General features: G+C 71.6%; 50 protein-coding genes and 1 tRNA gene (1 of these 51 running past the window's edge). 31 read left to right on the top strand and 20 right to left on the bottom strand.

Going from position 1 to position 57,671, the window contains the following annotated elements; translation table 11 throughout:
- Positions 1–24 precede the first annotated feature (24 nt).
- The 5 genes from MT346_RS03330 (at position 25) to MT346_RS03310 (ending at position 4,778) form a co-directional block, all read left to right on the top strand.
- Positions 25–570: a hypothetical protein gene (locus MT346_RS03330; protein ID WP_243561329.1), complete on the top strand. Its 546-nt coding sequence runs from the start codon at positions 25–27 to the stop codon at positions 568–570.
- A gap of 19 nt (positions 571–589) precedes the next feature.
- Positions 590–1,834: a PIG-L family deacetylase gene (locus tag MT346_RS03325; RefSeq protein ID WP_243561328.1), complete on the top strand. Its 1,245-nt coding sequence runs from the start codon at positions 590–592 to the stop codon at positions 1,832–1,834.
- 37 nt (positions 1,835–1,871) lie between these two features.
- The gene (fdxA, locus tag MT346_RS03320) at positions 1,872–2,189 is read left to right on the top strand and encodes a ferredoxin (protein ID WP_243561327.1); all 318 of its coding nucleotides are present in this window, start codon (positions 1,872–1,874) and stop codon (positions 2,187–2,189) included.
- 13 nt (positions 2,190–2,202) lie between these two features.
- Positions 2,203–3,321: a succinyldiaminopimelate transaminase gene (gene dapC, locus MT346_RS03315; protein ID WP_243561326.1), complete on the top strand. Its 1,119-nt coding sequence runs from the start codon at positions 2,203–2,205 to the stop codon at positions 3,319–3,321.
- Positions 3,322–3,479: 158 nt separating this feature from the next.
- Positions 3,480–4,778: a citrate synthase gene (locus tag MT346_RS03310; RefSeq protein WP_243561448.1), complete on the top strand. Its 1,299-nt coding sequence runs from the start codon at positions 3,480–3,482 to the stop codon at positions 4,776–4,778.
- Positions 4,779–4,941: 163 nt separating this feature from the next.
- Here the strand turns inward: MT346_RS03310 and dapD are convergent, their stop codons facing one another.
- Complete coding sequence (dapD, locus tag MT346_RS03305; protein WP_243561325.1) at positions 4,942–5,910, bottom strand: 2,3,4,5-tetrahydropyridine-2,6-dicarboxylate N-succinyltransferase; 969 nt, start codon at positions 5,908–5,910, stop codon at positions 4,942–4,944.
- A 120-nt stretch (positions 5,911–6,030) separates the two neighbouring features.
- Between dapD and dapE the strand changes: the two genes are divergently transcribed.
- Together dapE and MT346_RS03295 are read left to right on the top strand one after the other, a co-directional pair.
- Positions 6,031–7,113, top strand: coding sequence for a succinyl-diaminopimelate desuccinylase (gene dapE / locus MT346_RS03300; protein ID WP_243561324.1), 1,083 nt, complete (start codon positions 6,031–6,033; stop codon positions 7,111–7,113).
- Entirely contained in the window at positions 7,098–8,348 is a 1,251-nt protein-coding gene (locus tag MT346_RS03295) for a hypothetical protein (protein ID WP_243561323.1), read from the top strand. Before dapE ends, MT346_RS03295 begins: the two co-directional genes overlap by 16 nt.
- On the opposite strand, the gene MT346_RS03290 is transcribed toward MT346_RS03295, so the two are convergent.
- Positions 8,327–9,505, bottom strand: a complete 1,179-nt coding sequence (locus MT346_RS03290) for an AI-2E family transporter (protein WP_243561322.1) — start codon at positions 9,503–9,505, stop codon at positions 8,327–8,329. The two genes, MT346_RS03295 and MT346_RS03290, sit on opposite strands and share 22 nt — an antisense overlap.
- Positions 9,506–9,632: 127 nt before the next feature.
- On the opposite strand from MT346_RS03290, the gene MT346_RS03285 reads away from it, so the two are divergent.
- Positions 9,633–9,803, top strand: a complete 171-nt coding sequence (locus MT346_RS03285) for a DUF3117 domain-containing protein (RefSeq protein WP_243561321.1) — start codon at positions 9,633–9,635, stop codon at positions 9,801–9,803.
- A 150-nt stretch (positions 9,804–9,953) separates the two neighbouring features.
- A complete protein-coding gene (locus MT346_RS03280) occupies positions 9,954–10,676 on the top strand; it encodes an AAA family ATPase (protein ID WP_243561320.1) in 723 nt (240 codons plus the stop codon).
- A gap of 18 nt (positions 10,677–10,694) precedes the next feature.
- On the opposite strand, the gene MT346_RS03275 is transcribed toward MT346_RS03280, so the two are convergent.
- Positions 10,695–11,327, bottom strand: coding sequence for a class I SAM-dependent methyltransferase (locus MT346_RS03275; RefSeq protein WP_243561319.1), 633 nt, complete (start codon positions 11,325–11,327; stop codon positions 10,695–10,697).
- Positions 11,328–11,387: 60 nt separating this feature from the next.
- Between MT346_RS03275 and MT346_RS03270 the strand changes: the two genes are divergently transcribed.
- Positions 11,388–11,759, top strand: a complete 372-nt coding sequence (locus MT346_RS03270; RefSeq protein ID WP_243561318.1) for a twin-arginine translocase TatA/TatE family subunit — start codon at positions 11,388–11,390, stop codon at positions 11,757–11,759.
- Positions 11,760–11,855: 96 nt separating this feature from the next.
- Here MT346_RS03270 and MT346_RS03265 read toward each other — a convergent pair whose 3' ends face one another.
- From MT346_RS03265 to MT346_RS03255, 3 genes are read right to left on the bottom strand one after another with little or no spacing between them, the layout of a single operon-like run.
- Positions 11,856–13,019 (bottom strand): Mrp/NBP35 family ATP-binding protein, encoded by a 1,164-nt coding sequence (locus MT346_RS03265; RefSeq protein WP_243561317.1) that lies wholly within the window; start codon positions 13,017–13,019, stop codon positions 11,856–11,858.
- On the bottom strand, positions 13,012–13,554 hold the full coding sequence (locus MT346_RS03260) for a DUF1003 domain-containing protein (RefSeq protein WP_243561316.1): 543 nt from the start codon (positions 13,552–13,554) through the stop codon (positions 13,012–13,014). Before MT346_RS03260 ends, MT346_RS03265 begins: the two co-directional genes overlap by 8 nt.
- Positions 13,538–14,854: a magnesium transporter MgtE N-terminal domain-containing protein gene (locus MT346_RS03255; protein ID WP_243561315.1), complete on the bottom strand. Its 1,317-nt coding sequence runs from the start codon at positions 14,852–14,854 to the stop codon at positions 13,538–13,540. Before MT346_RS03255 ends, MT346_RS03260 begins: the two co-directional genes overlap by 17 nt.
- Positions 14,855–14,934: 80 nt before the next feature.
- Between MT346_RS03255 and MT346_RS03250 the strand changes: the two genes are divergently transcribed.
- Positions 14,935–15,990 (top strand): general stress protein, encoded by a 1,056-nt coding sequence (locus MT346_RS03250; RefSeq protein ID WP_243561314.1) that lies wholly within the window; start codon positions 14,935–14,937, stop codon positions 15,988–15,990.
- A 144-nt stretch (positions 15,991–16,134) separates the two neighbouring features.
- On the opposite strand, the gene MT346_RS03245 is transcribed toward MT346_RS03250, so the two are convergent.
- Positions 16,135–16,626 (bottom strand): GNAT family N-acetyltransferase, encoded by a 492-nt coding sequence (locus MT346_RS03245; protein WP_308221868.1) that lies wholly within the window; start codon positions 16,624–16,626, stop codon positions 16,135–16,137.
- Positions 16,627–16,635: 9 nt separating this feature from the next.
- Positions 16,636–18,120, bottom strand: coding sequence for an aminopeptidase P family protein (locus tag MT346_RS03240; RefSeq protein ID WP_243561313.1), 1,485 nt, complete (start codon positions 18,118–18,120; stop codon positions 16,636–16,638).
- Positions 18,121–18,188: 68 nt separating this feature from the next.
- Between MT346_RS03240 and MT346_RS03235 the strand changes: the two genes are divergently transcribed.
- A complete protein-coding gene (locus tag MT346_RS03235; RefSeq protein WP_243561312.1) occupies positions 18,189–19,061 on the top strand; it encodes a PHP domain-containing protein in 873 nt (290 codons plus the stop codon).
- Positions 19,062–19,244: 183 nt separating this feature from the next.
- Here the strand turns inward: MT346_RS03235 and MT346_RS03230 are convergent, their stop codons facing one another.
- The gene (locus MT346_RS03230; RefSeq protein WP_243561311.1) at positions 19,245–20,717 is read right to left on the bottom strand and encodes a DEAD/DEAH box helicase; all 1,473 of its coding nucleotides are present in this window, start codon (positions 20,715–20,717) and stop codon (positions 19,245–19,247) included.
- Between the two features lie 83 nt (positions 20,718–20,800).
- Here MT346_RS03230 and MT346_RS03225 point away from each other — a divergent pair, with 83 nt between their 5' ends.
- Complete coding sequence (locus MT346_RS03225) at positions 20,801–21,517, top strand: ferritin-like fold-containing protein (RefSeq protein ID WP_243561310.1); 717 nt, start codon at positions 20,801–20,803, stop codon at positions 21,515–21,517.
- Positions 21,518–21,590: 73 nt separating this feature from the next.
- Here MT346_RS03225 and MT346_RS03220 read toward each other — a convergent pair whose 3' ends face one another.
- Entirely contained in the window at positions 21,591–21,896 is a 306-nt protein-coding gene (locus MT346_RS03220; protein WP_243561309.1) for a hypothetical protein, read from the bottom strand.
- 7 nt (positions 21,897–21,903) lie between these two features.
- Positions 21,904–22,125 carry a DUF3107 domain-containing protein gene (locus MT346_RS18315; RefSeq protein ID WP_243561308.1) on the bottom strand — a complete coding sequence of 74 codons (222 nt, stop codon included), beginning with the start codon at positions 22,123–22,125 and terminating at the stop codon, positions 21,904–21,906.
- A 102-nt stretch (positions 22,126–22,227) separates the two neighbouring features.
- Here MT346_RS18315 and MT346_RS03210 point away from each other — a divergent pair, with 102 nt between their 5' ends.
- Together MT346_RS03210 and MT346_RS03205 are read left to right on the top strand one after the other, a co-directional pair.
- Positions 22,228–25,383 carry a UrvD/REP family ATP-dependent DNA helicase gene (locus MT346_RS03210; protein ID WP_243561307.1) on the top strand — a complete coding sequence of 1,052 codons (3,156 nt, stop codon included), beginning with the start codon at positions 22,228–22,230 and terminating at the stop codon, positions 25,381–25,383.
- Positions 25,380–28,622 (top strand): ATP-dependent DNA helicase, encoded by a 3,243-nt coding sequence (locus MT346_RS03205; protein ID WP_243561306.1) that lies wholly within the window; start codon positions 25,380–25,382, stop codon positions 28,620–28,622. The genes MT346_RS03210 and MT346_RS03205 overlap by 4 nt, the downstream gene beginning before the upstream one ends.
- 104 nt (positions 28,623–28,726) lie before the next feature.
- Here MT346_RS03205 and MT346_RS03200 read toward each other — a convergent pair whose 3' ends face one another.
- Positions 28,727–29,725, bottom strand: coding sequence for a phosphotransferase (locus MT346_RS03200; protein ID WP_243561305.1), 999 nt, complete (start codon positions 29,723–29,725; stop codon positions 28,727–28,729).
- 131 nt (positions 29,726–29,856) lie between these two features.
- Between MT346_RS03200 and nudC the strand changes: the two genes are divergently transcribed.
- Together nudC and MT346_RS03190 are read left to right on the top strand one after the other, a co-directional pair.
- On the top strand, positions 29,857–30,792 hold the full coding sequence (nudC, locus tag MT346_RS03195) for an NAD(+) diphosphatase (RefSeq protein WP_243561304.1): 936 nt from the start codon (positions 29,857–29,859) through the stop codon (positions 30,790–30,792).
- A gap of 5 nt (positions 30,793–30,797) precedes the next feature.
- Complete coding sequence (locus tag MT346_RS03190) at positions 30,798–32,582, top strand: ATP-dependent helicase (RefSeq protein ID WP_243561303.1); 1,785 nt, start codon at positions 30,798–30,800, stop codon at positions 32,580–32,582.
- Here the strand turns inward: MT346_RS03190 and MT346_RS03185 are convergent.
- Both MT346_RS03185 and MT346_RS03180 read right to left on the bottom strand, forming a co-directional pair.
- Complete coding sequence (locus MT346_RS03185; RefSeq protein ID WP_243561302.1) at positions 32,473–33,330, bottom strand: TOMM precursor leader peptide-binding protein; 858 nt, start codon at positions 33,328–33,330, stop codon at positions 32,473–32,475. The two genes, MT346_RS03190 and MT346_RS03185, sit on opposite strands and share 110 nt — an antisense overlap.
- Before the next feature lie 110 nt (positions 33,331–33,440).
- Positions 33,441–34,838, bottom strand: a complete 1,398-nt coding sequence (locus MT346_RS03180; protein ID WP_243561301.1) for a zinc-dependent metalloprotease — start codon at positions 34,836–34,838, stop codon at positions 33,441–33,443.
- Between the two features lie 126 nt (positions 34,839–34,964).
- Between MT346_RS03180 and MT346_RS03175 the strand changes: the two genes are divergently transcribed.
- The 4 genes from MT346_RS03175 to MT346_RS03160 all read left to right on the top strand — a co-directional run bounded on the left by MT346_RS03175 (position 34,965) and on the right by MT346_RS03160 (position 41,015).
- Positions 34,965–36,074: a PDZ domain-containing protein gene (locus MT346_RS03175; RefSeq protein ID WP_243561300.1), complete on the top strand. Its 1,110-nt coding sequence runs from the start codon at positions 34,965–34,967 to the stop codon at positions 36,072–36,074.
- Positions 36,075–36,269: 195 nt separating this feature from the next.
- The gene (locus tag MT346_RS03170; RefSeq protein WP_374202496.1) at positions 36,270–39,317 is read left to right on the top strand and encodes a UPF0182 family protein; all 3,048 of its coding nucleotides are present in this window, start codon (positions 36,270–36,272) and stop codon (positions 39,315–39,317) included.
- 61 nt (positions 39,318–39,378) lie between these two features.
- A tRNA-Met gene (locus tag MT346_RS03165) sits at positions 39,379–39,455 on the top strand.
- A 723-nt stretch (positions 39,456–40,178) separates the two neighbouring features.
- A complete protein-coding gene (locus MT346_RS03160) occupies positions 40,179–41,015 on the top strand; it encodes a carbon-nitrogen hydrolase family protein (RefSeq protein WP_243561299.1) in 837 nt (278 codons plus the stop codon).
- 8 nt (positions 41,016–41,023) lie between these two features.
- Here MT346_RS03160 and MT346_RS03155 read toward each other — a convergent pair whose 3' ends face one another.
- The gene (locus MT346_RS03155) at positions 41,024–42,247 is read right to left on the bottom strand and encodes an aminotransferase class I/II-fold pyridoxal phosphate-dependent enzyme (protein ID WP_243561298.1); all 1,224 of its coding nucleotides are present in this window, start codon (positions 42,245–42,247) and stop codon (positions 41,024–41,026) included.
- A gap of 180 nt (positions 42,248–42,427) precedes the next feature.
- Here MT346_RS03155 and MT346_RS03150 point away from each other — a divergent pair, with 180 nt between their 5' ends.
- The 5 genes from MT346_RS03150 to MT346_RS03130 all read left to right on the top strand — a co-directional run bounded on the left by MT346_RS03150 (position 42,428) and on the right by MT346_RS03130 (position 48,747).
- Positions 42,428–44,545, top strand: a complete 2,118-nt coding sequence (locus tag MT346_RS03150) for a trypsin-like peptidase domain-containing protein (protein WP_243561297.1) — start codon at positions 42,428–42,430, stop codon at positions 44,543–44,545.
- 154 nt (positions 44,546–44,699) lie between these two features.
- Positions 44,700–45,743, top strand: a complete 1,044-nt coding sequence (locus tag MT346_RS03145) for a glycosyltransferase family 2 protein (protein WP_243561296.1) — start codon at positions 44,700–44,702, stop codon at positions 45,741–45,743.
- A 5-nt stretch (positions 45,744–45,748) separates the two neighbouring features.
- Entirely contained in the window at positions 45,749–46,582 is an 834-nt protein-coding gene (locus MT346_RS03140; protein ID WP_243561295.1) for a CDP-alcohol phosphatidyltransferase family protein, read from the top strand.
- A gap of 56 nt (positions 46,583–46,638) precedes the next feature.
- Complete coding sequence (locus MT346_RS03135; protein ID WP_374202498.1) at positions 46,639–47,487, top strand: glycosyltransferase family 2 protein; 849 nt, start codon at positions 46,639–46,641, stop codon at positions 47,485–47,487.
- A gap of 27 nt (positions 47,488–47,514) precedes the next feature.
- Entirely contained in the window at positions 47,515–48,747 is a 1,233-nt protein-coding gene (locus tag MT346_RS03130; protein ID WP_243561293.1) for a CDP-glycerol glycerophosphotransferase family protein, read from the top strand.
- A gap of 11 nt (positions 48,748–48,758) precedes the next feature.
- Here the strand turns inward: MT346_RS03130 and MT346_RS03125 are convergent, their stop codons facing one another.
- The 4 genes from MT346_RS03125 to MT346_RS03110 form a co-directional block, all read right to left on the bottom strand.
- Positions 48,759–49,061, bottom strand: coding sequence for a hypothetical protein (locus tag MT346_RS03125; RefSeq protein WP_243561292.1), 303 nt, complete (start codon positions 49,059–49,061; stop codon positions 48,759–48,761).
- 120 nt (positions 49,062–49,181) lie between these two features.
- On the bottom strand, positions 49,182–49,952 hold the full coding sequence (locus tag MT346_RS03120; protein ID WP_243561291.1) for an ABC transporter ATP-binding protein: 771 nt from the start codon (positions 49,950–49,952) through the stop codon (positions 49,182–49,184).
- Positions 49,952–50,776, bottom strand: coding sequence for an ABC transporter permease (locus MT346_RS03115; protein WP_243561290.1), 825 nt, complete (start codon positions 50,774–50,776; stop codon positions 49,952–49,954). The genes MT346_RS03120 and MT346_RS03115 overlap by 1 nt, the downstream gene beginning before the upstream one ends.
- Positions 50,777–50,817: 41 nt before the next feature.
- On the bottom strand, positions 50,818–51,513 hold the full coding sequence (locus MT346_RS03110) for an NTP transferase domain-containing protein (protein WP_243561289.1): 696 nt from the start codon (positions 51,511–51,513) through the stop codon (positions 50,818–50,820).
- Positions 51,514–51,810: 297 nt separating this feature from the next.
- Here MT346_RS03110 and MT346_RS18310 point away from each other — a divergent pair, with 297 nt between their 5' ends.
- The 3 genes from MT346_RS18310 to MT346_RS03095 all read left to right on the top strand — a co-directional run bounded on the left by MT346_RS18310 (position 51,811) and on the right by MT346_RS03095 (position 54,993).
- Positions 51,811–53,094, top strand: coding sequence for an ABC transporter ATP-binding protein (locus MT346_RS18310; RefSeq protein WP_308221867.1), 1,284 nt, complete (start codon positions 51,811–51,813; stop codon positions 53,092–53,094).
- Complete coding sequence (locus MT346_RS03100) at positions 53,070–54,644, top strand: ABC transporter permease (RefSeq protein ID WP_243561288.1); 1,575 nt, start codon at positions 53,070–53,072, stop codon at positions 54,642–54,644. Before MT346_RS18310 ends, MT346_RS03100 begins: the two co-directional genes overlap by 25 nt.
- Positions 54,645–54,729: 85 nt before the next feature.
- Positions 54,730–54,993 (top strand): DUF3039 domain-containing protein, encoded by a 264-nt coding sequence (locus MT346_RS03095; protein ID WP_243561287.1) that lies wholly within the window; start codon positions 54,730–54,732, stop codon positions 54,991–54,993.
- A gap of 1 nt (position 54,994) precedes the next feature.
- Here the strand turns inward: MT346_RS03095 and MT346_RS03090 are convergent, their stop codons facing one another.
- Positions 54,995–56,245 (bottom strand): nicotinate phosphoribosyltransferase, encoded by a 1,251-nt coding sequence (locus MT346_RS03090; RefSeq protein WP_243561442.1) that lies wholly within the window; start codon positions 56,243–56,245, stop codon positions 54,995–54,997.
- A gap of 119 nt (positions 56,246–56,364) precedes the next feature.
- Between MT346_RS03090 and murI the strand changes: the two genes are divergently transcribed.
- Positions 56,365–57,210: a glutamate racemase gene (murI, locus tag MT346_RS03085; RefSeq protein ID WP_243561286.1), complete on the top strand. Its 846-nt coding sequence runs from the start codon at positions 56,365–56,367 to the stop codon at positions 57,208–57,210.
- Positions 57,207–57,671, top strand: partial view of a ribonuclease PH gene (gene rph, locus MT346_RS03080; RefSeq protein WP_243561285.1) — the 5' portion only. The gene runs 264 nt beyond the window's last position; only the first 465 of its 729 coding nucleotides appear in the window; its start codon is at positions 57,207–57,209; its stop codon lies beyond the right edge, outside the window. Before murI ends, rph begins: the two co-directional genes overlap by 4 nt.

Here is a 57,671-nt window from a genome sequence, read left to right as displayed (position 1 = left end):
CGGCTGGTCGGTTACGGTCGGCGCATGCGTTCCTCCCTCCGCACCCCGCTCGTTGCCGCCGTCGCTGCCGGCATCGCCCTGGCCGGCCTGACCGGTTGCTCCAGTGAGTCGGTCAAGCAGGCCACCGATCTCGGGTCGTCCGTCGCGTCGAGCGTCAGCGACGGCGTCAAGAACATCGACGGCAGCGCCATCGAGCAGGGCATGTCGAACATCGCGGGCGGCATCGACGGTGCGCTCGACACCGCGCTCAAGGGCGCCGACGTGACCAGCGACGGCAAGGTGCCGGACGGGTTCCCGACCGCGGCCGTGCCGCTGGTGGACGGCACGGTGCTGGGCGGCGGGACCGGGCCGAACGGCTCCGGGTGGGTCGTGCAGGTGCAGGCGTCCTCCGTCGACGACTTCGCCACGGCGGCGCAGCAGCTCACCGACGCCGGCTTCACCGAGTCGGCCAAGCGCGCGGACGCGTCCAGCGCGTTCGGGATCTTCCGGAGCGACGACCACCGGGTGGTGCTGACGTTCTCGAAGGGCGACGGCGGCGCCACGGCGACGTACATCGTGACCCCGCGCTAGGCGAAGTACCCTGGGCGTGATGTCCAAGGCCTCTGCGACGCGCCCCGAGCGCGTGCTCCTCGTCCACGCCCACCCCGACGACGAGACCCTGTCGTCCGGCGGGACGATCGCGACCCTGCTCGAACTCGGCGCCCACGTCACGGTGCTGACCGCCACCCGCGGCGAGCGTGGTGAGATGCTCACGGCGTCGCTCGCGCCCCTGGCCGGCAACGCCCCCCGCGTGGCCGCGCACCGCGAGACCGAGATCCGCGCGGCGCTCGCGGCGCTCGGCGGTCCCGAGCACCTGTGGCTCGGGGGACCGGGCGCCCGTCCGACCGACCTGCCCGAACGGCATTACACCGACTCGGGCATGCAGTGGGGCCCGGACGGTCGTGCGGTGGCCGCGGACGACGCACCGGCCGACTCGCTGACGGCTGCCGACATGGGCGAGGTCGTCGACGACGTCCGGGCCGCGATCCGGTCCACCATGGCCGACGCCGTCATCAGCTACGCCGACGACGGCGGGTACGGGCACCCCGACCACGTGCGGGTGCACCACGCGGCCCGCTACGCCGCCCGTGCCGAGGACGTGCCGTTCTCGATGATCGTCGACCCCGAGGGCGGCGACGTCGACCTGACCGTCGACGTCCTGCCCGTGCGGGCGAAGGTGCGTGCGGCGATCGAGCAGTACCGCTCGCAGGTCACCGTCGACCCGGTGGACCCCGCCGACCCGACCGCGCTGTCCTGGGTGATGCCGCACGGCGTCCGGCAGCACGCACCCGCGGTCGAGGCCTTCCGCCACGACGCGCCCGCAGCGCCGCCTGCGCCGGAGACCTTCGCCGACATGACGCCGGCGGGCAAGGTGACCTCGGTCGTCGTCGCCGGGGTGCTCGGGGTGCTCGCCGGTGGCCTGGGCACGGTCACCCACCAGCAGACGCTCGGCGCGTTCCCGATCGGCATCGTGCTGACGACGCTCATCGTCATCGGCCTGACGGTCGGCGTGCGACTGCTCTACCGGTCCCGCGCGATGGTCGCCGCCATCGGGATCGGGGTCATCGTCGCGACCCAGGTGCTGGTGTCCGTGGGCGGCCAGAGCTCGCCGCTCGTGCTGGCGAACGCCGCCGGGTACATCTGGACCTTCGGACCGGCCGTGGTCGCGATGCTGGCGCTGGCCTGGCCGGACCTGTCCGGACTGCGGTCGGTGCGTGACGGTGCCCCCGGCTCGGTGGACGGCTCAGCGACAGGTGTCGCCGCGCGGTCAGGGTCCGCGGCGCCGCACGAGTAGACTTGCAAGCGCTCAGTTCGAAGGGAGCACCCCGACCGTGACCTACGTGATCGCCCAGCCCTGTGTCGACGTCAAGGACCGTGCGTGCATCGACGAATGCCCCGTCGACTGCATCTACGAAGGCGACCGGTCGCTGTACATCCACCCGGACGAGTGCGTCGACTGTGGCGCCTGTGAACCGGTCTGCCCGGTCGAGGCCATCTACTACGAGGACGACCTGCCGGACCAGTGGGCCGACTACTACAAGGCCAACGTCGAGTTCTTCGAGGAAGTCGGGTCCCCGGGCGGTGCCGCCAAGGTCGGCGTCATCCACAAGGACCACCCCGTCGTCCTGGCCGAGCCGCCGCGCGCCTGAGCCGGACCTGCTCGTGGCGCTCGACCTCCCCGACTTCCCCTGGGACCAGCTCGTCCCGTTCAAGCACCGCGCTGCGGCGTACGAGGGCGGCATCGTCGACCTGAGCGTCGGTTCGCCCGTCGACCCCACGCCCGAACTGGTGCGCACCGCGCTGGCCCAGGCCACCGACGCGCACGCCTACCCACAGGTCGCCGGAACACCCGCGCTGCGGCAGGCCATCGCCGACTGGTACGGCCGCCGGCACGGGGTCAGCCTGACCGAAGCGCAGACCCTGCCCACGATCGGCTCCAAGGAGTTCATCGCGGGGTTGGCGCTCTGGCTCGGCATCGGCCGCGGCGACACGGTCGTGTTCCCGGCCGCGGCGTACCCGACGTACGAACTCGGGGCGGCGCTCGTCGGTGCCACGGCCCTGGCGTCGGACGACCCCGCCGCGTGGCCGGTCGGCACGAAGCTCGTGTGGCTGAACTCCCCGGGCAACCCCGACGGCCGCGTGCTGTCGATCGACGAGCTCCGGGCCGCCGTCACCCGTGCGCGCGAACTCGGTGCCGTCATCGTCGGCGACGAGTGCTACGCCGAGCTCGGGTGGGAGCCGCCGTACGACACCCGGCCCACGCCCACGATCCTCGACCCGCGCGTGGTGGGGGACTCCGTCGACGGGGTGCTCAGCGTGTACTCGTTGTCGAAGCAGTCGAACCTGGCCGGCTACCGCGCCGCGTTCGTTGCCGGCGACGCCGCCGTGCTCGCCGAGGTCCTGGCCGTCCGCAAGCACACCGGCATGATGCCGCCGCTCCCCGTGCAGCAGGCGATGGTCGTCGCGCTGGCCGACACCGCCCACGTGCAGCAGCAGAAGGCGAAGTACCGTGCCCGTCGCGGCATGCTCCGTCGGGCGCTCGAGGGTGCCGGCTTCCGCATCGACCTCAGCGACGCCGGCCTGTACCTCTGGGCCACCCGGGGCGAACCCGCGCTCGACACCGTCGCCTGGCTGGCCGACCTGGGCATCCTCGTGGCGCCCGGCACCTTCTACGGCGCGGCCGGCGGGCAGCACGTGCGGGTCGCGCTGACGGCCACGGACGAGCGGATCGCGGCCGCGGCACAGCGACTGACGAGCGGTCGGCGGCTGGCGTCGGCCTGAGGACCCGGTCCGGCTGTGCATCCGCCAGTCACGAGTCCCACCACGTTCCAAGGCTCCCGATGTGCACGATCGACAGACAGCACGATTAGGCTGTGGGCGTGACTGACACTGCCAACGACGCTCAGAAGACGGCCACACCGCCAACGACGCCCGTCCCCGTGAGTCCCGCCGCCGAACAGGCGACCGAGACCGCGACGCTGACGTTCCCGGGCGGCCAGGCGGAGTTCCCGATCCTGCCGAGCGTCGACGGCGCGTCGACGGTGGACATCTCGACCTTCAAGAAGCAGACGGGGATGAACACCCTCGACTACGGCTTCGTCAACACGGGGTCCACCAAGAGCGCCATCACCTACATCGACGGTGACCAGGGCATCCTGCGCTACCGCGGGTACCCGATCGACCAGATCGCCTCGAACTGCACCTTCCTCGAAGTGGCGTGGCTGCTGATCTACGGCGAGCTGCCGACCCCGTCCGAGCTCGAGTCCTTCGACGCCCGCATCCGCCGCCACACCCTGCTGCACGAGGACCTGCGCCGGCTGTTCGACGCGCTGCCCCACTCGGCGCACCCGATGTCCGTGCTGTCCAGCGCCGTCAGCGCCCTGTCCACGTACTACGAAGACGACATGGACGTCGACGACCCCGAGAAGGTCGAGCTGCAGACGGTCCGACTGCTCGCCAAGCTGCCGGTGATCGCCGCCTACGCGCACAAGAAGGCCATCGGTCAGGCGTTCCTGTACCCGGACAACTCGCTGTCGTTCGTCGACAACTTCCTGCGGCTGAACTTCGGCACCATGGCCGAGACCTACCAGCCGAACCCCGTGCTGTCCCGCGCGCTCGAGCGCCTGCTCATCCTGCACGAGGACCACGAGCAGAACGCCTCGACCGCCACGGTGCGCCTGGTCGGCTCGACCAAGGCGAACATGTTCGCCTCGATCTCCGCCGGCATCAACGCCCTGTACGGTCCGCTGCACGGCGGCGCGAACGAGGCCGTCCTCGAGATGCTCCAGCAGATCAAGGACTCCGGCGAGCCCGTGCAGCGCTTCGTCGAGCGGGTGAAGAACAAGGAGCGCGGCGTCAAGCTGATGGGCTTCGGGCACCGCGTCTACAAGAACTACGACCCGCGCGCCAAGCTCGTCAAGGAATCCGCCGACGAGGTCCTCGAGTCCCTCGGCGTGCAGGACGACCTGCTCGACATCGCGAAGGAACTCGAGCAGATCGCGCTCAGCGACCAGTACTTCATCGACCGCAAGCTGTACCCGAACGTCGACTTCTACACGGGCATCATCTACAAGGCGATGGGCTTCCCGCCGCGCATGTTCACCGTGCTGTTCGCGATCGGTCGGCTGCCCGGGTGGATCGCGCAGTGGCGTGAGCTCAACAACGACCCGCTCAACAAGATCGGTCGCCCGCAGCAGCTGTACGTCGGGGCTCCGGAGCGGGACCTCCCCGCGCGCTGACACACCGCACCCCACCACACACATCGCGCCCCGTCCCCACGGGGCGCGATGTGCGTCCGGGGGTGCGATCCGGTGGGACGGCCGCGGACGCACGCACACGTACGCACGCACAGGAGGCCCGGTGCCGGTCTCGTGGACCGGCACCGGGCCTCCTGGCAGGCGGCTACGCGTGCAGAGCGGTGTTCAGCTGGATGCCGCCGCCGGTGCGCTGCAGGGCCTCGACCGCGCCGGTCAGGCTGTTGCGCCGGAACAGCACGTTCGGGGTGCCCGACAGCTCGACGGCCTTGACGGTCTTCGGGGTGCCGTCCGGGTTCGGAGCCGCACCGACGAGTACGACCTTGGTGCCGGCGGTCACGTACAGCCCGGCCTCGATCACCGAGTCGTCACCGAGCGAGATGCCCAGGCCCGCGTTCGCCCCGAGCAGCGCGCGTTCGCCCAGGGACACCCGGTGCGTGCCCCCGCCGGAGAGCGTGCCCATGATCGACGCACCGCCGCCGACGTCCGTGCCGACGCCGACGACCACGCCCTGCGAGACGCGGCCCTCGATCATCGCGTCACCGAGCGTGCCCGCGTTGAAGTTGACGAAGCCCTCGTGCATGACGGTGGTGCCGGGCGCCAGGTGCGCCCCGAGCCGGACCCGGTTGGCGTCGCCGATGCGGACGCGGTCCGGCACCACGTAGTCGAGCAGCCGCGGGAATTTGTCGATGGCGTGCACGGCGATCCCGGCGCGCTGCAGCGACGGCCGCAGGCGGGGCAGGTCGGCGGGCAGGACCGGGCCGGCGTTCGTCCACGCGACGATCGGCAGGTGCCCGAACACCCCGTCCAGGTTGACGGTGTTCGGCTGCACGTGCAGGTGGCTGAGCAGGTGCAGACGCAGGTAGGCGTCCGGGGTGCTCGCGGGGGCCGCGTCGAGGTCGATCTCGACGGTCACGGCCTCGACGCGCACGTTCCGGCGCTCGTCCGGGCCGATGTGCTCCTGCAGCGCGAGCGGGAACTCGGCGTCGGCGGGCAGCGCACCGAGGTGGGTCTCGGGGAACCAGGTGTCGAGCTCGGTGCCGTCGGCGGCGACGGTCGCCAGGCCGTGGCCCCAGGCGGAGGTCGGGCGGGTGGAGGCAGCGGTCGTGTCGGTCACCCGACCAGGGTACCGAGGGGGTGGCGGCAACCACCCGTCCCGCTGGACGGGTTCCGGTGGCGCGACCGGGGCCTGGCGTCCGGGCAGTCGGTCGCCAGCGGCGGCCGATACAGTGACGGCATGCCGGAGCAGCTCGACCTCACCGCCTCGTCCATCGACATCACCCGTGCCATCTGCGACATCGAGTCGGTGTCGGGCAACGAGCAGGCGCTCGCCGACGCCATCGAAGCGACGCTGGATCCGCTGCCGCACCTCGAGGTGATCCGCGACGGCGACGCGATCGTCGCGCGGACGGACCTGGGCCGCGACCGCCGTGTCGTGATCGCCGGGCACATCGACACCGTGCCGTTGAACCACAACCTGCCGACCGAGTTCCGCACCGCCGAGGACGGCACCGAGATCCTGTGGGGCCGCGGCACCGTCGACATGAAGGCGGGCTGCGCCGTGCAGCTCAAGCTGGCGTACGACCTGGCATCGCCGAGCGTCGACGTGACCTGGGTCTGGTACGACCACGAAGAGGTGTCGGACGCGCTGAACGGCCTCGGCCGTCTGGCACGCACCCGCCCCGAGTTGCTCGTCGGCGACTTCGCGATCCTGGGCGAACCCTCGGGCGCCCAGATCGAGGGCGGCTGCAACGGCAACCTGCGCGCCGAGATCCGCGCGTACGGCAAGCGCTCGCACAGCGCCCGCAGCTGGATCGGCGACAACGCGATCCACAAGGCGGCGCCGATCCTGGCCACCCTGGCCGCTTACGAGCCCCGCACGGTCGAGGTCGACGGGCTGGAGTACCGCGAGGGGCTGAACGCCGTCGGCATCACGGGCGGCATCGCGGGCAACATCATCCCGGACGAGGTCATGGTGCACGTGAACTACCGGTTCGCGCCGTCGCGCTCGGCCGACGAAGCCGTGGCCCACATCCGCGAGCTCTTCGACGGGTACCAGGTGGACATCGTCGACCTGGCTGCCGGCGCCCGCCCCGGGCTCGACGCCCCGCTGGCGCAGGACTTCGTCGCCGCCGTCGGCGGCCCGGAGCCCCGACCGAAGTACGGCTGGACCGACGTCGCGCGGTTCTCGGCACTCGGTGTCCCCGCGGTGAACTACGGCCCCGGTGAGCCGGTCTACGCGCACCACGACGACGAGCAGGTCCCCGTGGCGCAGATCACGGCGGTCGAGGACGGTCTGCGTCGGTGGCTGACGGCCTGACCACTGGCGCGGTCCCGACCCACCGTCCGCAGCTGCGGGCGGTGTGGTGGCGTGCGCGCTACCGGGTCGTGCCGTGGTGGGTCCGCATCACCGTCGTGTACGTGCTCGCCCGGCTGGTGACCGGTGCGCTGATGATGGGCTTCGCCGGCATCCAGGCTGCGAACTCGTTCACGCTGCAGCACCCGAGGTACCTGACGTACGCCTCGATCTGGGACGGCGCCTGGTACCGGGTGATCGCGTCGAGCGGGTACCCCTCGACGCTGCCGATCGACGCCGCCGGGCACGTGACCGAGAACGCGTGGGCGTTCATGCCCGCGTACCCGTTCCTGGTGCGCGGACTGATGCTCGTCACCGGTGGGTCGTTCGAGTTCGTCGCGGTCGGCGTCTCGCTGCTGACGGGCTGGGGCGCGGCCCTGGTGTTCCGTCGGCTGATGGGGCGGTTCCTGGACCCGGCACGCGCCACCTTCGCCACGGTGCTGTTCTGCGTCGCCCCGGTGTCCGCCATGTTCCAGGTCGCCTACGCCGAGGCGATGGGGCTGTTCCTGCTGCTCGTCGCGCTGCTGCTGCTGGTCGAGCGCCGGTTCTGGACGATGCTGCCCGTCGTGCTGCTGCTCGGGATGACCCGGCCGACCGGACTGGCCTTCGCGCTGCTCATGCTGCTGTTCATCGGGGTCTGGGTGCTGCGCCCGGCATGGTTGCGCGAGGCCTCGGCTCCGACGCTCCGTCAGATCGTCCCGCCGGCCGTGGTCGCCGTCGTGTCGGGGCTGGTCGGCCTGGCGTGGCCCGCCGTCGCGTGGGCCGTCACCGGGGTCCCGCGGGCGTACACCGACACCGAGCTGGCGTGGCGGTCGTCGTACATCGGGTGGAAGGACCTGGTGCCGTTCGCACCGTGGGTGCAGGGGTTCGGGTGGTGGTTCCGACAGCCAGCGGGCTCCGTGCTGCTCGTCGTCGTGCTGGTCGGGTTCGCGGCCTTCGTGGCGATGCCCGCAGCCCGACGCCTGGGCCTCGAACTTCGGCTCTGGTCGGTCGCGTACCTGGTCTACCTGCTGGCGGTGTTCTTCCCGCAGTCGAGCACGTGGCGGATCCTGCTGCCGATCGCCCCGCTGCTCGGGATCGTCGCGCTGCCGCGGTCACGCCTGTACCGCGTGGTCGTCGTGGTGCTGTGCGTCGTCCTGCAGTGGACCTGGCTGTACTACTGCTGGTACATCGACGGCTACGACTGGACCCCACCGTGATCGGCGCCGTCCGGCGCTGACCCGTCGGATGGCTCGGTTGCGCTTGCATCGGTGACCGTCTGCTCGCCGTCCGGCCGCCACGCTGCCGCCGCGGTGACCATCGCGTTCACGGTGGCGATGAACGGCACGGCGAAGAACGCGCCGACGACACCCGCGATCGTGGTGCCCGCGGTGACGCCGAGCACGACGCCGAGCGGGTGGACCTTCACCGCGCTGCCGGTCAGGAACGGGTGCAGGACGTGGCTCTCGAGCTGCTGCACGACCACGACGACGCCGAGCATGAACAGCGCCGCGACCCAGCCGTTGAACACCAGGGCGATGATCACGGCGACCGAACCGGCGACGATCGCGCCGACGACGGGGACGAACGCGCCGAGGAAGACGATGACGCCGATCGGGATCGCCAGGGGGACCTGCAGGACGAGGGCACCGATCACGACCCCCAAGGCGTCCGTGACGGCGACGACGAGCTGCACGCGGATGAAGCTGGTCAGGGTGTGCCACCCGGCGTCGCCCGCGGCGTGCAGGCGGGGTCGTGCCCGGCGCGGGAAGATCCGGACGACCCACTCCCAGATCCGCCGGCCGTCGATCAGCACGAAGATGGTGGTGAAGACCACGATGAACAGGCCCTCGAGCACGTGCACCGCGCCGCTGCCGGCCTCTTGGAACCCGGACGCGATGGACGACGCGTGGGACTGCAGGTAGGACGAGCCCGTCGACACCCAGTGGTTGACGTCCTTGACGGTGATGCCGAACGGTTCGCTGTCCAGCAGCGCCTGCAGCGACAGCACGGTCTTGTGCAGCCGGTGCTCCAGCGACGGCAGCTCGTACCGGATCTGCGCGGTGACGACGAGGGCCAGCGTGCCGATCACGAGCACGACGACGACCAGGCTCGACAGCACCGCGAGCCACTTCGGCCACCGGTGCCGCTGCAGGAACGCGGACATCGGGGCGAGCAGCGCGCAGAGCAGCAGTGCGATGAGGAACGGCACGACGATGTCCTGCAGCAGCACGACCAGGGCGACCACGACGGCCAGCGCGGCGACGACGATCAGGATGCGCCACGAGAATGCCGCGCCGATGCGCAGACCGACGGGAACGGCGTCGACGGCGGGGTCCTGCGGGCTCGGACGGCGCTTGGAGGGAATGATCGGCACGCACACAGCGTAGGAATCCGAGCCGCGAGAACGTCCTGATCAGGGCCCCGCAACCTGGGCGGTTTCGCAGTTGCCCCCTCCGTACGGGATAATGGCGATGCATGTACTGCGCGAAAGGGGACATCTGATGGCAGCAATGAAGCCGAGGACCGGTGACGGGCCGATGGAGGCTGTCAAGGAGGGTCGACTCATCGTCGTGCGGGTTCCGCTCGAAGGTGGAGGCCGCCTGGTGGTCTCGGTCAACGACGCCGAGGCCAGGGAACTCCACGACGCACTTGCCGAGGTCGTCTCGGCTTAGTACGTCGAAGCACCACCAACACGCACCACGGGCAGGGCCCGGGACACCACGTCCCGGGCCCTGTGTCGTTCGTGCCGTCGTCCGGGCGCGCCGTCGTCTGTGCGCGCTGCCGTGCGGCGCGCTGTCGTCCGTCGTCGGCAGGATGGTGCCGTGCCCCGCTCCCGCCGCCCCGTCCGCCGTGTCGAGGAGTACGCCGCCGATCCGATGCCGCGCGACACCTGGCCGGCGACGCTCGCGCCGGTGCGGCAGCTGCTCAAGCAGGGTCTCGACCTGGACACGGTGACCGTGCTGGTCGGGGAGAACGGCGCCGGCAAGTCGACCCTGGTCGAGGCGATCGCGCTGGCGTTCGGCATGGGTCCCGAGGGAGGGTCGACGGGCTCCGGGCACAGCACGCGACCGAGCGAGTCCGGGCTGTGGGAGCACCTCGCGCTGCACCGCGAGCCGGGTGCACCCAAGACCGGCTTCTTCCTGCGCGCCGAGACCATGCACGGCTTCTTCACGTTCCTCGAGCAGCACCCCGGCAGGCGTCCCGAGCCCGTCTTCCACGAGCGCAGCCACGGGGAGTCCTTCCTGGACTTCGTGATCGACCGTTCGGAGTGGCCCGGACTGTGGGTCCTCGACGAGCCTGAGTCGGCACTGTCGTTCCAGGGCTGCCTGACGCTCATCGGCCTGCTGCAGGCCATCGTCGACGACGGCCTGGGGCAGGTGTTGCTGTCGACCCACTCGCCCGTGCTGGCGGCGTTCCCGGGGGCGACCATCCACGAGGTCGGCGAGTGGGGGCTGCGCCGGAGCACCTGGGCCGACCTCGACCTGGTGCGGCACCAGCGGGCGTTCCTGACGGCCCCCCAGCAGTACCTGCGGCACCTCGGGTGACCGAGCCGGCCCAGCGTCCTACGCGGTGACCTTCGTCATCTGCAGCAGCCCGTCACCAGCGGGGGACAGGGCGCTGATGACGGCGCCCGACGTGGACACCTCGGTCAGCAGCAGCCGGAAGTCGGTGGTCGCCCGGTCGCGCTTGACCGGATCGGCGACCCGGCCACGCCACAGCGCGTGCGGCACCAGGACGGTCCCGCCCAGCCGCGCCAGGCGCAGTCCGTGCTCGACGTACTCGATGACGTGTTCGGGGTCGGCATCGACGAGCACGACGTCGTACGAGGCCTCGTTCATGCGGGGGAGCACCTGGTTCGCCCGGCCGGGGATCAGCCGCACGCGGGCCGGGGCGGTGCCGGCGGCGATGAAGGCGTCACGGGCGTACTGCTGGTGGTCCACCTCGACGTCGATCGTGGTGAGCGTGGCGTTCGGGGCACCGCCGAGCAGGTACAGCCCGGAGACCCCCAGGCCGGTCCCGATCTCGATGACGGCGGTGGCGCGCGACGCGGCAGCGATGACACCGATCTGCGCACCGATCGCCGGGGAGATGGCTTCGACGCCGAGCTCCAGCGAGTGCTCGCGCGCTCGGGAGATCACCTCGGACTCGGAGACGATGTCCTCCGCGAACTTCCAGTTCGACTCTTTCTCTGACACGCACACTCCTCGGTCGACAACTCTAGGTGAGCGCGCGGCCTGAGGCGTTACGCTCGGTGCGTGTCCATCGACTTCAACAAGATCCTGATCATCGGGATCATCGCGGTGCTGCTGCTCGGACCGCAGCGCCTGCCGATGTACGCACAGAAGCTGGCGGAGTTCGTCAAGGCGGTCCGCCGGTTCGCGGACACCGCCAAGGACCGCATGCGCGACGAGATGGGTCCCGACTTCGACGAGGTCGACTGGCAGAAACTCGACCCTCGGCAGTACGACCCGCGGCGCATCATCCGCGATGCGCTCATCGACTCGGCGACCGGGGCCGGCGCGGCCGAGGCGACGCCGCAGGTGTCGGCGACCAAGGTCCGGGCTCCGGCACCGATCGTGCCGCTGGCCGCGGGCGAAGCCGCGCCCTTCGACGGCGAGTCCACCTGACTCCCGACCGCGTGACGGGTTGACGTCCGTCGCGTGACCACCTGACTGACAGGAGGCCCGGTGCCAGCTGGCACCCGGCCTCCTGTCCGTCGTCGCTCAGGTGAGCGAGAGTCCGAGCTTGCGTCCCGCCAGCCCGCGCCCCATGGTGGCGATCCGGACGGCGATCGCGACCAGCGCCCGTGCCGCGGGATCGGTGGGGTCGCCGACCACGATCGGCACGCCGGCGTCGCCGCCCTGCCGGAGCGGCACGGACAGCGGCACCGTGCCGAGCACCGGGACGGGCGTGTCCTGGTCGCGCGACAGGCGCCGGGCGGTCTCGTCGCCACCGCCCTCGCCGAACAGGTGCAGCACGGAGCCGTCGGGCTGCACGAGCCCGGACATCGTCTCGACGACGCCGATGACCCGCTGGCCGGTCTGCCGCGCGACGATGCCGCTGCGTTCGGCCACGTCGGCCGCCGCTGCCTGGGGTGTGGTGACGACCAGGACCTCGGCGTGGGGGAGCAGCTGCCCGACCGAGATCGCCACGTCTCCGGTGCCCGGCGGCATGTCGAGCAGCAGCACGTCGAGGTCGCCGAACCACACGTCGGACAGGAACTGGTTCACGGTGCGGTGCAGCATCGGCCCGCGCCAGGACACGGCGGTCGAGACGTCGTCGACGAACATGCCGATCGACACGACCTTCACGTCGTGCGCCACGGGCGGCAGGATCATCTGGTCGACCCGGGTGGGACGGGGCGCGACGCCGTGCTCGTCGGTCAGGCCCATCAGCCCGGGGACACTGAAGCCGTGCACGTCGACGTCGACGATCCCGACCCGCAGGCCCTTCTGCGCCATGGCGACGGCCAGGTTCACGGTGACGGTCGACTTGCCGACGCCGCCCTTGCCGCTCGTCACCGCGATGACCCGGGTGAGCGAGTCCGGGGTGAACTGCACGCCCTGGGGTCGCCCGGCACGCAGGCGGTCGGTCAGCGCCTTGCGGACCGACGGGTCCATCACCGACACGTCGACGTCGACGTCCGTGACCCCGGCCACCGATCCGGCGGCGGCCCGCACGTCGCGTTCGATCGTGTCGGCAGCCGGACACCCGACGATCGTGAGCTGCAGGTCGACGCGGACCGCGCCTCCGGTCACGTCCACGCCGCGGATCATGTCGAGCTCGGTGACGGGCCGGCGGATCTCCGGGTCGATGACGCGGTCGAGCGCAGCGAGGACGGCCGCACCGAGCTGTTCGGCGTCCGGCCCGGGGGCGGCGTCAGCCACGGACGTCCGCTCGACGCTCCGGCTCCCCGTCGTCGATCGCGTCGCGGCGGTCGAGTTCCTCGAGCAGCGAGCGGAGTTCGGCGCGGATGAAGTCCTTCGATGCCATGTCGCGCATCGCCAGGCGCAGCGCCACGACCTCGCGCGCCAGGTACTCGGTGTCGGCCAGGTTGCGCTCGGCACGCTGGCGGTCCTGTTCGAACTGCACCCGGTCGCGGTCGTCCTGCCGGTTCTGCGCGAGCAGGATCAGCGGTGCCGCGTACGAGGCCTGCAGCGACAGCACGAGGGTCAGGGCGGTGAAGCCGATCGCCGCGGAGTCGAACTGCACCGCCTTGGGCAGCAGCGTGTTCCACCCCATCCAGACCGCACAGAAGAGCGTCAGGCCGATCAGGAACCAGGGCGTTCCCATCGCGCGTGCAATTCCTTCGGTGGCCCGACCGAAGGCGTCGCCGCTGCCCTTGCGCCGGCGCGTCGGCAGGACGCTCGTCCGCATGCCCTTGGGCGAGTCGAGTCGGGTGTTCTCATCCGTTCGTGCCACGGGTGGGCCTCCTTCCCGTCGTCACGGGGGTCCTGCGAGCGCGGGTGCGGGGTCGTGCTGCGTCGTCGTCCCCGCGACTTCGCCAGTCGTCGGGCAGGACGTGGTCGAGCACGTCGTCGATCGTCACCACCCCGACCAGTCGGTGGGCGTCGTCGACCACGGGGACGGACACCAGGTTGTACGTGGCCATCACCCGCGTGACCTCGGCAGCACTGGCGTCGACCCGGACCGGTTCGGTCTGCTGGTCGATGAGCGTGCCCAGGCGTTCGTTCGGCGGGTAGCGGAGCATGCGCTGGAAGTGCACGAGCCCGAGGAACCGGCCGGTCGGCGGCTCGTACGGGGGCAGCGTGACGCACACGCTCGCGCCGAGGGCCGGGGCGAGCTCGTGCCGACGGATCAGGGCGAGGCCCTCGGCCACCGTGGCGTCGGCCGAGACGATCACCGGCTCGGTGGTCATGAGACCACCGGCGGTGTCGGGCTCGTACTCCAGCAGCATCCGGACGTCCTGCGCCTCTTCCGGCTCCATGAGCTGCAGCAGTGCCTCGCTGCGCTCGTCGGAGAGCTCGGCCAGCAGGTCGGCGGCGTCGTCGGGCTGCATCTGGTCGAGGACGTCGGCGGCGCGTGCGTCTTCGAGCGAGGACAGGATCTCGACCCGCTCGGTGTCGGGCATCTCCTCGAGCACGTCGGCCAGGCGGTCGTCGGGCAGCTCTTCGGCGACCTCGAGACGGCGTTCCACGGGCAGGTCGAGCAGCGTCGACGCCAGGTCGGCGGCCACCAGGTCGGAGTACGCGGCGATGACGTGCTCGGCGGACTGCGACTCACCGGGGAGCTCGTCCTCGGTCACCTCGTTCCACGTGGCGAACGTCGTCGGGCCCTTGCCGAACGGCGACGGCGTCGTCTTGGGCTTGCGGAGGAACAGCTGCGCGACCTCCCAGTCGCCCTGGCCGCGGTCCTCGATCGCGATGTCCTCGATCGTCGCCCGGATGCGCTCCCGCGTGATGAGGACCTTGCGTCCGAGCATCTCCGCGATCACCCGGACCTCGCCGCCACGCTGTTCGAAGCGTCGCATGTTGACCAGACCGGTCGTGATGACCTGACCTGCACCGATCGAGGTGATCCGGCCGATGCTGACGAAGATGCGCCGCTTGCCGGGGACCTCGACGATCAACCCCACGACGTGCGGGGGATCGGCCCGGCGGTAGACGACCAGGACGTCGCGGACCCTGCCGACACGATCGCCCGCGGGGTCGAAGACGGAGCACCCGGCCAGGCGGGCGACGAAGACCTTCGAGGCGCTCACGATGTCAGCGTAGCCGGTCACCCGGTCGGTTCCCTGGCGGCTCTCGAACGATTGCAAGGGGAACGGTGGATGATGACTGTGTGAGCACTCAGAGCCCCTTCCGTGGTCGTACGGCCCAGGTCTTCCCGACGCTGCCCCGCGGCGACGTCCTCGGCACGTTCGACAGCTACACCGACGCGCAGGCCGTGGTCGCCAAGCTCGCCGAGTCCGACTTCCCGGTCAACAAGCTCTCGATCGTCGGCAACGACCTGAAGACCGTCGAGCGTGTCACCGGCAAGATGACGTACGGCCGTGCCGCGATCGCCGGCGCGCTGTCCGGTCTGTGGCTCGGCATCTTCTTCGGCATCGTCCTGACGCTGTTCTCGCCGACCGCCGGCGGGCTGATCATCGCGGCCGCCATCATCGGTGCGGCGTTCGGCATGCTGTACGGCATCGTCTCGTTCGCCATCACCAAGCGGCAGCGCGACTTCACGAGCGTGCACCAGGTGCTCGCCACGAACTACCAGATCATCGTCGACCCGCAGCTCGTCGGACAGGCCCAGCGCATCCTGGGGCAGTCGGGTGCGACGCCGCACGCCGCCTGGAACCCGGGGCAGCAGCAGGCACCGTTCCAGGGCCAGCAGCCGCAGCAGCAGCCGTGGCGTCCGGGCCCGGGGCCGTCCGGCAATACGCAGGGTTCGCCGTACGGTGACCACGCGACGCCGCACGCCCCGGGTGGGCAGCAGGGCCAGTACGGTCAGCAGGCCCCCGGTCAGTACGGCCAGAAAGGTCCTGGCCAGCAGGGCCAGTACGGTCAGCAGGGTCAGCCCGGAGGCCAGGGCCACCCCGGCACGCCGGCTGCGGCCCCCGGGTCTGCCGCCGGTGGACAGCCCCGCTACGGCACGAACTCCGGACCGCGCTACGGCGAGGTCGCGCAGCCGGGCCAGCCGGCACCCGAGCAGCGTGCTCCCCAGCCGCCGGCGCCGTCCGGTCCGCCGGCGCCCCGTCCGGACGAGGCGCCGCGCTACGGCGAGCGGGTCTCCGGTGCGACGCCCCCGGCCCCGACGTCCTCCGACGCTGCCGGGTCGACCGCGGGCACGCGCGACGAGCAGCGTCCCGACGAGCAGCGTCCCGACGACCGGAACGGGTCGCGCTGACCCGCGGGGCTCGCGCCTCGCGCCTCGCGCTGAGCGGTCACGACACTCCGCTCATGTTCGCCGAACGGTCACAGATCGTCGCTGACGGCACCGCCCAGCGACGATTCGTGACCGTTCGGTGACGTGCTCGACGCCGACCGCGCGCTACAGCACCTTGGAGTAGCAGGCGGACAGCGGAGCCCCGACGTAGGGGCCGAAGTTCGCGATGCGGGTGAAGCCCTCGCGTTCGTAGAACCGGATCGCGCGGGTCTGCGCCGGCCCGGTCTCGAGCACGAGCGCCGGTGACCCCAGGTCGAGCGCTGCCTCTTCCAGCCGCCGCAGGATCTGGGTCGCGACCCCGGCACCGCGGGACTCGCGCCGGACGTACATCCGCTTGATCTCGGTGATGCCGTCCTCGACCAGACGCAGTCCGCCGCAGCCGAGCGGGGTGCCGTCCTGGTCGCGCGCGACGAAGAACACCGCGATCGAATCGGCCGTGGGCTTGTCACCGGGTTCGGTGTCCCCGCCGTACGTGCTGTCGATCTCGATCCGCTGGGCAGCACGCAGGCGCATCGCATCCGGCGAGTCGAAGTGCTCGACGTCGATGACGATGGTCCGCGGGTCGGTGTGCTGCGGGGAAGCGTCGGGTGTGCTCACCCGCTCAGGCTAGCGCCCGGTGCGGGCGATCCACCCCTCCACTTCCGAGGGGGTCCGGGGGATGCCGACGGACAGGTTCTCGGCGCCGTCGGCGGTCACCAGGATGTCGTCCTCGATGCGGACGCCGATGCCGCGGAACTCCTCGGGCACGGTGAGGTCGTCCTGCTGGAAGTACAGGCCGGGCTCGATCGTGAACACCATGCCGGCCTCGACGACCCCGTCGATGTAGAGCTCACGCCGGGCCTTGGCGCAGTCGTGCACGTCGAGTCCGAGGTGGTGGCTCGTGCCGTGCACCATGTAGCGGCGGTGGAACTGGTTGTCGGGCTGCAGGGACTCGTCCGCCGAGACCGGCAGGAAGCCCCACTCGGCCGTCTTGCGGGCGATGACCTGCATCGCGGTGGCGTGCACCTGGCGGAACGTGATGCCCGGCTTGACGATGGCGAACGCGGCGTCGGCGGCTTCGAGCACGGCGTCGTAGACCATCCGCTGCACCGGGGTGAAGGTGCCGCTGACCGGCAGCGTGCGGGTGATGTCGGCCGTGTAGAACGAGTCGACCTCGACCCCGGCGTCGATGAGGATCAGGTCGCCCGGCTGGACGGCGCCGTCGTTCCGGGTCCAGTGCAGGATGCACGCGTGGTGACCGGACGCCGCGATGGTGTCGTAGCCGACCGTGTTGCCGTCGGCGCGGGCGCGACGGTTGAACGTGCCCTCGATGATGCGCTCACCGCGGGGGTGCGCCAGGACCGCGTCGAAGTCGGCGATCACGTCGGCGAAGCCGTTGCCGGTGGCGTCGACGGCCTTGCGGAGCTCGTTGACCTCGTACGGGTCCTTCACGAGCCGCAGCTCGGACAGGTCGCGTGCCAGGACGTCGTCCGACGCGGGGGCGTCATCGGTCTCGCTGACACCGCCCACCGGCGTCCCGAGACGGCCGTCGAGCGCCCGGGTCAGGTCGGTGTCGGCGTCGCGCACGACCAGCACCGAGGCATCGACGGCGTCGAGCACGGCGTCGAGCTCACCCAGGTCGGCCGTGGCCACGCCGAGGTCAGCCGCCACCTCGTCGAGCGAGGGACGCGGCCCCACCCAGAACTCGCCGATCTCGGGGTTCGCGTAGAACTCCTCGGAGTCACGACCGGCCGTGGCACGGAAGTACAGGGTGGCGTCGTGCCCGGAGCCGTTCGGGGTCATGACGAGGACGGAGCCGACGACCGTGTCGGTGCCCCAGCCGGTCAGGTGCGCGAACGCGGAGTGCGGTCGGAACGGGTAGTCGCAGTCGTTCGAGCGGACCTTGGCGGTGCCGGCGGGGACGACCAGCGTGCGACCGGTGTGCCGTGCCGAGATCGCCGCGCGGCGTTCGGCAGCGAACGGTGCCTGTTCGCGGAGTGCGGGGACCGGACGGTCACGCTCGGCCCACTGGGACCCGATGAAGTCCTTGAAGGTCGAGGAGCCGGGGGTGGTGGAACGGTTGCTCGTCGCGCGAGGAGTCGTATCGGCCATGCCCCCATCATCGCACCGCACCGGACGTGCGGCCTGTGTGGTCCCACACCTGTGGATACGATTGGGCGGTGCCCGACCCGTTCATCGACCTGCACACGCACTCGAGTGTCTCCGACGGCACCGAGCCGCCCGTCGCGCTCGTGCGTGCAGCGGCCGCCGCCGGACTCGACGGCGTTGCCCTGACCGACCACGACACGACCTCGGGGTGGTCCGATGCGATCGCCGTGGCGCACGAGCTCCCGATCACCCTGGTGCCTGGGCTCGAACTGAGCACGCGGGTGGGCTACCGGAGCGTGCACGTGCTCGGCTACCTGGTCGACCCCGACGACCCGGGCCTGACCGCCGAGACCGAGCGCATCCGCGACGGACGACTGGCCCGGGCCCGGCGCATGGTCGACCGCATCGGCGCGGACCACCCGATCACGTGGGACGACGTCCAGGCCCAGGCCAGCCCCGGTGCGACGATCGGACGCCCGCACATCGCCGACGCGCTGGTCGCCCTCGGGCTGGAGTCCGACCGCAGCGCGGCGTTCCGCGGCATCCTGCACCCGGCCTCGGGGTACTACGAACCGCACGAGGCCCCGACGCCACTGCGGGGTGTCGAACTCATCCGTGCGGCGGGTGGCGTGCCCGTGATCGCCCACCCGGCTGCGAGCGCGCGTGGCATCGTCATCGACGAACCCGCACTCCGCGAACTCGTCGACGCGGGCCTCGGCGGGCTCGAGGTCGACCACCGCGAGAACACGGCGCACGGCAAGCGCACCCTGCTGGAGTGGGCGGACCGCTACGGCCTGTTCGTGACGGGTTCCAGCGACTACCACGGCACCGGCAAACCGAACCGGCTCGGCGAACACCGCACGGCCCGACGCTCGTTCGACACGATCGTCGCGCAGGCCACCGGAGCGACCCCCGTCGTCGGCCCGGGCTCCCGCCTGGCCTGACGCCCGCGTCGTCGTCGCGGAAGCGACAGATCCGGCCCCGCGCGTGCGTCGTTCTCGCGAAAGCGACAGTTCGCCGCCGGATGTCGGGCGGGTTCTGTCGCTTTCGCAGATGAGGACGGCGTGGCGGGGACGACGAAGGCCCGTCGCGTCAGCGACGGGCCTTCGTTCGACTGCCTGGAGGCGCTACTCGCCGTCCGACGTCTGCTGCGGTGCCGAGGCGGTCGCCTCGCCCCCCGTGCCGGCTCCGCGCCGGCGGCGACGGCGACGGCGCTTGGGTGCCGAGTCGTCGGCGTCCGTGCTCTCGGCACCGGCGCTCTCGACCCGGGGTGCGGATTCCGCAACCGGCGCTGCGGGCTGCTCGGAGCCTCCGGTGCGGGTCCGACGACGCGGCGCGTCACCTGCGTCACGCGGCTGCCGCGGGGGACGCGAACTCGCGCGCTCGGGGGTGCCGGCCGACGCGGCGTGCGACGACGACCCGGGCAGGCGGCCCTTGGTGCCCTGGGGGATGTCGAGCTCCTCGAACAGGTGCGGCGAGGACGAGTAGGTCTCGACGGGCTCGGGGATGCCGAAGTCGAGCGCCTTGTCGATCAGCGTCCACTTGTGCATGTCGTCCCAGTCGACGAACGTGACCGCGATGCCGGTCTTGCCCGCGCGACCGGTGCGGCCGGCGCGGTGCAGGTAGGTGTCCGGGTCGTCCGGGATCGTGTGGTTGATGACGTGCGTGACGTCGTCCACGTCGATGCCGCGGGCGGCGACGTCGGTCGCGATCAGCACGTCGCGCTTGCCGGCCTTGAACGCCGCCATCGCACGCTCGCGCTGCTCTTGGTTCAGGTCACCGTGCACCGCCGCGGCGTTGAACCCGCGGTCCTTGAGCTCCTCGACCAGCTTGGCCGCGGCGCGCTTGGTGCGGGTGAAGACCACGGTCTTGCCGCGACCCTCGGCCTGCAGGATGCGGGCGATGACCTCGTCCTTGTCGAGCGAGTGCGCGCGGTAGACCAGGTGCTTGATGTTGGCCTGCATGAGGCCTTCGTCCGGGTCTGTCGCACGGATGTGGACCGGACGCGTCATGAAGCGCCGGGCGAGTGCGACGATCGGCGCGGGCATCGTGGCCGAGAACAGCATCGTGTGCCGCACGTCGGGCACGGCCTGGAAGATCCGCTCGATGTCCGACAGGAACCCGAGGTCGAGCATGCGGTCGGCTTCGTCGAGCACGACTTCCTGCACGTGCGACAGGTCGAGCAGGCGCTGGCGCTGCAGGTCGATCAGGCGTCCGGGGGTGCCGACGACGATCTGCGCACCCGCCTTGAGCTGCTCGATCTGGCCCTCGTACGCCTTGCCGCCGTAGATCGAGACGATCGTGGTCGGGCGGTTCGAGGTCGCGACCTCGAGGTCCTCGGTCACCTGGACCGCGAGTTCACGGGTCGGGACGACCACGAGGGCCTTCACGCCGTGGGCGGGGTCGGCGCCGAGCCGCTGGATGAGGGGCAGGCCGAACCCGAAGGTCTTGCCGGTACCGGTCTTCGCCTGGCCGATGATGTCCTGGCCGGTGAGTGCGAGCGGGATCGTCTGTTCCTGGATCGGGAAGGGCTCGATGATGCCCTTGCCGGCGAGCGCATCGACGATGTCCTGCTCGATGTTGAGGTCTGAGAAAGTCAAGAAGGTCACCCTGTCCTATCGGGGAGTCCCGGTCAGTCTACCGGGGTGCGGGGCCGTGCCCGTCGCGGCCCTATGCTGGGGGCGTGGTGTCGTGGTGGAACCGGAAGCGCGCGGCGCAGCTCGCAGCCCAGTGGCTCGCGTCGCGGAACCCGAAGAACGCCGCCCAGACGGAGCGTCTGCAGCTCGACGACGTCAGTCCCGAACTCGACGTGTACCTCGGGCAGGCCGCGTACCTGCAGCTGTCCCTGTACGAGACGATGGGGCGTGCCGGAGCCTCGGCGCCGACGCTGTCCGGACGGCTGGTCACGGGCGTGCTCGCGACGACCGCGCTCGAACGGCACCGGTCCATCGTGGCCGAGATCGAGCGCACGGGCGACGACCCGGCCGACCTGATGGCGCCGCACCGCGAGGCGATCGACCGCTTCGTCGAGCGCACGAGTGGTGCCGACTGGTACGAGTCGATGCTGACCGGCTACGTCACTGCCGGCATCCTGAACGACCTGTTCGCCAACCTGCTGCGGTCGCTGCCGGCCGACGTGCAGCAGCGACTGAAGACCGTGTTCGACCCGCGTGAAGAAGCCGCGGTGGTCGAGGAACTCAGCGCCCGGATCGAAGAAGAGCCGCTGGTGTCGTCGCGCCTGGCGATGTGGGGTCGGCGGCTGGTCGGCGACACGCTGCTGGTCGCGCGGTCCGCGCTGGCGTCGCACGCCCGTCAGGACCAGTCGCGGCTGGAACCCGTGTGGACCGAGTTGATCGCGGCGCACACCCGGCGCATGGACGCCCTCGGGCTGACCGCCTGAGCGACCGTCCCCGATCGATCGACCGCTCGGATCGACCGCTCGACCGCTCGGCCGGGAGGCCGTGGTTGCCCGGTCAGGCCGGGCGACCGCCGCGGGACCTGACGGTCTCGAACCAGTCCTCGTCCTGCGCCGTGCGGCGTCGGCCGAGCAACCACTCGACCGCGAGCGGGACGGCGAAGGCACCGACCAGGGCGACGACCCAGATCCAGGTGCCGTCGTACCGCCAGCCCGCCCAGGTCAGTGCTTCCCACAGCACGGCTGCGGTCACGCCGCCCACCGCTGGCGCGAGCAGCTGCCCGCGGGTCGACCGCCACGGCAGCACCACGTGGGCGACCGCGCCGCAGATGATGCCGCCGAGGACGGCGAACAGGAGTTCCACGGCGGTGTTACGCCACGAAGCCGATGCGACGCGCTTCTTCGGCGCCGAACTCGACGTACGCCAGGGCGGCGGCCGCGACGACGTACTTGCGGCCCTTCTCGTCCTGCAGGGACAGGTGGGTCTGCGAGGTGAGTGCCTCGGAGACGGCCTGCTCGATCTCGTCGGCGGTCTGCTTCGTCTCGAAGGCGAGCTCGCGCGGGCTGTTGATGATGCCGATCTTGATGTCCACGTGCTCACCATATCCGAGCGGGTCCACGGGGTCGTGTGGCGTTCGCCGCGGGCGCACGGAGGGGCGCTGAGCGATGTCGGCCGCGCTCGGTACGGTACCCACGTGCCACAGACCACGCTGACGCCCGCTCCCGCGCCGACGGGCGTGGCGCGAGCCCTGCTGGCGGACCCCGCGCAACAGTCCGTGCTCGACCTGCCCGACGGGGTGCACGCGGCGGTGATCGGCGCACCGGGGACCGGCAAGACGTCGACGCTCGCGCGGCTCGTCGCTGCCCGGCTCCGTCGTGCCGATGCGCTCAGCCCCGACGGACACGCGTCCGTCCTGGCGCTGACGTCGGCGCGCGCCGCTGCCACGGCGCTGCGCGACCAGCTCGCCGTGTCCGCACCGCGCGTGACCCCGGGCGCGCTCGCCCGCACGGTGAACTCGCTGGCGTTCCAGATCGTCGCCCACGCGGCCGCCGAACAGGGGCAGCCCGCACCGACGCTGCTGACCGGCGGCGAGCAGGACCGCATCCTCGCCGACCTGCTCGCGGGCCACGAGACCGACGGCGCCGGCCCCGCGTGGCCCGACCCCATCACAGCGGTGGTCCGCGAGCGCGCGGGGTTCCGCACCGCGCTGCGCGACGTCATGATGCGCAGCGTCGCCGCCGGGGTCGAACCCGACGACATGCGTGAACTCGCCGACGACCACGGCCGACCCGAGTGGCGGGCGGTCGGCGACCTGGTGGACGAGTACCGCGCGGCGCTCACGGCCTTCCGCACGACCAGCCTCGACGCCGCCGAGCTCGTCGCCTTCGCCACGGCTGCAGTGCTGCGCGGTCAGGTCCCCCCGTCGGTCGCGGCACTCCGGCTCGTGGTCGTCGACGACACGCAAGAGCTGGTCGAGGGCGAGATCGCCCTGCTCGGTGCCCTGGCCCGGTCGGGGGTGCAGGTCGTGGCCTTCGGCGATCCGGACATCGCGGCGTCGGCGTTCCGCGGCGCCGAACCCGACGTGCTCGGGCGGCTCGCTGTCCGGCTCGGGGTGGACCGTGTGCAGGACGTCGTCCTCGGTACCGTGCACCGGCACCCGGCGGCGATCCGCGCACTCGTGTCCGCGGTGACCGCACGTGTCGGCGCCGCGGCTGCCGGTCGGCAGCGCACCGCGGTCGCCGTCGACACCGACGGCCGCCCGGACGCGGTGCTGCACCTCGAAGCGGGCAGCCGATCGGCACTCGTCGTCGCCGTGGCCCGTCGGCTGCGTGAACACCACCTGCTCGACGGGGTCCCGTGGCACCGGATGGTGGTCGTCACCCGCAGCGGCGCGGCCATACCCGAGCTGGTCCGTGCGCTCTCGGTGGCCGAGGTCCCCGCCACCGCCGGAGCCGCTCCGACCCGGCCCCGCGACGACTCCGCCGCACGGGCACTCATCGACGCCGCCGCGGTCGCGCTCGGCGTGGTGCCGCTCGACGCCGCGCTCGCGACCGCGTTCGCCACCGGACCGCTCGGCGGGCTCGACACCCTGGCCATGCGCCGGCTGCGGCTCGCCCTGCGGCGCGAGGAACTGGCCGGCGACGGCACCCGGACGGCCGACGAACTGCTGGTCGACGCGCTCGGCGCCCCGGAACGGCTGGCCACGGTCGACGCCGCCTTCGCCCGGCGTGCGACCCGGCTGGCACGCAGCCTGGTGCAGGCACGCACGGATGCCGAGTCCGGCGCCAGCATCGAGGAGATCCTCTGGGGGCTGTGGGAACGCAGCGGGCTGGCGGGAGTCTGGGGCGGACAGTCCGCGGCCGGTGGGGTCGGCGCGGGCGAGGCCGACCGGCACCTCGACGCCGTGGTCGGGCTGTTCACCGCGGCCAAGCGCTTCGTCGAGCGCACGCCCGACGCTCCGGCACGGGTGTTCGTCGACGACCTGCTCGGCGCCGACCTGCCCGAGGACAGCATCGGCCCGGACCGCACGGCCGGGCGTGTCCGGGTGCTCACGCCCTCGGCGACGATCGGTCTCGAGACCGACGTGGTGGTCGTGCTCGGGCTGCAGGACGGCGTGTGGCCGAACACCCGCGTGCGCGGCAGCCTGCTGGACCCGGACGGTCTGGTCCGCGCGGCACAGGGCATCGACCACGTCCCGGTCGACGACCGCGCCGCCGTGGTCGCCGACGAACTCCGGCTGTTCGCCCGGGCCGTCTCGCGCGCCACGACGCAGGTGGTCATCGGCACGATCGCCAACGACGACGAATCGCCGTCACCCTTCGTCCGGTTGGTACCGATGCCTCCCGACCGGCAGCCCTCGGCGCACCCCCTGTCGCTGCGTGGACTCGCCGGGTCGCTCCGTCGGCGGGTGGTGACCACCGGTGACCACGAGGCCGCATCCGCGCTGGCACGGCTCGCCCAGGCCGAGGTGCCCGGGGCCTCGCCGGACGACTGGTACGGCACGGTCGAACCCACCACGGACGACCCGCTGGTCGACCTCGACGGCGCGCCGGTCGACGACCCGGTCACCGGTGAACCGACCCCGCCGACCGTGGCCGTGTCACCGTCGCGCATCGGCACCTTCGAGGAGTGCCCCGTGCACTGGTTCGTGCAGACCTTCGGCGGTGGTGCGCCGAGCCCCGCGATGGGCATCGGCACGATCGTGCACGAGGCGATGGAGCACGCGACCGCGATCGACGTCGAGTCCCTGTGGGCCAGTGTCGAAGCGCGCTGGGGCGAACTCACCTTCGAGTCACCGTGGATCGCCGACCGCGAACGTGCCCGCACCCGCCGCATGATCGAGGGGCTGAGCGACTACCTGCGGACCTTCGCCAGCGCCGGTCGCCAGCTGCTCGGCGCCGAGACCTCGTTCGCGCTCGTCACCGGACCGGCGCGCATCCGCGGCAGCATCGACCGGATCGAGGTCGACCCCGAGGGCCGGGTCAGTGTCGTCGACCTGAAGACGGGGCGCTGGATGCCGAGTGAGAAGAACGACATGCCCGAGCACCCGCAGCTCGGCGCGTACCAGCTCGCGGTCGAGGACGGCGCGGTCGAGGGTGTCCCCGCCGGCGCACCCATGACCGACGCCCGGCTCGTCTTCGTCCAGAACCCGCGGAGCGGGCAGGCCTACTCCGAGCGCACGCAGCACGCGTTCGACCCCCAGGCGCGTGAGGCCTACCGCGAGCGCCTGCACACCGTCGCCCGTGGCATGGCCGGACGGACCTTCGTGGCGAACGTCGACGACCACTGCGAGAAGGCGCGTACGGGTGTGGAGTGCCGCATCCACGTCGTGGGAGAGGTGACCTGGTGACCGACGAGCTCCTGACCCAGACGGACGTCGTCGCCGGCGCACCACCCCGGTACGGTGCCGACGCGATCGCCGACGCCCTCGGCCGGCCCCGTCCCACCGAGCAGCAGCGCGCCGTGATCGAGTCGCCGCTCGCTCCGGCCCTGGTCGTCGCCGGCGCGGGCAGCGGCAAGACCGAGACGATGGCGTCGCGCGTGGTCTGGTTGCTGGCGAACGGAGCCGTGCGCCCCGACCAGGTGCTCGGACTGACCTTCACCCGCAAGGCCGCCGGTGAGCTCTCGATCCGGATCAACGACCGGATCGGCGCGCTCGAGGACGCCGGCCTGATCACCCCCGGCGACGCCTTCGAAGCGCCGACCGTGTCGACCTACAACGCCTTCGCCAACAGCGTCTTCCGCGAGAACGCCCTGCTCGTCGGGCGCGACGGGGAGTCCCAGGTGCTGACCGAGCCGTCCGCGTGGCAACTGGCCCGACGGGTCGTGGTGGCCGCGCGCGACGACCGGCTGGCCGGACTCGACCGCAACGTCGACACCATCACCGCCGCGGTCGTCGCGCTCGCCGGGGCCGCGTCCGAGCACCTGGTCGAACCGGCCCGGCTGCGGCAGTTCGCGATCGAGTTCTCCGGCCTGCTCGACCTGCCCGGCAACCGCGGCAAGCCCTACGCCGCGATCACCCAGGCGGTGGCAGCGATCGGCGCGCTCGAACCCCTCACCGACCTGGTCGAGGAGTTCCGTCGGCAGAAGGTCGACCGCGGCTTCGTCGAGTTCTCGGACCAGATCGCCCTGGCACTCGCCGCGGCCGAAGCGGCACCGCGTGTGGTCGACGAGCTGCGGGCACGGTTCCGCGTGGTGCTGCTCGACGAGTACCAGGACACCTCGGTCGTGCAGACCCGGTTCCTCGCCCGGCTGTTCCGCGCACACCCCGTCATGGCGGTGGGGGACCCGCACCAGTCGATCTACGGGTTCCGGGGTGCCAGCGCCGCGAACCTCGCCCGCTTCCCCCGCGACTTCGGCGACGGAACACGTGCCGACCGCGCACCGCGCACGTTCGCGCTGTCGACGAGCTGGCGCAACCCGGTCGACGTGCTCGCCGGCGCCAACGCGGTCGTCGCGCCGCTCTCCGCAGCCAGCGAGGTCGACGTCGAGCGGCTCACCCCACGACCCGGCGCCGCCGCGGGTGTCGTGGACGCCGTGTTCACCGAGACCCTGCCCGACGAGGCCGCCGCCGTCGCCGCGTGGTTCGCCGACCACCGCCGACGCAACCCGAGTGGCTCGATGGCGCTGCTGCTGCGTGCCCGCAAGGACCTGGCGGCGTTCACCGGGGCGTTCACACACCTCGGGGTCCCGTTCCACGTGCTCGGCACTGGCGGGCTGCTGCAGCGCCCGGAGATCGTCGACCTGGTGGCGTGTCTGCGGGTCCTGCACGACCCGGCCGCGGGCAACGACCTGATCCGGCTGCTCGCCGGCGCGCGGTGGCGGGTCGGCGCGGCGGACATCGCCGCACTGCACGGCCTGGCGTCGTGGTTGTTCAAGCGGGACCACACGCAGCAGCGCCTGGACGACGAAGTCACCGCGGCGTTCCGGGCCTCGGTCGCGGTCGGCGAGCACGGGTCCGTCGTCGATGCGCTCGACTTCGTCGCCGTCGCGCCGGACGACCACGGCGCGCTCGAGGGCATCACGCCGGCGGGCCGCGACCGGATGCGACGCCTCGGGCAGCAGCTGGCCGCACTCCGCGCCCGCGCAGCCGGTGACCTGGTCGACTTCGTGACGCTCGTGGTGCAGGAGATGCACCTGGACATCGAGGTCGCCGCGCACGAGCAGGGCAGCGCCGCGTACCTCGACGCCTTCGTCGACGAGCTCGCGGGCTTCGTGTCCACCGACGACCGGGCCGACCTGGGCGCCTTCCTCGGGTGGATCGACGCAGCAGCCCGCCGCGACGACATGGGTCCGCGTTCCGAGGAACCCGAGGCCGGCACGGTGCAGGTGCTGACGATCCACGGGTCGAAGGGGCTCGAGTGGGACGCGGTCGCCGTCCCCCGGATGGTCGAGGGCGCGCTGCCCGCCCGGCCGCAGGAAGGCTCGACGGGATGGCTCGGGTTCGGTCGCCTGCCGTACGAGTTCCGCGGCGACGCCGACGAGCTGCCACGGCTCGACTGGCGTGGTCACGACTCCCAGAAGGACGTCACGCTCGCGATCGAGGCGTACAAGGACGAGGTGAAGGCCCGCAACGAGGACGAGGAACGCCGCCTGACCTACGTCGCACTGACACGGTCGCGGCACGAGCTGCTGGTCAGTGGGTCGTTCTGGGCCGGCGGCGTGAAGCCGATGCAGCCGAGTCGCTACCTGGCAGACCTGGTCGACGCCGGCGTGGTCGACGGCGCGCGGGTGCCCGAGACGACCGAGCACGAGACCAACCCGCTCGGCGACGCCGGCGCGACCCAGAGCTGGCCGCACGTGCCGTACGGCGAGCGGGCCCCGCGTGTGCTGGCCGCCGCCGAGCGCGTCCGCAACGCCAACCCGGGTGCTGCCGGACGGTTCGCGGCCGACATCGACCTGTTGCTGGCCGAACGCCGGGCCGCCCGTTCGGCGAAGCACCGGGTCGTCGTGCCGCACCGCGTGCCCGCGTCCGGGTTCAAGGACTACCTGACCGAACCGGACAAGGTCGCCGAACGGCTCCGTCGCCCCATGCCGGAGCGGCCCTACCGCGCGACCCGGCTCGGCACGCTGTTCCACCAGTGGGTCGAGCAACGCGGCCGGTCCGGGGGATCGCTCGAGACGCTCGACGCGTGGGACGGCGAACTCGACCTCGACGTCGACGACGGTCCGGCAGCCACGCCGGACGCTGCGGTGAGCGACGACGACGCCCGCCGGCTCAGCGAGTTCCAGGCGACGTTCGCCCGGTCACGCTGGGCCGAGCTCACGCCGGTCGAGGTCGAGCGTGAGATCCACATCCCGTTCCTCGGGCACAGCGTCGTGTGCAAGCTCGACGCCGTCTACGCGATCGACGGCCGGCTCGAGGTCGTCGACTGGAAGACCGGCAAGGCACCCACCGGAGCCCGGGACCTGGAACGCCGCCAGTTGCAGCTCGCGCTGTACCGGGTGGCCTACGCCGAGTTCACCGGACGCCCGGTGCAGGACGTCGACGCGGTGTTCTACTTCGTGGCCGACGACCTCGAGGTGCGGCCCACGAGTCTGCTCGACCGTGCCGGTCTCGAACAGGCCTGGACGGCGGCCGTCGGCTGACCCACCGGGTGGCACGGACGTGGCGGACCGGCACCGGGCCTCCAGTCGGGACGATCGGACGACCGGACGACCGGAACGCCGGACGACCGGCCGACGGGACGGCGTCAGCCGTGCTTGCGCTCGGTCGTCGACAGCAGCTGCTCGACCTCGCCGATCTCCATCGTGTCGGGCGAGACCGACTGCAGCGGCGCCGCCGACGGCGCGTGCACCGCGTCGACCAGCCGGTGCATCATCGCGACGGCGTCGTCGACGACCTCGGTGCTCTTGCCCTGCACGCCGTGCAGCAGCCACTGCGCCGTCTCGAGCTCGTGGTACACCCGAGCGCGCTGGGCGAGCTGCCGGTCACGGCCGCCGCCGTTCGCCTCGTAGGCGCTGAGGACGGTGGGGAAGGCCTCGCGCGGCCCGGCGAGCACCCAGGCCAGGTCCTTGGCAGGGTCGCCCAGACGGAGCTCGCCCCAGCCCAGGACGCCGGTGACGTCGTCGCCCTGCACGAGCAGCGCCTCGGTGCCGACGGAACCGTGCACCACGGTCGGCGTGAACTGCCAGAGCTGCTGGTCGCGTGCGGCACCCTCCCAGCGCTCCTGCAATGCGGCGGGCACGAGCTTGGTCGCGACCGCGCGGTCCATGACGGACACGGCGGAACGCAGCACCTCGAACGGCGTGAGCGAGGGCAGACCGGCGTCGGTGACGAAGCTGGTGGGCAGCTGGTGGACCGCGGCCAGTGCGCGGCCCACGCTGGTGGCGAGCTCCGGACGCTCGCCGAGCGTCCGCAGGGTCGGGTGCGTCCCCGGCACGTAGCTGGTGACGATGGCACGGGTCGAGCCGATGGGCGCCTGACCGCGGTACTCGGCGACGGCGAACGGGAGGCGCGACCGGATCCCGGCGCTCAGCGCACGGATCGCGACCAGGTCGGCCGACTGCCGTGCTTCCGCCCGCTGGTTGCGCGGACGCCGGATGGCCGAGTGGACGCCGTCGGCGTGTCGGACCACGGCGGACTCGTAGTCGCCCGCGGCGATCGAACCGAGGGTGCGCGTGCCCGTGACGACGAGTCCGGGCACGGCCGTCGTCGCCAACGCCGCTAGAGTGAACTGGGATCCCGCCATGTCCTCAGGGTAGGTCCGCCGAGGACCCAGACCGTGCGCGCCACACCGTGCGCACCAGGCCGTGGCCACATCCAGCCGTGGCCACTCCCACCGGCCCGGTCCCGACACGACACCGACCCGAGGAGTCCCACGTGACCGTGGAGTTCGCCGCTCGCCTCCCGCTCGCCCGCAACGAACTCGACCGCGACGCCGAGTTCCGCACCACCCCCGACGTCGGGCGTGTCCTGCGCGACGATGCCGCCACCCGGTTCCTGCCGGTGCACGGCGCCGCGATGCTGCGGAACGCCGACGGCACCCTGCGGTTCGTGGCCGCGGACGACGTGCCCGAGTCCGCTCCGCTGGTGTACCTCGGTCGCTCGCTGGCCGACGCTGCCGATGCGCCCGCCGGCACCCGGTTCGCCGCCGCCCTGGTCGACGCCGACACCGCACGTCGGATCGAGCCGGACGACGCCGCGTGGGAGAACCTGCGCATGTTCGGCACCGAGCTCTCCGCACGCGACCAGGGCCTGGCGGTCGAGGCCGTCGCGATGGCGAACTGGCACGCGGTGCACGGGTTCTCGCCGCGCACGGGGTCGGACACCGAGGTCGTGACGGGCGGTTGGGTCCGCCGCGACGACCAGGGCCACGAGCTGTTCCCGCGCACCGACGCCGCCGTGATCGTCGGCGTGGTGGACCGCGACGACCGGATCCTGCTCGGCTCGAACGCCGCGTGGGACCAGGACCGCTACTCGCTGCTCGCCGGGTTCGTCGAGCCGGGAGAGTCACTCGAGGACGCCGTCCGCCGCGAGGTGTTCGAGGAGTCCGGCGTGCACGTCGAAGAGCCCGAGTACCTCGGCTCGCAGCCGTGGCCGTTCCCCGCATCGCTGATGGTCGGGTTCCGCGCCCGTGCACTCGACGGCGACCCGTCGACGGTGCGCCCGGACGGTGTCGAGATCCTCGACGTGCAGTGGTTCTCACGCGACGACATCCGCGACCGCGCCGGTGACACGCTGCAGCTGCCGGGCCGGACGTCGATCGCGCGGGCGATCATCGAGGAGTGGTACGGCGGCCCGCTGGACCTGCCGTGACCCCGGTGACCCCGGTGCCCCCGGTGCCCCCGTCGACCCCGTCGACCCCGGCGCCCTCCGGTCGACCACCGGCCCAGCCGCCGTCGCCCGAGGCGCTGCTCGCCGCCCTCGACGCCGAGCAGCGGACCGTCGCGACGACCCTGCTCGGTCCGGTCGCCGTGCTGGCCGGTGCCGGTACCGGCAAGACCCGGGCGATCACGCACCGCATCGCGTACGGGGTCGCGACGGGCACCTACTCGCCCGGACACGTCCTGGCGTTGACGTTCACCACGCGAGCGGCTGGGGAGCTCCGCAGCCGTCTCCGCGCGCTCGGAGCCGGTGCGGTGCAGGCCCGGACGTTCCACGCCGCGGCGATGAGTCAGCTCAGCTACTTCTGGCCGGACACCGTCGGCGGGCACGCGCCCCGGATCGTGGAGTCCAAGGCGCGGATCATCGCGCACGCGGCGGACACCGTCGGCATGCGGGTCGACAAGCCCGTGCTGCGCGACCTGGCTGCCGAGGTCGAGTGGCGGAAGGTGCAGCGACTCACCCTCGACGAGTACGAGGCCGCTGCTGCCGACCGGGTGATGCCCAGGGACACCTCGCCGGCACGGGTCATCGACCTGATGCGCGCGTACGAGCGGCTGAAGGACGACCGCCGGCAGATCGACTTCGAGGACGTGCTGCTCGCGACGCTCGGCATGGTCGAGTCCGAGCCGCGCGTGGCGAGCTACGTCCGGCAGCAGTACCGGTTCTTCGTCGTCGACGAGTACCAGGACGTCTCACCCGTCCAGCACGACCTGTTGCGGGCCTGGCTCGGCGGCCGGCAGGACCTGTGCGTCGTCGGGGACGCCAGCCAGACCATCTACTCGTTCGCCGGGGCGTCCAGCCGGTACCTGCTCGGCTTCGGGTCGGAGTTCCCCCGCGGGTCCGTGCTGCGTCTTGAACGGAACTACCGGTCGACACCCCAGGTCGTGCACGCCGCCAACGCCCTGATGCGCGGACAGCCGGGTGCGCTCGACCTGGCGGCGCAGTCCACCGAGCCCGGACCGGAACCCTTCGTGGTGCCGTGCGCGCACGACGGCGACGAGGCGCAGACCATCGCCCGGCACATCACCGAGCTGGTCGGCGCGGGCGCGGCGTACGGCGACTGTGCCGTGTTGTTCCGGGTCGGGGCGCAGTCCGCGGCGCTCGAGGCCGCGCTCGGTCGGAACGGGATCCCGTACCGGGTGCAGGGCGGGACTCGGTTCTTCGACCGGCCCGAGGTCAAGCTCGCGGTGCACCACATGCGGGGCGAGGCGATCCGGCAGACCGACGACGAACTCACCCGCCGCGTCGGGCTCGTGCTGCAGGTCAGTGGCTGGACCCCGACTGCGCCCGAGGGCACCGGAGCGGTGCGCGAGCAGTGGGAGGCCCTGCAGGCGATCATGGGCCTGGCCGAGGACGCACCCGCCGGCACGACGATGCAGGAGTTCACGCAGGACCTGGTCGACCGCGCCGCGACCCACCACGAGCCCGACCTGGACGCCGTGACGCTGGCGACGCTGCACTCGTCGAAGGGCCTGGAGTGGCCGAACGTGGTGATCACCGGGGCGTCCGAGGGACTGCTGCCGATCTCGCACGCCACCACCGATGACGAGGTCGACGAGGAACGACGGCTGTTCTACGTCGGACTGACCCGTGCACGGCGCACCGTGACGATCACGTGGTCACGACAGGGGTCCATGCGCGGAGGTGCCCGGGGCCCGAGCCGGTTCCTGGCAGCGCTCGACACGCGCAGCGCGGGTGCGGTGCCGTCGGGCGACGCGTGACGGACAGGTCGTCCCGCTCGAAGACGAGCTGGTCGACCCCCGCGGGTGTCGTCGTCCGGGGGAGTCGTTCGACGACGAGCCGGGTGACGGCCGCCGCGACGGCGGCCGTGCGGTAGGGCGAGAGCGGTGCGGCGGGTCGCCCCCAGACCTGCGCGGCGATGGCCGGCCACGCGGGGTCGTCGTCGACGTGGGCGTACTCGAGACACTGCAGGCAGGGCCCGGCACCGGGGACCAGGAACGGCCCGACCCGGACCCGCCCGTCGCTCACGACGACGGGCAGGTGCGGGACCCCGCGGCGGCTCCAGGTCGCGCGCACCGCGGGATCGACGACGTGGTCGGCGACGAGCACGGCAGCGCGGGGTTCCGGATCGGGCAGCCGGACGGGACCACCGCGTGGCGCGGTGGTGCGGACCACGGTGACGCCTTCGCCGGTCAGGTACGCGTCGACGGCGTCGGACACCGGCCCGGACCCGTGGACCTCGATCCGGGTGAGCGGTTCGGGGAGCGTGTCGAGCACCGCGGGCGACGCGGCGCCGAGCACGCGCGCCGCGACCTCGGGACGACACCCGACGCTCGTGGCGACACCGGCCATGGCGTCGCGGCCCGTCTCGGTCCGCAGCGCCAGCAGGAAGCGTTCCTCGGCCGTGGTCGGGACCGTGACCACGGCCCGCGGCGGATCCACGCCGAGCTGCACCGTGGACGGGTCGCGCCAGACGAGCTCGAGTGTCGGATCGATGCGGATGCCCATGGCTCCACCGTGCCGGAGGCGACCGGCGGCCGGGGGAGCCTCGGGGTGATCTGTGGAGAACCGGCGGGACCGCCGCCCTGGGGACGGACCGCCGCGGGCCTCCGGGACGATCAGCGCGGAGCGCTGTCCGAGCCGGCCTCGGGCTCGTCGCCCTCGATGCCACCGGACTCGTCCTCGTGCGGGCGCGTCCCCGTGGCGTCGTTGAGCAGGTCCTCGAGCGCCTTGTCGAACTCGTCGTCGGCCGGGGTCTGCCCCGGGTTCCGCAGGCGGGCGACCAGGGCCTCGGGCGCGTCGATGTCGTCGCTGCCGGGGACCAGGTCGAACGCGGCCCACAGCCCGTCGCGCTGCTCGGCACCGAGCTCGTCGGTCACGCGCTGCCACATCGCCGCGGCCTCGCGCAGTCGGCGCGGGCGGAGTTCGAGACCGACCAGCGTGGCGAAGGCGGACTCGGCCGGGCCGCCGGCCGCACGGCGGCGACGCACGGTCTCGGCGATCGCACCGGAGCGGGGCAGGCGGGCGGTCGCCGCTGCCGTGACGGTGTCGACCCAGCCCTCGACCAGCGCGAGCATCGTCTCGAGCCGGGCGAGTGCGGCGTCCTGCTCGGGAGTGCGGGGCGGGATCAGTGCACCGGACGCCAGTGCGTCACGCAGCTGCTCCTGGTCGGTCGGGTCGATGTCGGCGGCCAGTTCCTCGACCCGGTCGAACGGGATGTGGATGCCGCGGGCGTACTCGGTGATCGAGGAGATGATGTGCAGCCGGAGCCAGCGTGCCGACCGGAAGAGCCGGGCGTGGGCGAGTTCGCGGACCGCCAGGTAGATGCGGACCTCGTCGTCGGGGACGTCGAGGCCCTCGGCGAACTCCGCGACGTTCTGCGGCAGCAGCGCGGCCACCTGCTCGTCGAGCAGCGGGACGCCCACGTCGCCACCGGACACCACTTCCTTCGCGAGCTGCCCGACGACCTGGCCGAGCTGGATCGCGAACAGCGCACCGCCGACGCCGCGCATCGCCTTGGAGACGTCGCCGAGCATGGCCTTGAGCTCTTCGGGTGCGCGCTGGTCGATCGCCTCGGTCAGGGCGTCCGCGATGCTGGCGGCCACCGGCTCGGCGATCTGCGTCCACACCGGGGCGGTCGCCTTCGCCCACTGTTCGCGCGTGTACAGGCTGGGGGTCGCGGTGAGCTCGGCGACGGTGGTGACCTCGTCGAGCCACAGCGCGGCCACCTGGAACGCCTGGTCACTGGCCTGGCTGGTGGCCGGGTCGACCCCGTGCGAGCCGTCCTCGGCGATGTCGACGGCGCGCTCGGCGGTCACCGAGAAGTCGATGCCGTCGCCACCGTTCTGCGCGGCCTGCTGGAGCTGGCTCATCAGGTTCGCGACGAAGGCCGGGTCGTTGGGCAGTCCGGCGGCACCGGCCAGCTGCGAGGGGTCGATCTGCCCCTCGCCGGCGAGGAGCTTGCGGAGCATCTCCTGGAAGTCGTCGTCCGGCCCCGGCTGCGGTTCATCAGGCATGCCGACTACGCTAATCCCCGCTCGTGGGGCCGCACCTGGGACGGCCCCGTGGGAACGCCCATCCGGCTGCGCCGAGGGCGAACAACCGGGCCGCGCGGCCCGGTCCCGTTCCTCGGAAGGACCCCGTTGACCCGCTTCGCCCCCGAGCCCCGTCGTCGCTCCCGCTCCCGCACCGTCGGGTGGGTCCTGGTCGTCGGTGCCGTCGTGCTCGCGATCGTGGCGAGCGTCCTGCCGAGCCCCTACGTCATCGAGCTGCCCGGACCGGTCTTCAACACGATCGGCACGCAGCAGCAGGGCACGGGCAAGGACGCGAAGCAGGTCGAGCTGATCCAGATCGACGGCCGCAAGACCTACCCGACCTCGGGCGCGCTCGACATGCTGACCGTCAGCGTCGAGGGCACCGCCACGCAGCGGCCGGCCTGGACGAGCGTCATCCGGGCGCTGTTCACGAAGTCGCAGGCGGTGGTCCCCGCGTCGGCGATCTACCCGCCCGGCACGACCACCGAGCAGGTGAACCAGCAGGACGCGGCGGACATGACGAACTCGCAGCAGTCGGCCGTCGCCGCCGCGATGATCCAGCAGGGCATCCGCGTCCCGACGAGGCTCGAGGTCGGCACCGTCGGCCAGGGGACCGCCGCACAGGGCACGATCCGCAAGGGCGACGTCATCACCGCGTTCGACGGCACCTCGCTCACCACCGATGCCGACGCCACCACGTTGCGTGACCTGGTCGCGAAGCACGGCACGACCTCGCCCGCCACGGTGACGATCACCCGCGACGGCACCTCGCGCGACGTGCAGGTGACCCCCCGCGAACAGAGCGGCACGCCGCTGCTCGGTGTCGGGGTGGTCGAGCGGTACGACTTCCCGTTCGACGTGTCCATCAAGCTGCAGGACGTCGGCGGGCCGTCCGCGGGCATGATGTTCGCGCTCGGGATCATCGACGAGATCACGCCGGGCGAGCTCAACGGCGGCAAGCACGTCGCGGGCACCGGCACCATCACCGCGGACGGCCAGGTCGGCCCGATCGGCGGCATCCGCCAGAAGCTCTACGGGGCGAAGGCCGCCGGTGCGACCGTGTTCCTGGCACCCGCGTCCAACTGCGACGAGGTCGTCGGGCACGTCCCCGACGGGCTCGACGTCTACGCCGTGAAGACCCTGGACCAGGCGGTCACCGACCTGCAGACGGTCGCGAGCGGGAAGAGCACGGCCGGTCTGGCGACCTGCGGTTCCTGACCACCGCCTGCACGGCGGGGACCGCGTGACGCGCGTCGCGTGGCGGAGTCTGCCGCGCCTCCCGTCCGGCCTGGAGGCCCGGGGCACGTTCCTGAGTTCGGGTACAGGTTGGCTGTCGGCCGCGTCCCATAGGATCGTGGGACTGACGGCCCGGTGCGCCGGGCCGGCCGGTCCGACACGTCTGGAGCACATCACGTGACGACACCCTCGTCCACCACGTCCACCGCGGGACGGCGTTCGCCGCGCGTCCCCATCGTGGTCACGATCATCGTGCTCGCGGCACTGGTGATCGCCTTCTTCATCTTCGCCAGCCTGTACACGGACTACCAGTGGTTCGCGCAGCTCGGGTTCCAGCAGGTCCTCACGACCAGGTGGTTCGCAGGATCGGCGATGTTCCTCGCCGGCTTCCTCGGCATGGCGATCCCGGTGTACGTCAGCATCCTGCTGGCGTTCCGGTTGCGGCCGGTCTACGCCAAGCTCGGCTCGCAGCTCGACCGGTACCAGCAGGTCATCGAGCCGCTCCGCCGCGTCGTGATGATCGGCATCCCGGTCGTCCTGGGCATCTTCGCGGGACTCGCGACGGCGCCGCGCTGGAGCATGGTGCTCGAGTACTTCAACCGGACCCCGTTCGGCAAGACGGACCCGCAGTTCGGGCTCGACATCGGCTTCTACGTCTTCGAACTGCCGTTCTGGCGCTCGGTCGTGGCGTACGCGTCGGCCGTGGTGCTCATCGCCGGGCTCGCCGCCGTTGCCGCCAGCTACCTGTACGGCGCCATGCGGTTCGGCGGGCGCGAGGTCCGCATCTCCCGCGCCGCCCGCGTGCAGCTCGCCGTGACCGCAGCGGTCTACATCGCCCTGCAGGCCGTCAGCCTGTGGCTCGACCAGTACGCCGCCCTGACCAAGAGCAACTCGCTCATCACGGGTGCGCAGTACACCGAGGTGAACGCGACCATCCCGGGTCGCGAGATCATGGCGGGCATCGCGGCGATCGTCGCGATCCTGTTCATCGTGACCGCGGTGATCGGCCGCTGGCGCATCTCGATCGTCGGCACCGGGCTGCTGCTCGTGTCGGCCATCGTCATCGGCGGCATCTACCCGTGGATCGTGCAGCGCCTGCAGGTCGCACCGTCCGAGCGGTCGTTCGAGTCGGCGTACATCCAGCGCAACATCGACGCCACCCGCGACGCGTACGACGTCGCCGGGGTCAAGGAGTCGAACTACGACGCCACCACCGAGACCGCCTCCGGGGCTCTGGCGCAGGACGCCCAGACGACCACGAACATCCGCCTGATCGACCCGAAGATCGTCTCCGACACCTTCAGCCAGCTGCAGCAGTCGCGGCAGTACTACCAGTTCCCCAAGGAACTCGACGTCGACCGGTACGACATCAAGGGCCAGACCGAGGACACCGTCATCGCGGTGCGCGACATCGACCTCGACGGACTGAGCAGCGCGGCCAACACGCAGTACAACCGCACGTTCGTGTACACGCACGGCTACGGCGTCTCGGCGGCGTACGGCAACCAGCGTGCCAGCGACGGCAAGCCCGTCTTCCTCGAGTCCGGCATCCCCTCGACCGGTGCGCTCGGCGACTACCAGCAGCGCGTGTACTTCGGCGAGACCTCACCGCCGTACTCGATCGTCGGCGCGCCGAAGGGCACGAAGAACGTCGAGCTCGACTACCCGTCGGGGTCGGACAGCTCGAACGCGGCGAACGGCGGCAACGCGACCACGACCTACCAGGGCGACGGCGGGCCGAGCATCGGCAACTTCTTCAACCGGTTGGTCTACGCGGCCAAGTTCCAGTCCGAGCAGATCCTGCTGTCGAACGCGGTGAACCCGGACTCGCAGATCCTGTACGACCGCGACCCGCTCACCCGTGTGCAGAAGGTCGCGCCGTACCTGACGCTCGACAGCGACGCGTACCCGGCGATCGTCGACCACCGTCTGCAGTGGATCGTCGACGGCTACACGACCTCTGACGCGTACCCGTACTCGCAGAGCCAGAGCCTGTCGGACAGCATCAACGGCACCGAGAACTCGACGTTCCGCACCGACCAGGTGAACTACATCCGCAACTCGGTGAAGGCCACGGTCGACGCCTACACGGGCAAGGTGACGCTCTACAGCTGGGACACCAAGGACCCCATGCTGAAGACGTGGCAGAAGATCTTCCCGACGTCGATCAAGCCGGTCTCCGAGATGAGCGCCGAACTCCTGGACCACGTCCGGTACCCGACCGACCTGTTCAAGGTGCAGCGGTCGATCCTCGGCACGTACCACGTCACCAACGCGAACTCGTTCTACTCCGGTGACGACGCCTGGACCACCCCGTCCGACCCCACCGCGAGCTCGAACGACAGCGACGCGGCGTCCACCACCACGACCACCACGACGAACGCACTGGGGACCCAGACGACGGCGGCACGGGCTGACCAACAGGACCCGTACTACCTGACGATGAAGGTCCCAGGGCAGGGGACCGCGTACACGCTCTACACGACGTACATCCCGCAGCAGACGGGCTCGAACGCGCGGAACGTGCTGACGGGGTACCTCGCCGTGGACTCGGACGCCGGCGGTGCCGGCAAGGGCAAACGCTCGTCCGGGTACGGCAAGCTCACGCTGTTGACCATTCCGAAGACGGACAACATCCCGGGCCCGCTCCAGGTGCAGAACCTGTTCAACTCGGACACCACGGTGTCGCAGGAGCTGAACATCCTGAAGCGCGGCAACAGCACGGTGAAGCAGGGCAACCTGCTGACGCTGCCCGTGGGCGGTGGGTTCCTCTACGTGCAGCCCGTCTACGTCCAGTCGACGTCGAGCGGCTCGTACCCCCTGCTGCAGAAGGTCCTGGTGGCCTTCGGCGACAAGATCGCGTTCGAGGACACCCTCGACGAGGCGCTCAACCAGCTGTTCGGCGGCGACTCGGGTGCATCGGCCGGCGACTCGGGTGCCGCGGGCTCGGGGTCCTCGTCGGGTTCGGACTCGGGCTCGAGTGGCTCCGGGTCGACCGACTCCGGCTCCACCGGTTCGGGTTCGACGGGCTCGGGGTCGACTGGCTCAGGCACGCAGAGCCCGGCACTGCGTCAGGCTCTGGCCGACGCAAGTGCTGCCCTGCAGGACCGCCAGCAGGCCTACGCCGACAACGACCTGGTCGCAGCGGCCGAGGCGGACAAGCGGCTGCAAGAGGCGATCAACGCCGCGGTCGATGCCGAGGACAGCACCGGGTCGGGCAACTGACCCTCGGGCGGGGCGCTCGATTTGGCGCCCCGCTCGAACCCGTGTAGTGTTACAGACGTGCCGCGGGGTGGAGCAGTTCGGTAGCTCGCTGGGCTCATAACCCAGAGGTCGTAGGTTCAAATCCTGCCCCCGCAACCAACGCGTCACAGAAGCCCCGGTCCATTCGGACCGGGGCTTCTTCGTGTGCCCGGGTGTCTGACCGCCCCGGCACGTCGTCGCTCGGGTCTCGGGTCCCGGGTCCCGCTGCCGCTCGTCCCGTCGACTGGCGCGGATCCGCCCGCCCGCCGTGCCCGCCGTGCCCGCCGTGCCCGCCGTGCCGCGTGACCCGCGCCCGCCGTTCCCTGCGCCCCGCGTCCTCACGCGAGCGGGCGAAATGCCGTGGTTCGCGTCGACGGGGACTGTGCGGTTCCGCCCGTTCGCGCTCCACGCCCCGCATTGCTCCGCCGTGCTCCGAGTTCCCACGCGAGCGGGCGAAACACCGGCGTGCGGAAGGCGGGGGACCGTGCGGTTCTGCCCGCTCGCGGACATGGGCGGGCGGCGGGGGTGGGCGGGGGCGGTGTCGCGACGTGCCCCGACGTGAGCGGGCGGAATGTCGGCGTGCGGATGGCGGGGACCGTGCGGTTCTACCCGCTCGGGGACGTGGGGCGGTGGGCAGGGGCGGGCGGTGGGCACGGGCGGGCGGCGGGTCGTCCAGCCCCCTGCCCCGAGACGAGCACGTGAGCGGGCGGAATGCCCGCGTGCGTCCATCCGGAACCGGGGCATTTCGCCCGTTCGCGCAGGGCGGGGCAGGGCAGGGCAGGGCAGGGCAGGGCGGGGTGCGGCGGGCGGTCCCGCGTGACGGGGCCTCGGTAGGGTCGGGGCATGGCGACACTCACGATCGCGGCGGCCCAGTTCGCCCCCGTGGACGACCCGGACGCGAACCTCGACACGGTCCGCACGGCCGCACGGGACGCAGCGGCGCGCGGTGCGCAGCTGCTCGTCACGCCCGAGTACACCTCGTACTTCACAGCGGACATCGACGACCGCTTCGTCGCGGCAGCGCAGCCGCTCGACGGGCCCTTCGTCACGGGGCTCCGCCAGGTCGCCCGCGAGCACGGTCTGGCACTCGTGGTCGGCATCGCGGAGACCGCGGGCCGGACGGACCGGTTCCGGAACACCCTCGTGGCGATCGACCGGACCGGCGAGCTGCGCTGCACGTACCGGAAGGTGCACCTCTACGACGCGTTCGGCTCGCGCGAGTCCGACCGCATCGAGCCCGGCGATCCCGAACAGCTGCCCGTGTTCGACCTGGACGGCGTCCGGATCGGCCTCGAGACCTGCTACGACCTGCGCTTCCCCGAGGTCACCCGTCGTCTGGTCGAGCCCGACTCCGGCGCAGCCGACCTCGTGGTGCTCCCCGCAGAGTGGGTGCGTGGTCCGGGCAAGGAACACCACTGGCGCACGCTGCTGACCGCCCGCGCGATCGAGAACACCACCTGGGTGCTCGGGGTGGGACAGGCGCCGCCCGTCGGGATCGGTGGGACCGTCCTGCTCGATCCGTCCGGGGTGGCGACGGCTGCGCTGGGAGGTGAGCCGGGCCTCCTGGTCGGTGTGGTCGACACCGACGTGACGGACCGGGTCCGGCGCGTCAACCCGTCGCTGTCACTCCGTCGGTACGACGTGACGGTCCGGTCAGGCCGGACGACCCGCCGGACGTGACGGTCCGGTCAGGCCGGACGACCCGCCCGACGTGACGGGTCGCTGAGGCCTGCCAACCGAGCGGCGGCGTCCTCGAGCACGCTGCGACGCTTGCAGAACGCGAACCGCACGAGCGACCGGTACCCGGCGGCGCGCTCGGGGCGGACGAACGCCGACACCGGGACGCCGACGACACCGGCCAGCGCGGGCAGTTCCTGGCAGAACGCTCGAGCGTCCGCGAAGCCGAGCGGCGCGACGTCGGCGATGACGAAGTAGCCGCCGTCCGGGCGCATCACGTCGAGACCGGCCGCACCCAACCCTGCGGCGAGCAACTCGTGCTTGCCACGCAGGTCGTCCGCGATGCCCGCGAACACGGCGTCGGGCAGGCGCAGGCCGGTAGCGACAGCGGGCTGGAACGGCGCACCGTTGACGTACGTCAGGAACTGCTTGACCGAGGTGATCGCGTCGACGAGTGCCGGGGGAGCGGTCAGCCACCCGATCTTCCACCCGGTGGTGCTGAACGTCTTGCCGGCGCTCGACACGGTGACGGTGCGGTCGCGGGCTCCGGGCAGCGTCGCGATCGGCACGTGCTGCACGGCGAACGTCAGATGTTCGTAGACCTCGTCGGTGAGGATGACCGCATCGTGGCGTTCGGCGAGTTCGACGACGGTGCGCAGGACCTCGGTGGGCAGGACCCGTCCGGTCGGGTTGTGCGGTGTGTTCACCAGGACGACGCGCGTGCGGTCGGAGAACGCCGCCCGCAGGGTCGCCTCGTCCGGCAGGAAGTCCGGGGCGGTCAACGGCACGGTCACGTGGTGTCCTCCTGCCAGACCGATCAGTGCTCCGTACGCGTCGTAGAACGGTTCCAAGGTGATCACCTCGTCGCCGGGCTCGACGAGCGCCAGGAGCGTCGCGGCCAGGGCCTCGGTGGCGCCGGCGGTGACCAGGACCTCGCGCTCCGGATCGACCTGCAGCCCGTACCACCGCTGCTGGTGCTCCGCGATCGCCCGACGCAGGTCGGGGGTCCCGCGCCCCGGCGGGTACTGGTTGACGCCGTCGCGGATCGCGCGAACCGCGGCCTCGAGCACCTCGGCGGGGCCGTCCTCGTCCGGGAAGCCCTGTCCGAGGTTGATCGCGCCGGTGCTCGCCGCCAGGGCGCTCATCTCGGCGAAGACGGTCGGCGCCGGGACGCCGTCGGGACCCAGCAGCATCGCTCCCGCCGCTGCGCGCACCCATGGTCCGGACTGCCGCATGTGGTTCCCTCCGACGAGTCGTCACGCTGGACGCACCCAACCTAGTGCGTGGCCGGACGCGGGCCGGGAGTGCGTCCACAGGTGACGCATAAGATCGCCATAGGGCTCTCGCAGCACCGCCAGGACCATCGCCCAGGTGCGTCCGACAGACTGCAGGAGCTTGAAAGGAGCACGTTCAGCATGACCGACACCACGCCCCACGGGCACGGCGACGACCACCGTCCGGACGACACGACCCCCGAGGCCGCCTCCGACGATGTCGCGCAGCAGGCGGGCGACGCTGGAGCGTCGACGCCGAGCGACTCCCACACCGCGTCCGGCCACCGCGCCGACGCCGACCAGACCAACGACGACCACACCGACGTGATCGAGCCCGTGTCGTCGTACCCGATCGAGCAGTTCGGGAACGACCAGCGCACTGACCAGTACACGGCGCCGTACCCGACGACCGATCAGGAGGCTCGCCCCCGCTACGGCGAGTACGCCCAGCCCGCCTCGTCCCAGGCGCCGACGTCGGCGTACGACCAGCAGTCCGGTTCCGGACAGCAGGCCGGCTCCGGCCAAGACCAGACCGGCCAGTACCCGACGAGCCAGTACGGCTCCGCTCAGGACCATGCCGCCCAGTACCCGACGAGCCAGTACGGCTCGGCCCAGGGGCCGTACGGTCAGGACGGGAACTCCCAGTACGGCCAGGGGCAGACCAGCCAGTACGGCCAGCAGGGTCAGTACGGGCAGCAGAACCAGTACGGGTCCGGCCAGTACGGTCAGAGCCAGGACAGCCAGGACAGCCAGTACGGGTCCGGCCAGTACGGTCAGGGCCAGGACAGCCAGTACGGGCAGCAGAGCCAGTACGGCCAGCAGAGCCAGTACGGCCAGCAGAGCCAGTACGGCCAGAGCCAGGCCCACCAGGGCACCCAGTACGGGCAGTCCGCTCCGGCACCCACGTCGAGCGCCTTCGGCGACACCGAGGGCTCCGACCAGCGGGCCAACGGCTACTACTTCACCGGCGCGGCCGGCGGGGCAGCCGCCGGCGCAGCAGCGAACGGCTCGACTGCCACGGCGACGGCGACCAAGCCGAAGTCCACCCGCAACAAGTACGTCCTGCCGCTCGTCGGCGGACTCATCGTCGGCGCGCTCGTCGGTGGTGCGGCCGGTGGCGGCTGGGTCGCGGCGACGTCGAACGGTGGCGGTACGACGACGAGCTCCTCGGGCTCGAGCGGCGGCGGCAACCTGACGGTCAACGACTACAACTCCGCCACGGTCGTCACCGCGGTCGCGGCGCAGGCCACGCCGTCGGTCGTCACGATCAACGTCTCCGCCTCGCAAGAGGCCGGCACCGGGTCGGGTGTCGTCATGAGCAAGGACGGCTACATCGTCACGAACACGCACGTCGTCACGCTCGACGGCGACAGCTCGAGCGGCACGATCCAGGTCACGACGTCCGACGGCAAGATCTACCCGGGCAAGCTCGTCGGCACGGACCCGACGGTCGACCTGGCGGTCATCAAGATCGACGCGACCGACATGAAGCCGATGACCTTCGCCGACTCGTCGAAGCTCAACGTGGGCGACACGGCCGTGGCGATCGGCGCACCGCTCGGGCTGTCGAACACCGTCACCGACGGCATCGTCTCGACGCTCAACCGCAGCATCCAGGTCACGTCGAGCGCGCCGAACTCGGGCGGCGACTCCAACGAGGGCCAGGGCAACAACGGCAGCGGTCCGTTCGACTTCTGGGGCAACGGCGACAACGGTTCGAGCTCCGGCACCAGTGCGACGGTGTCGCTGCCGGTCATCCAGACCGACGCGTCGATCAACCCGGGCAACTCCGGCGGTGCGCTGCTGGACTCCAAGGGCAAGCTGATCGGCATCAACGTCGCCATCGCCAGCGCGGGCAGCAGCTCGGAGTCGTCGGGCTCGCAGTCCGGCAGCATCGGCGTCGGGTTCTCGATCCCCGCCAACCTGGTCAAGCGTGTCGCGAACGAGATCATCGACAACGGTTCGGCCACGCACGGCCTGCTCGGGGCGACGGTCGGCGACGCCAACGAGGACGCCAAGGCCACGCAGATGGGTGCGCTCATCAAGTCCGTCTCGTCGGGCGGCGCGGCAGCGGGTGCCGGTCTGCAGAAGGGCGACGTGGTCACCAAGATCGGTGACGCGACCGTGTCGGACGCGACCGACCTGACCGCGCAGGTCCGGTACTTCGCCGGCGGCGCGAAGACCGAGATCACCTACATCCGCAACGGTCAGTCGCGGACGGCGTACGTGACCCTGGGGACGTACGACAGCAAGAGCTGACGCTCGAACCGACGGACAGGAGGCCCGGTACCAGCTGGTACCGGGCCTCCTGTCCGTCCCGGGGTGCGCCGACGGCGCCCAGTGCGGCGGCAGGTCCGGGTCTCGCCCGCTTGATAGGCTGCGAGTCGCTCACCGCCAGGACCCCGAGGAACGCATGCAGACACACGGACAGCCCTTGCCGGGCGTGTCGTACGTCATGCCCGTGCTGAACGAGGTCACCGAGGTCCGTGCCGCCGTCGCCAGTCTGCTCGAGCAGGACTACGCCGGGCCGTTCGAGGTGGTGCTCGCGCTCGGGCCCTCGATCGACGGCACCAACGAGCTCGTCGCCGAGATGAGCGCGGCCGACCCGCGCATCCGTGCCGTCGAGAACGTCGTCGGGTCCACGCCCGCCGGGCTCAACGTCGCGATCCGGGCATCGACGCACCCCGTCGTGGTGCGGGTGGACGCCCACTCGGTCCTGCCGCCGGACTACACGCGCATCGCCGTCCGCACACTGCAGGAGTCCGGCGCCGACAACGTCGGTGGGATCATGCGCGCCGAGGGACGCAGCCCGTTCGAGAAGGCCGTCGCCCTGGCGTACGGAAGCCGCGTGGGTCTCGGTGGCACACCGCACCACGTCGGCGGCCAGGCGGGGCCGGCCGAGACCGCGTACCTCGGGGTGTTCCGTCGCGATCGGTTGTTCGCCGTCGGACTGTTCGACGAGGGGATCAAGCGCGGCCAGGACTGGGAGCTCAACCGGCGTCTGCGCTCGACCGGCGGCACGGTGTGGTTCACCCCCGAGCTGGTCGTGACGTACCGGCCGCGGCCCAGCCTGCGGCGCCTGGTCCGCCAGTTCGTCGCGACGGGGTTGTGGCGTGGTGAGCTCGCTCGGCGGTTCCCCGCGAACAACGGTCTGCGGTACTTCGTGCCTCCGGCGATGGTGGCGGGACTCGGGCTGGGACTCGTCGCCGGGATCGTCGGTGTCGTCGGCGCGCTCGTCGGCAGCGGCGCCGCCTGGGCGATGCTCGGCTTCGTCGTCCCCGCCGTGTACCTGGTGTTCGTCGTCGTCGGTGGCCTGGTGGTCGCACGACGCTCGGACCTGCCCACTCGCGCATGGCTACTCGTCGTGCTGCCCTGCATCCACATCGGTTGGGGGGTCGGGTTCATCGTCGGGTTCCTGACACGGACCTCTGAGCTGACGACCCACACCGGACGGTGACGCCCTTGCCCGAGCCCCAGTACGAGTCGGCCCCAGACCGGCGCGGCTACTCCCACCCGTCGTCGATCGCCGAGCTGCGGGCGGTCGCCCAGCCCGACGAGGTCCGGTCGCGCGCGAACGCCGAGCACTGGACGGCGTCGCTGTACCTGCGCGACGTCTCGCCGTACCTGACGTGGGTGCTGCTGAAGACCCGGGTGAGCGCGAACCAGGTCACCGGCCTGATGATCCTGGTGGGGTGGTCGGTCGCCGCGGCGCTGCTGATCCCGGGGATCTGGGGTGCGGCCCTGGCGCTCGTGCTGGGCCAGCTGCAGATGCTCGTCGACTGCTCGGACGGCGAGGTCGCCCGGTGGCGTGGCACGCGGTCGCCGGCCGGGGTGTTCCTGGACAAGGTCGGGCACTACACGACCGAGGGGCTGATCCCGATCGCGCTCGGCGTCCGTGCAGCGACATGGCCGATCCACGGTGCGGACTGGATGTGGACCACGATCGGGTGTGCGCTCGGCCTGGTGATCGTGCTCAACAAGGCGCTCAACGACATGGTGCACGTGGCCCGGGCGAACTCGGGCCTCGAGAAGCTGGTCGACCGCCGCGATGCCTCGACGGCACCGTCCGGCCGTCGTCTGGCGTCGTTGCGGCGGGTTGCGCGCTTCCTGCCGTTCCACCGGCTGTACCACTCGGTCGAGCTGTCGATGCTGGCCTTCGTGTTCGCGGTGATCGGTCTGGTGGCCGGTCATCCGCTGGTCGACCGGGTCCTGGTCGGAGCGCTCCTGCCGCTGGCGGTCCTGGCGACGGCGGGGCACTTCGTGGCGATCATGGCGTCGAAGCGGGTGCGTGCGTGACGCCCGGTACGACGCGTCGGCACGCGGTGCCGCATCGTGACCACCCGCGGGTGGCCGTGGTGAGCCTGTCGCAGGGGACGCGTCCGGACGACCTGCGCCGGGGGCTCGAGAGCGTGCTCGCGCAACAGGGCGTCGAGCTCGACGTCGTGTGCGTCGGCAACGGCTGGGAACCGACCGGCCTGCCCGACGGCGTCCGGACCCTGGCGTTGCCCGAGAACGTGGGGATCCCCGCTGGTCGGAACGCCGGTGCCGACGTGGTCGACGGCGACTACGTGTTCTTCCTGGACGACGACGCGTCCGTGCCGTCCGAGACGTTCCTGCGGGACGCGATCGCACGCTTCGCCGCCGACCCGTCGCTCGGCCTGCTGCAGCCGCGGGTGGTCGACCCATCCGGCGCTGCCAACCCGCTGCGCTGGGTGCCGCGGATCCGCAAGGGCGACCCGGCCGAGTCGTCGGCGGTGTTCTCGGTGTGGGAGGGCGCCGTCGTCCTGCCGATGGACGTGTACCGCGCCGTGGGGGGCTGGGGTGCACCGTACTTCTACGCGCACGAGGGCATCGAGCTGGCCTGGCGCGTGTGGGACGCCGGACGTCGGGCCTGGTACGACGGCGACCTGGTCGCGCACCACCCGGCCATCGACCCGGCCCGGCACGCCGAGTACGTCCGACTGAACGCCCGGAACCGAGTGTGGCTGGCACGCCGGAACCTGCCCGTGGCGCTGCGCCCCCTGTACGTCGGCTCGTGGGCCGCGATCCAGACCCTGCGGTGGTGGCGTCGTCCCCGGCAGCTGCGGGTGTGGTTCGCCGGTGTCCGCGAGGGCTGGACGTCCGACTGCGGCGCCGCGCGCACGATGGGGTGGCTGACGATCGGCCGGATGACCCTGGCCGGGCGCCCGCCCGTCGTCTGACCCAGACCGAACGAGAGAGATCCGAGCATGCCGATCCTGCGCGACGCCCGAACGGCCCTGCGGCTGGTGCAGCGCCTGTTGACCGCACGTGGCAACCGGCGCGACCTGGCCCGGCGCCTGGCGACCGAGCGCCCGCTGGTGCCGGGCACCGTCGAGGTCGCCGTGTACTTCGCCGACGGCCCCGTGAACATGTACCAGGTGCGGCAGTGGTACGCGCCGCTGGCCGAGTTGGCACGGACCCACCCCGTCGCGATCATCTCGCGCAACCCCGGCACCATGCTGACCCTGCTCGACGAGGCCCCCGTGCCCGCGGTGTACGCCCGGCAGGTGGTCGACCTGGAGCGGTTCGTCGACGAGCAGGCGCCGAAGCTGGTGTTGTACGTCAACCAGAACGCCCGCAACTTCCAGATGATGCGGTACGGACGGATGTGGCACGTCTTCGTCAACCACGGCGAGAGCGACAAGATGTACATGACGACCAACCAGTTCAAGGCGTACGACTACGCCCTGATCGCCGGGGACGCCGCTCGTGACCGCCTGGCCGAGGCGCTGTGGGACTACGACCTGGACCGGCGGGCGATCGCCATCGGACGCCCCCAGGCGGACCACTTCGCCGGGGAGCCGCCGTACCCGTCCGACGACCGCACGGTGGTGCTGTACGCGCCGACGTGGGAGGGCGACCGCGCCGCCGCTGCCTACGGGTCGATCCAGAGCCACGGCACGACCATCGCGGAGCGCGTGCTGGCGTCGCCCCGGCACCGTCTGGTGTACCGGCCACACCCGCGCAGCGGCGTCACCGATGCCGGGTACCGCGCGGCGCACGAACGGATCGTCGCTGCCATCGCGGCCGCCAACGCCGCCGACGCGAGCGCCCACCACGTGTACGACGACGGGCCGGGCATGGGGTGGCAGCTCGCCGACGCCGACGTGGCGATCACCGACATCAGCGCGATGATCTACGACCGGCTGGCCGTCGGCAAGCCACTGATCGTCACCCGCCCGGCAGCCGCCGAGGCCGACGTCGACGAGCGCGGGTACCTGGCCGCCGCGAACTGGCTGCGGGCCGAGGACGCCGGCGACGTGATCGGCCGTGTGGACGCCGCGGCGCACGACGAGGCCGAGCTCGCGGAGCTGCGGCGCTGGGTCACGCGGTACTTCGGCGACACCACGCCCGGGGTGGCGACCGCGCGGTTCCACGCCGCGGTCGAGCGGCTGGTCGCACGCTGGCACGAGGTCGACCGTGCCCACGGCGGCCGCTGAGGGGCCCTGGTTCACGGCGCGAGCCCCGGGCCGACCAGGGACATCCGCCAGACGTACTCGGAGCGGTCCGGTCGGCGCCACCGGACGATGACCACGCCGGTCTCGTCCGGGGCGACGCCGAACACCGCGATCCCGATGCTGCGGCCCGGGTCGAGACGACGGACGACGAGGGGTGGGCAGTAGCCCGTTCCGAGGTGGGTGAGGCTCAGGCCGTCGACGGGCTCGTCACCCATGTTGACGAGGTCGTACCGGTGCGGGGCCTGGCTGCGGTCGACGGCGAACGGGACACGGTAGGCGGTTGGTGCTGGGTGCATGGGGGAAACGGTAGGGGGAGGGTCCGACGCTGGGGGCTGGGGATCCCTCGGTGGCGCATGGCCTGTGGAGCGAGGTGCGGTGGGGCGGGTTGTGGAGGGGAGGGGGACCCGTCCGCGTGCTCAGACCGCGTAGTCGGCGGCGTACTGCGCGAGCGCCTGGTCGACGGTGCCGTCGAGCTGCAGCCGGCCCTTGTCGAGGTACAGGCCGCGGTCGCAGAAGCGTCGGATGTCCTTGTCGCTGTGGGAGACGAAGAACAGGGTCCGTCCGCCGGCGAGCAGCTGCTCGATGCGCTTGTAGCACTTCTCGCGGAAGGCCTTGTCGCCGACCGCCAGGACCTCGTCGACCAGGATGACGGGTTCGTCGAGGCGGGAGATGACCGAGAAGGCGATGCGGACCTTCATGCCGCTCGACAGGTGCTTGTAGGGAGTGTCCACGAAGTCGCCGATCTCGGCGAAGTCGATGATCTCGTCGAAGTCGTCGCGGATCTCGGTCCGGGACATGCCGTGCAGGCCGGCCGTCAGGTAGACGTTGTCGCGCACCGTGAGGTCGCCGACGAACCCACCCGTGATCTCGATGAGCGGTGCGACGCCGGCCCCGACCCGGACACGACCCTCGTCCGGCAGCATCACCTGCGCCACGAGCTTGAGCAGGGTCGACTTGCCCTGCCCGTTGCGGCCGACGACACCGATCGCCTCACCTGGACGCACGTCGAAGGAGACGTGGCGCAGGGCCCAGAACTCGTCGCCGCGCTGCCGGCGGTTGCTCCCCGCGAACAGGTCCTTGAAGTTCCGCGCGGCCTTGCGGTTGCGCTTGAACCGGATGCCGGCGTCGGTGACCGAGATGACCGGCGCGACGGTCTTGGCCTGGTCAGGTGCCTGGGTCGAGGTCATCACAGCTCCTTGAGGACGCGGTGCTCGCTGCGACGGAACACCGCGAGACCGATGGCGACGACCACCGCGGTCGTGACCGCCGACGCCAGGACCTCGGTCCAGTCGAGCTGGCTGGGGAAGAACGCCGCGCGGTAGATGCCGAAGATGCCGGTGAGGGGGTTGATCGCCGCCAGGTCGTGCAGGACCCGGGGGAGCGCGTGCGTGCCGTAGATGATGGGCGAGGCGTAGAAGGCGAACCGGAGCAGCAGCTTCACCGCACGCTCGAGGTCGCGGAAGAACACCACGAGCGGGGCCACGATCAGGCCGATGCCGTAGACCAGCGCCGCCTGCAGCAGGATCGCGAGCGGCCAGAGGACGACCTGCCAGTGCAGGTGCGCACCCGTCGCGATGACGAACACCGCGAGCACGGGGATGCTCAGCAGGAACTCGATGCCCTTGGACGCGTCGATCCGGAGCACCCAGATGCTGCGGGGGATCGTCGTCGAGCGGATCAGCTTGGACTCGGAGATGAACGCGCGGGTGGAGTCGGACACGGCCCCCGTGAACCACATCCACGGCAGCAGCGCCGACAGCAGGAACACGATGTAGGGCTCTTCGCCCACGGACCCGCGGTGGAACACCTGCGTGAAGACGAACCAGTAGATCCCCGACATGACGAGGGGGTCGAGGATCGACCACACGTAGCCGAGCGCCGAGGTGGAGTACCGGACGCGCAGGTCGCGCTTGGTGAGCAGCCAGAGCGCATGACGATAGCGCCGAGTCGCACTGCGGGCCGTTGCCGGGGCAACGACCGGCGGCGCGGTCGGCGCACTCGATGTCGTCATGGGGTCCTTCCGGCTGGGATCACCGAGAGGATGCCAGTCGCTCAGGCGAACAGGTTGTTCGCGCGCTCGAGGTCCTCGGCGAAGTCGATCTCGACCGCGTACAGGTCGGAGATGTCGATCGGCGTCCAGCGTAGACCGTCTTCAGCGATGGCTGCCTCGATGCCGCCCTCGAAGTACTCCTGGTCGTCGACCCGGCCGAGCTGGTGGATGAGCGCCTGCTTGTCGGCGGCGGAGACGTAGTTGATGCCCACCGCTTCGCCCAGACCGCCCACGACCTGCTTGGACAGCTTGTGGATGCAGCCTTCGGCGTCGACCGTGTACTTGACTTCTTCGTCGGACACCTTCTCGGTGTTGACGCTGACGAACGAGCGGTCCTGGTCCATCATGTCGGCCGCGCGGACGAGGGCCCGCGGGTCGAAGACGACGTCGCCGTTCATCCAGAGGACGCCGCCCTTGCCCGTGGCCTTGAGCGCACGGAGCAGGCTCTTCGAGGTGTTGGTGGAGTCGTAGGACTCGTTGTAGACGAAGGCGGCTTCGGGGAAGGCCTCGACGATGTACTCGGACTTGTAGCCGACGACGACCGTCACCTTGGCGCTCGAACCGAACGCGGCGCGGATGTTGTCGAACTGCTGCTGCATGATGGAGCGGCCGTCACTGAGTTCGGTGAGCGGCTTCGGCAGGCTGCGCCCGAGGCGGCTGCCCATCCCCGCTGCGAGGATGACGATCTGCGTGGTCATGCTGGTCCCTTCGGGTGTCTGCCCGCGCGCCGTTGGGCACAGGCAGGCCTTCTCGAGTGTGCTCCGATCAGGTGCGAACGAGCCGTGAGCCGCGCCCGGCCGTCGACGACAGGGGAGCGATCCGCGGCCCCGCAGGCATCCGGGGCAGGTTTCCAAGTGGTGAACACTCCGTCGTGTCCTCGTGAATGATACGGAAAGTCCCCCCGTCGGGGTACGTCCTGAACGGGTTCGTAGTCATTTCGTGACCCTGGGGATCCGCCCACCCCGACGCGTCCGGCGCATTGGTACGGTGGGGCCGTGGCGGCTGCAGCAGGGGATGAGAACGACGTGTACGCGACGTCCGACGCGGCCTGGCTCACCGAGACGACCGAGTTCGACGGCGACGACGCCGTGGACGACGACAACGCAGACACGGGGGACAGGGATGCGGACGATCGCCCTGCACAGGACGGCATGACGGACGACACCGCGACGGACACCCGCGTCGCCGACGACGTCCGGACGGACGGCACGGGCGGCGCTGCACGCACCGGCACGGGCCCGGGTGCCGGGCAGCGCACCGGCAAGAAGGGCCGCGCGACACGCCCGCAGGGCGCCGCGGCGTCGAAGTCGGGCCGGACCGGCGTGGTGGACCGGACCGAGGGGCGGGCGGAGGGGGTCGACGCGACCGCCACCGAGCCTCCCGTCCGGAACGACGCAGCCGACGCGCCAGGCGCCGGGCAGACCGCGCCGGCCGCCGGGCAGACCGCGCCGGCGAAGAAGCGCGCACCGCGGCCGACCGCGACGAAACGCGCCACGGCCGCCGCTCCGGCACCGCAGCAGCCCGTGGTGCTCCGTGCTGCCGGCCTGGTCAAGCGGTACGGCCAGACGATCGCCGCGGACGAGGTCGACCTCGAGATCCGCCAGGGATCGATCTTCGGGGTCGTCGGACCCAACGGCGCGGGCAAGACCACGACACTGTCGATGCTCACCGGTCTGCTGCGTCCCGACGCCGGCACCGCGACCGTGCTCGACCACGACGTGTGGGCCGACCCGGCCGCGGCGAAACGGAGCATGGGCGTGCTGCCCGACCGACTCCGTCTGTTCGACCGTCTGACCGGTGCGCAGCTGCTGTTCTACTCGGCGACGCTGCGCGGGCTCGACGGCAAGACCGCCCGAGCGCGGAGCGCCGACCTGGCCGAGGCCTTCGGGCTCGGCGACGCACTCGGTCGTCAGGTCGCCGACTACTCCGTCGGGATGGCGAAGAAGATCGCCCTGGCCGCGACCCTCATCCACTCCCCGCGCGTGCTCGTGCTCGACGAGCCGTTCGAGTCGGTCGACCCGGTCAGCTCGGCGACGATCGTCGAGATCCTGCGCCGCTACACCCAGGGCGGCGGCACCGTCGTCCTGTCGAGCCACTCGATGGAACTCGTCCAGCGCACGTGCGACTCGGTCGCCGTGATCGTCGGCGGCAAGGTGCTCGCGTCGGGCACCATGGCGCAGGTGCGTGGCCGGAAGAGCCTCGAGGACAAGTTCGTCGAGCTCGCGGGTGGCCGCGTCGTCGCAGAGAGCATGGAATGGTTGCACAGCTTCTCCGGCTGAGGGCCGACCTGCTGGCGGGCGAGGTCAGGGGGAGTGCGCGTCGCTCGGTCCTGGTCGTCGTCGGCAGCCTCGCCGGACTCGCCGCGGCCGTGCTCGTCGCCATGGCGGTCACCGCCCTGCGTACCGCCGACCCCGAGGTCGCCCGGACCGTCGTCGTGCCCGTCGGCACGCTGGTGATGGTCGGGTTCACGATCATCCCGCTCGCCGTCGGCGGCGCGGACCAGTTCGACCCGCGACGGTTCGCCGTGTTCGGCGTCACCCGACGCGACCTGGCCGTGGGACTCGGCGTGGCCGGACTGGTCGGCGTGCCGATCGTGTCCGTGGCGATCGTCGCGGTCGCCCAGTCGGTGACCTGGATGCGGGACGCCGGCAGCGGGGTCCTCGGGGTCGTCGCGGCGGTGCTCGTCGTCGCGACCGCCGCCCTGCTGGTGCGGGTCGGGTGTGCACTGGGAGCGTGGCTCTTCGGCGGGCACCGTCCGACACGCGACGCCGGCTGGTTGGTGACGCTCGTGGTCGTGGTCCTGGCGATCCCGACCGTGTCGCTGCTGCTGCGCGTCGACTGGGTCGACCCGCGCAGCACCGAACTCGACCGGATCGCCGACATCGCCGGGTGGACCCCGTGGGGAGCCGCGTGGGCCGTGCCCGCTGCGGCCGCCGTCGGCGACACCGGCGGAGCCGTCGTCGAGCTCCTGATCGCGCTGGCGGTCCTCGGTCTGCTGGCCTGGGCGTGGTGGGCGCTCGTCGGGCACCTGCTCGTCACGGTCGACGACCGTGCGTCGGTCCGGAGCTACCGGACCCTGGGGTGGTTCGACCGGCTCGGGGCGACCCCGGTCGGTGCCGTCGCCGCCCGTGCGTTGACCTACTGGGGCCGTGACCCGCGGTACCGCACCTCGTACCTGATCCTGCTCTTCGTGCCGATCGTCGTCGTGCCGCTCGGCGTCGCCGGCATGCCCTGGCACTGGACCGCGCTCATCCCGCTGCCGCTGATGGCCGTCATCGCGGGGTTCCTGCCGCACAACGACGTCGCGTACGACAACACCGCGGTGTGGCTGCACGTGGCTTCGGGGGCACCCGGATGGAGCGACCGGCTGGGCCGGCTGACGCCCGTGATCGTCGTCGGGGTGCCGGTGATCGTCGCGGGCAGCGGGGTGTCCGCCTGGCTCTTCGGCGACGCCGCGGCCTTCCCGGTGCTGATCGGCGTGTGCGTCGGGGCGCTGTTCGCGGGCCTCGGGATCTCGAGTGTCGTGTCCGTGGCACTGCCCTACCCGACGGTGCGACCGGGCGACCGGGCGTTCCAGCAGCCGCAGGCCGCCGGCGTGGTGTCGACCGTGTCGCAGTCGGTCACGATCATCGGGATCCTGGTGTTCTCGGTCCCCGCTGGGTGGCTCGCGGTGCTGGCCTTCACGGACAGTGCGGCGAGGTGGGCGATGCTGACGTTGCTCGTCGGTGCCGGCGTCGGCGTCGTGGTGCTCGGGCTCGGTGTCGTGGTGGGTGGCAAGCTGTTCGACCGGCACGGCCCGGACCTGCTCGCAGCGGCGCAGCGCAACTGACGCCGCGGAGCAGCGGCGCAGCGCAACTGACGCCGCGGAGCAGCGGCGCAGCGCAACTGACCGCGGACGGACGTACCCTGGTCCCATGAGCATGACGGAACCCGGTGGCGGCGGACTCGACGTGATGGACCGCGAGCTCGAGAAGCTCCTCGAGGAAGAGGCGATCGAGCCCGGCGACCACGAGCGCTTCTCGCACTACGTCAAGAAGGACAAGATCCTGCAGTCGGCCCTGAGCGGCAAGCCCGTCAAGGCCTTGTGCGGCAAGAAGTGGATCCCGGGCCGCGACCCGGAGAAGTTCCCGGTCTGCCCGGACTGCAAGGCCATCTACGAGAAGATGCAGGCCGAGTAGCTCACACGATCAGCGTCGGGATCGCGGGGTCGCCCCGACCGATCCGTGCCGCGTCGACCGGCAGCTCGGCCTTGGCGTTGGCGTGGTGTGCCCGCGCAGCCTCGACCCCGTGACTGCCGAGGAACGCCGGGTCGACCTCGCCGTGGGTCACGACGGGCACGAGCAGCGGACGCTCGTCCGGACCGGCGGACGTGCCCGGGGTGCGGACGACCTCGGCCGTCGCGATGCCGTTGCGCAGGCGCCGCCCGGCCTCCTTGCGCCCGCCGATCGACGCCTTGTCGGCGGACTTCTTGGCCACGGACACCCATTCGCCGGCCGGCGACTGGTGCGCGACGAGCTTGAAGACCATCCCGGCAGCGGGGTGCCCGGACCCGGACACGACCGAGGTCCCGACGCCGTACGAGTCGACCGGGGCGGCACGGAGCGCGGCGATCGTGTACTCGTCCAGGTCGTTCGTGACGGTGATCTTCGTGCTCGTCGCGCCGAGCCGGTCGAGCTGCGCGCGGACCGACGCCACGACGGACGGCAGGTCGCCGCTGTCGATGCGGACGGCACCCAACCGACCGGATGTCAGCCGGACCGCGGTGTCGACGGCCGCCTCGATGTCGTAGGTGTCGACGAGCAGCGTCGTGCCGTCACCGAGGGCGTCGAGCTGGGAGCGGAACGCCGCTTCTTCCGAGTCGTGCAGCAGGGTGAACGCGTGCGCGGCGGTGCCCATCGTCGGGATGCCCCACGTGCGGCCGGCCTCGAGGTTGCTCGTCGCGCCGAACCCGGCGATGTACGCAGCGCGGGCCGCGGCGACCGCGTTCCACTCGCCGGTGCGCCGAGAGCCCATCTCGGCGATCGGGCGGTGGTCGGCGGCGGACACCATGCGCGCTGCTGCCGAGGCGATCGCCGAGTCGGCGTTGAAGACCGACAGGGCCAGGGTCTCGAGCAGGACGGCCTCGGCGAACGTGCCCTCGATCTGCAGCACGGGGGAGTTCGGGAAGAACACCTCGCCCTCGCGGTACGCCCGGACGTCCCCGGTGAAGCGGTACCCGGCCAGCCAGTCCGCGGTCCCCGCGTCCACGACGCCGCGGTCGCGCAGGAACCCGATCTCGTCGTCGCCGAACCGGAAGTCCCCGAGTGCGGTGAGGAACCGCCCGAGGCCGGCCGCCACGCCGTAGCGACGCCCGTCCGGCAGCCGTCGCGCGAAGACCTCGAACACGCAGCGCCGGTCGGCGGTGCCGTCCTTCAGGGCCGCATCGACCATGGTGAGTTCGTACTGGTCCGTCAGGAGCGCGCTGGTCACCCCATCGACACTAGTCAGGACCTGCGGCTGGAGGCCCGGGTGGCGTCCGGCACGTCGGCCCGCGTCGGTACGCTGGTGCCGTGACGGATGCACCGATCGGAGTCTTCGACAGCGGCGTCGGTGGCCTGACGGTCGCCCGCGCGATCATCGACCAGCTCCCGCGCGAGAGCATCCGGTACGTCGGCGACACGCTGCACTCCCCGTACGGCCCCAAGCCCATCGCGGACGTCCGCCGGTACGCCCTGCAGGTGATGGACGACCTGGTCGACCAGGGCGTCAAGGCCCTGGTCATCGCGTGCAACACGGCGTCGTCCGCGGTCCTGCGCGACGCCCGCGAACGGTACGAGCAGGCGTACGGCATCCCCGTCGTCGAGGTCATCCAGCCCGCGGCCCGCGCGGCCGTCAAACAGACCAGGACCGGTCGGGTCGGCGTGATCGGCACGGTCGGCACCATCGCCTCGCGGTCGTACGAGGACGCCTTCGCCGTGGCGGCTGACGTCACCCTGACGCTGGCGGCCTGCCCGCGCTTCGTCGAGTTCGTCGAGGCCGGGGACACGTCGTCGCCGGAGCTCCGCCGGGTCGCGGCCGGGTACCTCGAGCCGATCCGTGCGGCGGACGTCGACACGCTCGTGCTCGGCTGCACGCACTACCCGTTGATGTCCGCGGCGATCCAGTACGTCATGGGTCCCGACGTCACACTGGTGTCGAGCGCCGAGGAGACCGCCAGCGACGTCTACCGTCGCCTGGTCGAGCACGGGCTCGAGCGCACCACCACCGAACCCCCCACCTACGCGTTCGAGGCCACCGGCGCCGACGAGACCGGGTTCCTCCGGCTCGCCCGCCGGTTCCTCGGCCCCGAGATCGTCCGTGTCGGTCACCTCGAGACCGACGCGATCACCCTGCCCCACCCCGGAAGGACACCATGACCCGCATCGACGGCCGTCAGACCACCGAGCACCGCCCCGTCACGATCGAACGCGGCTGGAGCGCCCAGGCCGAGGGCAGTGCGCTCATCTCGTTCGGCAACACGAAGGTGCTGTGCACCGCGTCGTTCACGAACGGCGTCCCGCGCTGGATGGCCGGCAAGGGCTCGGGTTGGGTCACCGCCGAGTACTCGATGCTGCCGCGCTCCACCAACGAGCGGATGCAGCGCGAGTCCATCAAGGGCAAGGTCGGCGGGCGCACGCACGAGATCTCCCGCCTGATCGGGCGCTCGCTGCGTGCCGTCGTCGACATGAAGGGCCTGGGCGAGAACACCCTGGTGCTGGACTGCGACGTGCTGCAGGCCGACGGTGGCACCCGCACGGCGTCGATCACGGGCGCCTACGTCGCGATGGTCGACGCGATCGAGTGGGGCCGCGACAAGGGCTTCATCGCGAAGAAGGCC

Origin of the sequence: Curtobacterium sp. VKM Ac-2922, from assembly GCF_022815645.1 — a bacterium.
In the GTDB taxonomy this organism is placed as follows: Bacteria; Actinomycetota; Actinomycetes; order Actinomycetales; family Microbacteriaceae; genus Curtobacterium.
This window is presented reverse-complemented; position numbering and strand designations above follow the sequence as displayed.

Coding starts and splice junctions, on each gene's coding strand:
- MT346_RS03155 (WP_243561298.1), bottom strand. CDS start 42,247: ATGCGGCAGTCCGGACCATGGGTGCGCGCAGCGGCGGGAGCGATGCTG.
- MT346_RS03125 (WP_243561292.1), bottom strand. CDS start 49,061: ATGCACCCAGCACCAACCGCCTACCGTGTCCCGTTCGCCGTCGACCGC.
- MT346_RS03095 (WP_243561287.1), top strand. CDS start 54,730: ATGAGCATGACGGAACCCGGTGGCGGCGGACTCGACGTGATGGACCGC.
- MT346_RS03090 (WP_243561442.1), bottom strand. CDS start 56,245: ATGGTCGATGCGGCCCTGAAGGACGGCACCGCCGACCGGCGCTGCGTG.
- MT346_RS03115 (WP_243561290.1), bottom strand. CDS start 50,776: ATGACGACATCGAGTGCGCCGACCGCGCCGCCGGTCGTTGCCCCGGCA.
- MT346_RS03330 (WP_243561329.1), top strand. CDS start 25: ATGCGTTCCTCCCTCCGCACCCCGCTCGTTGCCGCCGTCGCTGCCGGC.
- MT346_RS03120 (WP_243561291.1), bottom strand. CDS start 49,952: ATGACCTCGACCCAGGCACCTGACCAGGCCAAGACCGTCGCGCCGGTC.
- MT346_RS03325 (WP_243561328.1), top strand. CDS start 590: ATGTCCAAGGCCTCTGCGACGCGCCCCGAGCGCGTGCTCCTCGTCCAC.
- MT346_RS03100 (WP_243561288.1), top strand. CDS start 53,070: ATGGTTGCACAGCTTCTCCGGCTGAGGGCCGACCTGCTGGCGGGCGAG.
- MT346_RS03240 (WP_243561313.1), bottom strand. CDS start 18,120: ATGGCCGATACGACTCCTCGCGCGACGAGCAACCGTTCCACCACCCCC.
- MT346_RS03185 (WP_243561302.1), bottom strand. CDS start 33,330: ATGGGCATCCGCATCGATCCGACACTCGAGCTCGTCTGGCGCGACCCG.
- MT346_RS03150 (WP_243561297.1), top strand. CDS start 42,428: ATGACCGACACCACGCCCCACGGGCACGGCGACGACCACCGTCCGGAC.
- MT346_RS03130 (WP_243561293.1), top strand. CDS start 47,515: ATGCCGATCCTGCGCGACGCCCGAACGGCCCTGCGGCTGGTGCAGCGC.
- MT346_RS03285 (WP_243561321.1), top strand. CDS start 9,633: ATGGCAGCAATGAAGCCGAGGACCGGTGACGGGCCGATGGAGGCTGTC.
- MT346_RS03180 (WP_243561301.1), bottom strand. CDS start 34,838: ATGCCTGATGAACCGCAGCCGGGGCCGGACGACGACTTCCAGGAGATG.
- MT346_RS03145 (WP_243561296.1), top strand. CDS start 44,700: ATGCAGACACACGGACAGCCCTTGCCGGGCGTGTCGTACGTCATGCCC.
- MT346_RS03110 (WP_243561289.1), bottom strand. CDS start 51,513: ATGACCACGCAGATCGTCATCCTCGCAGCGGGGATGGGCAGCCGCCTC.
- dapE (WP_243561324.1), top strand. CDS start 6,031: ATGCCGGAGCAGCTCGACCTCACCGCCTCGTCCATCGACATCACCCGT.
- MT346_RS03160 (WP_243561299.1), top strand. CDS start 40,179: ATGGCGACACTCACGATCGCGGCGGCCCAGTTCGCCCCCGTGGACGAC.
- MT346_RS03200 (WP_243561305.1), bottom strand. CDS start 29,725: ATGGCGGGATCCCAGTTCACTCTAGCGGCGTTGGCGACGACGGCCGTG.